Source organism: Synechococcus sp. MIT S9452, assembly GCF_047304245.1.
Taxonomy (GTDB): domain Bacteria; phylum Cyanobacteriota; class Cyanobacteriia; order PCC-6307; family Cyanobiaceae; genus RCC307.
The window spans coordinates 57672-109989 of record NZ_CP138956.1 but is presented as its reverse complement, the minus strand read 5'-3'; the positions used below and the strand labels follow the sequence as shown (position 1 = coordinate 109989).

General features: G+C 58.9%; 68 protein-coding genes and 1 tRNA gene (2 of these 69 only partly in view). 38 read left to right on the top strand and 31 right to left on the bottom strand.

Annotated features, from left to right (window positions below; all coding sequences use genetic code 11):
- The 3 genes in view from SIB46_RS00405 to SIB46_RS00395 are tightly spaced (at most 17 nt apart) and all read left to right on the top strand, a layout consistent with a single transcriptional unit that may run on beyond the window.
- Positions 1–496, top strand: the 3' portion of a protein-coding gene (locus tag SIB46_RS00405) for a pirin family protein (RefSeq protein ID WP_413296588.1). The gene continues 218 nt to the left of window position 1, outside the view; only the last 496 of its 714 coding nucleotides appear in the window; its start codon lies off the left edge, out of view; its stop codon occupies positions 494–496.
- The gene (locus SIB46_RS00400; protein WP_413296587.1) at positions 493–1863 is read left to right on the top strand and encodes a potassium transporter TrkG; all 1371 of its coding nucleotides are present in this window, start codon (positions 493–495) and stop codon (positions 1861–1863) included. The genes SIB46_RS00405 and SIB46_RS00400 overlap by 4 nt, the downstream gene beginning before the upstream one ends.
- A gap of 17 nt (positions 1864–1880) precedes the next feature.
- The gene (locus tag SIB46_RS00395; protein WP_413296586.1) at positions 1881–2588 is read left to right on the top strand and encodes a potassium channel family protein; all 708 of its coding nucleotides are present in this window, start codon (positions 1881–1883) and stop codon (positions 2586–2588) included.
- Between the two features lie 3 nt (positions 2589–2591).
- On the opposite strand, the gene SIB46_RS00390 is transcribed toward SIB46_RS00395, so the two are convergent.
- The 3 genes from SIB46_RS00390 to psaM form a co-directional block, all read right to left on the bottom strand.
- On the bottom strand, positions 2592–3581 hold the full coding sequence (locus SIB46_RS00390) for a protochlorophyllide reductase (protein ID WP_413296585.1): 990 nt from the start codon (positions 3579–3581) through the stop codon (positions 2592–2594).
- Positions 3582–3592: 11 nt separating this feature from the next.
- Complete coding sequence (locus SIB46_RS00385; protein ID WP_413296584.1) at positions 3593–3877, bottom strand: hypothetical protein; 285 nt, start codon at positions 3875–3877, stop codon at positions 3593–3595.
- A 187-nt stretch (positions 3878–4064) separates the two neighbouring features.
- Positions 4065–4169, bottom strand: a complete 105-nt coding sequence (gene psaM / locus SIB46_RS00380) for a photosystem I reaction center subunit XII (protein WP_186550781.1) — start codon at positions 4167–4169, stop codon at positions 4065–4067.
- Between the two features lie 111 nt (positions 4170–4280).
- Between psaM and SIB46_RS00375 the strand changes: the two genes are divergently transcribed.
- Positions 4281–4937: a phosphate signaling complex PhoU family protein gene (locus tag SIB46_RS00375; RefSeq protein WP_413296583.1), complete on the top strand. Its 657-nt coding sequence runs from the start codon at positions 4281–4283 to the stop codon at positions 4935–4937.
- Positions 4934–5407, top strand: coding sequence for a CRR6 family NdhI maturation factor (locus SIB46_RS00370; RefSeq protein ID WP_413296582.1), 474 nt, complete (start codon positions 4934–4936; stop codon positions 5405–5407). Before SIB46_RS00375 ends, SIB46_RS00370 begins: the two co-directional genes overlap by 4 nt.
- On the opposite strand, the gene SIB46_RS00365 is transcribed toward SIB46_RS00370, so the two are convergent.
- Positions 5398–6165, bottom strand: a complete 768-nt coding sequence (locus SIB46_RS00365; RefSeq protein WP_413296581.1) for a TSUP family transporter — start codon at positions 6163–6165, stop codon at positions 5398–5400. The two genes, SIB46_RS00370 and SIB46_RS00365, sit on opposite strands and share 10 nt — an antisense overlap.
- Before the next feature lie 30 nt (positions 6166–6195).
- On the opposite strand from SIB46_RS00365, the gene SIB46_RS00360 reads away from it, so the two are divergent.
- Positions 6196–6945 (top strand): lipoyl protein ligase domain-containing protein, encoded by a 750-nt coding sequence (locus tag SIB46_RS00360; protein WP_413296580.1) that lies wholly within the window; start codon positions 6196–6198, stop codon positions 6943–6945.
- Here the strand turns inward: SIB46_RS00360 and SIB46_RS00355 are convergent.
- Entirely contained in the window at positions 6843–8093 is a 1251-nt protein-coding gene (locus SIB46_RS00355) for a site-2 protease family protein (protein WP_413296579.1), read from the bottom strand. The genes SIB46_RS00360 and SIB46_RS00355 overlap by 103 nt on opposite strands.
- A 43-nt stretch (positions 8094–8136) precedes the next feature.
- Here SIB46_RS00355 and SIB46_RS00350 point away from each other — a divergent pair, with 43 nt between their 5' ends.
- Entirely contained in the window at positions 8137–8790 is a 654-nt protein-coding gene (locus tag SIB46_RS00350; RefSeq protein ID WP_413296578.1) for a phosphoribosylanthranilate isomerase, read from the top strand.
- Positions 8791–8823: 33 nt separating this feature from the next.
- Positions 8824–9276: a hypothetical protein gene (locus SIB46_RS00345; RefSeq protein ID WP_413296577.1), complete on the top strand. Its 453-nt coding sequence runs from the start codon at positions 8824–8826 to the stop codon at positions 9274–9276.
- On the opposite strand, the gene folE is transcribed toward SIB46_RS00345, so the two are convergent.
- From folE to SIB46_RS00315, 6 genes are all read right to left on the bottom strand, one after another.
- Positions 9273–10061, bottom strand: coding sequence for a GTP cyclohydrolase I (gene folE, locus SIB46_RS00340; RefSeq protein WP_413296576.1), 789 nt, complete (start codon positions 10059–10061; stop codon positions 9273–9275). The two genes, SIB46_RS00345 and folE, sit on opposite strands and share 4 nt — an antisense overlap.
- Positions 10062–10066: 5 nt before the next feature.
- Positions 10067–10786 carry an SDR family oxidoreductase gene (locus SIB46_RS00335; RefSeq protein ID WP_186547796.1) on the bottom strand — a complete coding sequence of 240 codons (720 nt, stop codon included), beginning with the start codon at positions 10784–10786 and terminating at the stop codon, positions 10067–10069.
- A gap of 48 nt (positions 10787–10834) precedes the next feature.
- A complete protein-coding gene (locus SIB46_RS00330; RefSeq protein WP_413296575.1) occupies positions 10835–11854 on the bottom strand; it encodes an acetyl-CoA carboxylase carboxyltransferase subunit alpha in 1020 nt (339 codons plus the stop codon).
- 6 nt (positions 11855–11860) lie between these two features.
- Positions 11861–12910: a long-chain acyl-[acyl-carrier-protein] reductase gene (locus SIB46_RS00325; RefSeq protein ID WP_413296574.1), complete on the bottom strand. Its 1050-nt coding sequence runs from the start codon at positions 12908–12910 to the stop codon at positions 11861–11863.
- Between the two features lie 92 nt (positions 12911–13002).
- Positions 13003–13728: an aldehyde oxygenase (deformylating) gene (locus SIB46_RS00320; RefSeq protein ID WP_413296573.1), complete on the bottom strand. Its 726-nt coding sequence runs from the start codon at positions 13726–13728 to the stop codon at positions 13003–13005.
- A gap of 16 nt (positions 13729–13744) precedes the next feature.
- Complete coding sequence (locus tag SIB46_RS00315; RefSeq protein WP_413296572.1) at positions 13745–14545, bottom strand: creatininase family protein; 801 nt, start codon at positions 14543–14545, stop codon at positions 13745–13747.
- Between the two features lie 49 nt (positions 14546–14594).
- Between SIB46_RS00315 and SIB46_RS00310 the strand changes: the two genes are divergently transcribed.
- Genes SIB46_RS00310 through pgeF form a run of 3 tightly spaced genes read left to right on the top strand, consistent with a single transcriptional unit; the run spans position 14595 to position 17417 of the window.
- Positions 14595–15788: a S1 RNA-binding domain-containing protein gene (locus SIB46_RS00310; RefSeq protein WP_413296571.1), complete on the top strand. Its 1194-nt coding sequence runs from the start codon at positions 14595–14597 to the stop codon at positions 15786–15788.
- Positions 15785–16636, top strand: a complete 852-nt coding sequence (locus SIB46_RS00305; protein ID WP_413296570.1) for a Tab2/Atab2 family RNA-binding protein — start codon at positions 15785–15787, stop codon at positions 16634–16636. Before SIB46_RS00310 ends, SIB46_RS00305 begins: the two co-directional genes overlap by 4 nt.
- Entirely contained in the window at positions 16629–17417 is a 789-nt protein-coding gene (gene pgeF, locus SIB46_RS00300; RefSeq protein ID WP_413296569.1) for a peptidoglycan editing factor PgeF, read from the top strand. The genes SIB46_RS00305 and pgeF overlap by 8 nt, the downstream gene beginning before the upstream one ends.
- Here the strand turns inward: pgeF and SIB46_RS00295 are convergent.
- The gene (locus tag SIB46_RS00295) at positions 17389–18006 is read right to left on the bottom strand and encodes a DUF938 domain-containing protein (RefSeq protein WP_413296568.1); all 618 of its coding nucleotides are present in this window, start codon (positions 18004–18006) and stop codon (positions 17389–17391) included. The two genes, pgeF and SIB46_RS00295, sit on opposite strands and share 29 nt — an antisense overlap.
- 31 nt (positions 18007–18037) lie before the next feature.
- Here SIB46_RS00295 and SIB46_RS00290 point away from each other — a divergent pair, with 31 nt between their 5' ends.
- Entirely contained in the window at positions 18038–18244 is a 207-nt protein-coding gene (locus SIB46_RS00290; protein ID WP_011936009.1) for a DUF6737 family protein, read from the top strand.
- A 4-nt stretch (positions 18245–18248) separates the two neighbouring features.
- On the top strand, positions 18249–19589 hold the full coding sequence (locus tag SIB46_RS00285; protein WP_413296567.1) for a hypothetical protein: 1341 nt from the start codon (positions 18249–18251) through the stop codon (positions 19587–19589).
- Here the strand turns inward: SIB46_RS00285 and SIB46_RS00280 are convergent.
- The 4 genes from SIB46_RS00280 to SIB46_RS00265 all read right to left on the bottom strand — a co-directional run bounded on the left by SIB46_RS00280 (position 19518) and on the right by SIB46_RS00265 (position 22519).
- Positions 19518–20618, bottom strand: coding sequence for an alpha/beta hydrolase (locus tag SIB46_RS00280; protein ID WP_413296566.1), 1101 nt, complete (start codon positions 20616–20618; stop codon positions 19518–19520). The two genes, SIB46_RS00285 and SIB46_RS00280, sit on opposite strands and share 72 nt — an antisense overlap.
- 3 nt (positions 20619–20621) lie before the next feature.
- The gene (locus tag SIB46_RS00275; RefSeq protein WP_413296565.1) at positions 20622–21164 is read right to left on the bottom strand and encodes a hypothetical protein; all 543 of its coding nucleotides are present in this window, start codon (positions 21162–21164) and stop codon (positions 20622–20624) included.
- Positions 21157–21840: a DUF6629 family protein gene (locus tag SIB46_RS00270; protein ID WP_413296564.1), complete on the bottom strand. Its 684-nt coding sequence runs from the start codon at positions 21838–21840 to the stop codon at positions 21157–21159. Before SIB46_RS00270 ends, SIB46_RS00275 begins: the two co-directional genes overlap by 8 nt.
- A gap of 82 nt (positions 21841–21922) precedes the next feature.
- Entirely contained in the window at positions 21923–22519 is a 597-nt protein-coding gene (locus tag SIB46_RS00265; RefSeq protein WP_413296563.1) for an esterase/lipase family protein, read from the bottom strand.
- Between the two features lie 74 nt (positions 22520–22593).
- Here SIB46_RS00265 and SIB46_RS00260 point away from each other — a divergent pair, with 74 nt between their 5' ends.
- Positions 22594–22926 carry a c-type cytochrome gene (locus SIB46_RS00260; RefSeq protein WP_413296562.1) on the top strand — a complete coding sequence of 111 codons (333 nt, stop codon included), beginning with the start codon at positions 22594–22596 and terminating at the stop codon, positions 22924–22926.
- Positions 22927–23062: 136 nt separating this feature from the next.
- Positions 23063–24796 carry an autotransporter outer membrane beta-barrel domain-containing protein gene (locus SIB46_RS00255; RefSeq protein ID WP_413296561.1) on the top strand — a complete coding sequence of 578 codons (1734 nt, stop codon included), beginning with the start codon at positions 23063–23065 and terminating at the stop codon, positions 24794–24796.
- On the opposite strand, the gene SIB46_RS00250 is transcribed toward SIB46_RS00255, so the two are convergent.
- The 5 genes from SIB46_RS00250 to SIB46_RS00230 form a co-directional block, all read right to left on the bottom strand.
- Positions 24797–25063, bottom strand: coding sequence for a YciI family protein (locus SIB46_RS00250; protein ID WP_011936016.1), 267 nt, complete (start codon positions 25061–25063; stop codon positions 24797–24799). It lies immediately after the preceding gene.
- Positions 25064–25095: 32 nt separating this feature from the next.
- Positions 25096–25917, bottom strand: coding sequence for a tryptophan synthase subunit alpha (trpA, locus tag SIB46_RS00245; protein ID WP_413296560.1), 822 nt, complete (start codon positions 25915–25917; stop codon positions 25096–25098).
- Between the two features lie 30 nt (positions 25918–25947).
- Entirely contained in the window at positions 25948–26271 is a 324-nt protein-coding gene (locus SIB46_RS00240; RefSeq protein WP_011936018.1) for a DUF3007 family protein, read from the bottom strand.
- Positions 26272–26274: 3 nt separating this feature from the next.
- Entirely contained in the window at positions 26275–26526 is a 252-nt protein-coding gene (locus tag SIB46_RS00235; protein ID WP_043738178.1) for an NAD(P)H-quinone oxidoreductase subunit L, read from the bottom strand.
- A 21-nt stretch (positions 26527–26547) separates the two neighbouring features.
- Positions 26548–26621: transfer RNA gene (locus SIB46_RS00230), tRNA-Leu, on the bottom strand.
- 40 nt (positions 26622–26661) lie between these two features.
- On the opposite strand from SIB46_RS00230, the gene SIB46_RS00225 reads away from it, so the two are divergent.
- Genes SIB46_RS00225 through SIB46_RS00215 form a run of 3 tightly spaced genes read left to right on the top strand, consistent with a single transcriptional unit; the run spans position 26662 to position 27848 of the window.
- Entirely contained in the window at positions 26662–27195 is a 534-nt protein-coding gene (locus SIB46_RS00225; RefSeq protein WP_413296559.1) for a Nif11 domain/cupin domain-containing protein, read from the top strand.
- Positions 27192–27608, top strand: coding sequence for a hypothetical protein (locus SIB46_RS00220; RefSeq protein WP_413296558.1), 417 nt, complete (start codon positions 27192–27194; stop codon positions 27606–27608). Before SIB46_RS00225 ends, SIB46_RS00220 begins: the two co-directional genes overlap by 4 nt.
- A gap of 24 nt (positions 27609–27632) precedes the next feature.
- The gene (locus SIB46_RS00215) at positions 27633–27848 is read left to right on the top strand and encodes a hypothetical protein (protein ID WP_413296557.1); all 216 of its coding nucleotides are present in this window, start codon (positions 27633–27635) and stop codon (positions 27846–27848) included.
- On the opposite strand, the gene SIB46_RS00210 is transcribed toward SIB46_RS00215, so the two are convergent.
- From SIB46_RS00210 to SIB46_RS00195, 4 genes are read right to left on the bottom strand one after another with little or no spacing between them, the layout of a single operon-like run.
- Positions 27797–28243: a phosphate-starvation-inducible PsiE family protein gene (locus tag SIB46_RS00210; protein WP_413296556.1), complete on the bottom strand. Its 447-nt coding sequence runs from the start codon at positions 28241–28243 to the stop codon at positions 27797–27799. The genes SIB46_RS00215 and SIB46_RS00210 overlap by 52 nt on opposite strands.
- 32 nt (positions 28244–28275) lie before the next feature.
- Positions 28276–28512: a hypothetical protein gene (locus SIB46_RS00205; protein ID WP_413296555.1), complete on the bottom strand. Its 237-nt coding sequence runs from the start codon at positions 28510–28512 to the stop codon at positions 28276–28278.
- 43 nt (positions 28513–28555) lie between these two features.
- A complete protein-coding gene (locus SIB46_RS00200; RefSeq protein WP_413296554.1) occupies positions 28556–28879 on the bottom strand; it encodes a hypothetical protein in 324 nt (107 codons plus the stop codon).
- A gap of 60 nt (positions 28880–28939) precedes the next feature.
- Positions 28940–29845 carry a sigma-70 family RNA polymerase sigma factor gene (locus SIB46_RS00195; RefSeq protein ID WP_413296553.1) on the bottom strand — a complete coding sequence of 302 codons (906 nt, stop codon included), beginning with the start codon at positions 29843–29845 and terminating at the stop codon, positions 28940–28942.
- A 266-nt stretch (positions 29846–30111) separates the two neighbouring features.
- Between SIB46_RS00195 and SIB46_RS00190 the strand changes: the two genes are divergently transcribed.
- Positions 30112–30582 (top strand): DUF2214 family protein, encoded by a 471-nt coding sequence (locus SIB46_RS00190; RefSeq protein WP_413296552.1) that lies wholly within the window; start codon positions 30112–30114, stop codon positions 30580–30582.
- A gap of 543 nt (positions 30583–31125) precedes the next feature.
- On the opposite strand, the gene SIB46_RS00185 is transcribed toward SIB46_RS00190, so the two are convergent.
- Genes SIB46_RS00185 through SIB46_RS00175 form a run of 3 tightly spaced genes read right to left on the bottom strand, consistent with a single transcriptional unit; the run spans position 31126 to position 33628 of the window.
- On the bottom strand, positions 31126–31986 hold the full coding sequence (locus tag SIB46_RS00185; protein ID WP_413296551.1) for a metal ABC transporter permease: 861 nt from the start codon (positions 31984–31986) through the stop codon (positions 31126–31128).
- A 5-nt stretch (positions 31987–31991) separates the two neighbouring features.
- Complete coding sequence (locus SIB46_RS00180) at positions 31992–32735, bottom strand: metal ABC transporter ATP-binding protein (protein WP_413296550.1); 744 nt, start codon at positions 32733–32735, stop codon at positions 31992–31994.
- Positions 32732–33628, bottom strand: coding sequence for a metal ABC transporter solute-binding protein, Zn/Mn family (locus SIB46_RS00175; protein WP_413296549.1), 897 nt, complete (start codon positions 33626–33628; stop codon positions 32732–32734). Before SIB46_RS00175 ends, SIB46_RS00180 begins: the two co-directional genes overlap by 4 nt.
- 125 nt (positions 33629–33753) lie before the next feature.
- Here SIB46_RS00175 and SIB46_RS00170 point away from each other — a divergent pair, with 125 nt between their 5' ends.
- Genes SIB46_RS00170 through SIB46_RS00160 form a run of 3 tightly spaced genes read left to right on the top strand, consistent with a single transcriptional unit; the run spans position 33754 to position 36736 of the window.
- Positions 33754–34728: a permease gene (locus SIB46_RS00170; RefSeq protein ID WP_413296548.1), complete on the top strand. Its 975-nt coding sequence runs from the start codon at positions 33754–33756 to the stop codon at positions 34726–34728.
- Complete coding sequence (locus SIB46_RS00165) at positions 34725–35387, top strand: TIGR03943 family putative permease subunit (protein ID WP_413296547.1); 663 nt, start codon at positions 34725–34727, stop codon at positions 35385–35387. Before SIB46_RS00170 ends, SIB46_RS00165 begins: the two co-directional genes overlap by 4 nt.
- On the top strand, positions 35384–36736 hold the full coding sequence (locus SIB46_RS00160; protein ID WP_413296546.1) for a hypothetical protein: 1353 nt from the start codon (positions 35384–35386) through the stop codon (positions 36734–36736). The genes SIB46_RS00165 and SIB46_RS00160 overlap by 4 nt, the downstream gene beginning before the upstream one ends.
- Here the strand turns inward: SIB46_RS00160 and hisIE are convergent.
- A complete protein-coding gene (hisIE, locus tag SIB46_RS00155) occupies positions 36685–37353 on the bottom strand; it encodes a bifunctional phosphoribosyl-AMP cyclohydrolase/phosphoribosyl-ATP diphosphatase HisIE (protein WP_413296545.1) in 669 nt (222 codons plus the stop codon). The genes SIB46_RS00160 and hisIE overlap by 52 nt on opposite strands.
- A gap of 47 nt (positions 37354–37400) precedes the next feature.
- On the opposite strand from hisIE, the gene SIB46_RS00150 reads away from it, so the two are divergent.
- From SIB46_RS00150 to SIB46_RS00120, 7 genes are all read left to right on the top strand, one after another.
- On the top strand, positions 37401–37862 hold the full coding sequence (locus SIB46_RS00150) for a 6-pyruvoyl trahydropterin synthase family protein (protein WP_413297801.1): 462 nt from the start codon (positions 37401–37403) through the stop codon (positions 37860–37862).
- A 24-nt stretch (positions 37863–37886) separates the two neighbouring features.
- Complete coding sequence (locus SIB46_RS00145; protein WP_413296544.1) at positions 37887–38270, top strand: Fur family transcriptional regulator; 384 nt, start codon at positions 37887–37889, stop codon at positions 38268–38270.
- Positions 38267–38983 carry a metal ABC transporter ATP-binding protein gene (locus tag SIB46_RS00140; protein WP_413296543.1) on the top strand — a complete coding sequence of 239 codons (717 nt, stop codon included), beginning with the start codon at positions 38267–38269 and terminating at the stop codon, positions 38981–38983. Before SIB46_RS00145 ends, SIB46_RS00140 begins: the two co-directional genes overlap by 4 nt.
- 3 nt (positions 38984–38986) lie before the next feature.
- A complete protein-coding gene (locus SIB46_RS00135; protein WP_413296542.1) occupies positions 38987–39775 on the top strand; it encodes a metal ABC transporter permease in 789 nt (262 codons plus the stop codon).
- A gap of 64 nt (positions 39776–39839) precedes the next feature.
- Positions 39840–40748, top strand: coding sequence for a metal ABC transporter substrate-binding protein (locus SIB46_RS00130; protein WP_413296541.1), 909 nt, complete (start codon positions 39840–39842; stop codon positions 40746–40748).
- A gap of 263 nt (positions 40749–41011) precedes the next feature.
- Entirely contained in the window at positions 41012–41809 is a 798-nt protein-coding gene (locus SIB46_RS00125) for a hypothetical protein (RefSeq protein WP_413296540.1), read from the top strand.
- A gap of 63 nt (positions 41810–41872) precedes the next feature.
- On the top strand, positions 41873–42643 hold the full coding sequence (locus SIB46_RS00120; RefSeq protein WP_413296539.1) for a hypothetical protein: 771 nt from the start codon (positions 41873–41875) through the stop codon (positions 42641–42643).
- Positions 42644–42892: 249 nt separating this feature from the next.
- Here SIB46_RS00120 and SIB46_RS00115 read toward each other — a convergent pair whose 3' ends face one another.
- Positions 42893–43108 (bottom strand): DUF3721 domain-containing protein, encoded by a 216-nt coding sequence (locus tag SIB46_RS00115; protein ID WP_413296538.1) that lies wholly within the window; start codon positions 43106–43108, stop codon positions 42893–42895.
- Between the two features lie 56 nt (positions 43109–43164).
- Between SIB46_RS00115 and SIB46_RS00110 the strand changes: the two genes are divergently transcribed.
- The 7 genes from SIB46_RS00110 (at position 43165) to SIB46_RS00080 (ending at position 49869) form a co-directional block, all read left to right on the top strand.
- Positions 43165–43560, top strand: coding sequence for a MerR family transcriptional regulator (locus tag SIB46_RS00110; RefSeq protein WP_413296537.1), 396 nt, complete (start codon positions 43165–43167; stop codon positions 43558–43560).
- 18 nt (positions 43561–43578) lie between these two features.
- The gene (locus SIB46_RS00105; protein ID WP_413296536.1) at positions 43579–44736 is read left to right on the top strand and encodes a CobW family GTP-binding protein; all 1158 of its coding nucleotides are present in this window, start codon (positions 43579–43581) and stop codon (positions 44734–44736) included.
- A gap of 146 nt (positions 44737–44882) precedes the next feature.
- The gene (locus SIB46_RS00100) at positions 44883–45032 is read left to right on the top strand and encodes a hypothetical protein (protein ID WP_413296535.1); all 150 of its coding nucleotides are present in this window, start codon (positions 44883–44885) and stop codon (positions 45030–45032) included.
- 578 nt (positions 45033–45610) lie between these two features.
- On the top strand, positions 45611–45895 hold the full coding sequence (locus tag SIB46_RS00095) for a hypothetical protein (RefSeq protein ID WP_413296534.1): 285 nt from the start codon (positions 45611–45613) through the stop codon (positions 45893–45895).
- A gap of 253 nt (positions 45896–46148) precedes the next feature.
- Positions 46149–47186 (top strand): chlorophyll a/b binding light-harvesting protein, encoded by a 1038-nt coding sequence (locus SIB46_RS00090; RefSeq protein WP_413297800.1) that lies wholly within the window; start codon positions 46149–46151, stop codon positions 47184–47186.
- Between the two features lie 966 nt (positions 47187–48152).
- Positions 48153–48923, top strand: a complete 771-nt coding sequence (locus SIB46_RS00085) for a serine aminopeptidase domain-containing protein (RefSeq protein WP_413296533.1) — start codon at positions 48153–48155, stop codon at positions 48921–48923.
- Positions 48916–49869: an NAD(P)/FAD-dependent oxidoreductase gene (locus tag SIB46_RS00080; protein WP_413296532.1), complete on the top strand. Its 954-nt coding sequence runs from the start codon at positions 48916–48918 to the stop codon at positions 49867–49869. The genes SIB46_RS00085 and SIB46_RS00080 overlap by 8 nt, the downstream gene beginning before the upstream one ends.
- A gap of 47 nt (positions 49870–49916) precedes the next feature.
- On the opposite strand, the gene fldA is transcribed toward SIB46_RS00080, so the two are convergent.
- Positions 49917–50426 (bottom strand): flavodoxin FldA, encoded by a 510-nt coding sequence (gene fldA, locus SIB46_RS00075; protein WP_413296531.1) that lies wholly within the window; start codon positions 50424–50426, stop codon positions 49917–49919.
- Positions 50427–50712: 286 nt separating this feature from the next.
- Between fldA and SIB46_RS00070 the strand changes: the two genes are divergently transcribed.
- Both SIB46_RS00070 and SIB46_RS00065 read left to right on the top strand, forming a co-directional pair.
- Positions 50713–51756: an extracellular solute-binding protein gene (locus SIB46_RS00070; RefSeq protein ID WP_413296530.1), complete on the top strand. Its 1044-nt coding sequence runs from the start codon at positions 50713–50715 to the stop codon at positions 51754–51756.
- 178 nt (positions 51757–51934) lie between these two features.
- A protein-coding gene (locus tag SIB46_RS00065) for an extracellular solute-binding protein (protein WP_413297799.1) crosses the window boundary here: on the top strand, positions 51935–52318 show its 5' portion. 588 nt of this gene lie beyond the right edge of the window; the window shows 384 of its 972 coding nt (coding positions 1–384); its start codon is at positions 51935–51937; the stop codon falls past the right edge of the window.

Here is a 52318-nt window from a genome sequence, read left to right as displayed (position 1 = left end):
CACCGTGATGGTGGATGGTGAGCTCACCCATCAAGACTCCATGGGTCACCGCGAAGTGCTGCGCGCCGGGGAAGTGCAACGCATGAGTGCCGGCCGGGGCGTGGTGCACAGCGAAATCAACCAATCCGCCTCCCCCTGCCGGCTCCTGCAGATCTGGGTGGAACCGCAAACCCCTGGCGGAGAACCGCACTACGAGCAAAAACCCTTTGTGATCACGCAGGGCTGGACCTGCCTGCTGGATCCCAGCGGCGCGGCAGACGCCATAGCCATTCAGCGGCCGGTGCGGCTGTGGCGCAGCCAGCCACAACCGGGCACAAGCCTGGAACTGCCACTGCAGCCCAACCGCAAGACATGGCTGCAGCTGATTGATGGCGCCATCACACTGGATGAGCAACCGCTGCAACGGGGTGATGGTCTGGGCTTTGAGAGCGCACCGGGGCAAACCATCGTGAGCAGCAGCACGAGCGCCGACCTGCTGCTGTTTGAACTGCAATGAGCGCCTGGCAGCGCCAGCTCACCGTCCCGCAGTTCACCGTTGTCAGCGGTCTGCTGGTGATCGCGCTTGGCACGCTGCTGCTGGCCACCCCGTTGTGCTCGGGGCCATCGGTGGATCTCTGGGAGGCGCTCTTCACCGCCACCTCAGCCATCACGGTGACGGGCCTCTCGATCATTGATGTCGGCACGGAGCTGACTTTCTTCGGGCAGCTGGTGCTGGCGGTGTTGATCATCACCGGCGGCTTGGGACTGATGGCCATCAGCACCTTCCTGCAGGGGTTTGTGCAGGGCCGCACGGGCCTGCGTCAACGCATCGACCAGGGCCGCACCCTCGATCAATTCGGCGTGGGGGGGGTGGGCTCCACCTTCCGGGCCATCGTGATCAGCGGCGGCGTGCTGATGCTGATTGGCACGGTGCTGCTTTATGCCTTCGGCTTCACCGATATCAGCAACCCCGCCGAGCGGCTCTGGGCCGCGATGTTCCACAGCATCAGCGCCTTCAACAACGCCGGATTCAGCCTTTGGGCTGGAAGCCTGGAGGCGTATCAAAGCAATGCCGTGGTCTGCGCGGTGGTGGCAGCGCTGGTGATCGCTGGGGGCATTGGCTGGCGCGTGCTCTCTGATCTCTGGATTCATCGGCGCAACCCCCTGGAGTGGCGCCGCTTGAGCCTGCAAAGCCGTGTGGTGCTGCGCAGCAGCGTGCTGTTGATCGTGGCAGGCACCCTGGGGCTGCTGTTCACCGAACGGCTGGCACCGGCAGGTGTGGTGGGGGGCCTACCGCTGCTGCAAAAGATTGGTGTGTCCCTGTTTCAGGTGATCTCGGCGCGCACCGCAGGGTTTGTCTCCGTGCCCCTCTCGCTCGACACCATCTCCCATGCAGGGTTGTTCCTGCTGATCCTGTTGATGTTCATTGGCGCCAGCCCCGGGGGCACGGGCGGTGGCATTAAAACCACCACCTTTGCGGTACTGCTGTGCACCACCCGTTCCACCCTGGAAGACCGCACCGAGGTGGTTATCAACCGCCGCCGCATCCCCGGCAAACAGGTACTGCGGGCCGTTGGCATCACCCTGGCTTCGGCTGGGGTGGTGGTACTGATGACGATGCTGCTGGGGCTGGGGGACACCGAAGCCGGTGTGCTGGGGGATGAAGACTTCACCTTTTTGGAGAAGTTGTTCACTTGCGTGTCAGCCTTTGCCTCGGTTGGCTTTGATCTCGGCGTCACCGCCCGCTTGGACCGCTGGGGACAACTGGTGCTGCTGGTTGGCATGTTCATCGGCCGACTCGGCATCCTGTTGTTGCTCTCGGCCCTCTTTGGCCGGCGTCCCCCCAGCCGGGTGCGTTACCCCCAAGAAGAACTCATCCTGTAGTCACCACCGTGAACGCCATGACCGGCAAGCTCTGGTTATCCCAATCCAATCGCCGGGATCTCTCCGATGGTTATGCGGTGATCGGCCTGGGCCGCTTTGGCCTAGCGGTTTGCGAGGAGCTCGTGCGCTGGGGGGCCGAGGTACTAGCCATCGACGATGAAGAGCGGGCTGTTGATGAGCTGCGCCAAGTCGAACCCTCGATCGAAGCGCGTTTGGTGGACTGCACCGATGAAGAAGCCATGCGTGAAGCTGGCGTGCTGCAAGTGGGCACCGTTGTGGTGGCTATTGCCGGCTCGATTGAAGCCAGCATCACCGCCACGCTGATCGCCAAAGACGCACCCGGCAGCCGCGTCAAGCAAGTGATCGCCAGGGCCAACAGCGACATCCACATGAAGATGCTGCAACGGGTGGGCGCCGACCGGGTGGTCTATCCGTTGAAGCTGCAGGGTCAGCGGCTGGGCGAGGAGCTGGTGCGGCCCAATCTGCTGGAGCGCCTGGAGCTTGATGCCGACCACAGCATTGAAGAAATCCTGGTGCCAGAAACCTTCTCAGGCCAATCGCTGCGGGAGCTCAACCTGCGCCGCAGCCATCACGTCACCGTGCTGGCCGCTGGTCCCCAACACGCGTTCACGGTTAACCCACCGGCCTCACTGGTGCTGCAGGCCGGTGAACGCTTGGTGGTGATGGGCAGCAAAGAGGCTCTCGCTGCCCTGCCAAGCGAATAAAAGCTAGGGGGCTAAGCCCACCAGCGCACTGGAGAGGTCCCAAACCCGCAGGGCTGTGGCTGGATCACTGGCCTTATCAGAAAGCTCCTGGTCAAACTGCTTCCCATCTTTTTTCTGGCGGTTGCCCCAGCTCCAATGGGCGCCGGAACTGCGGAAGGCAGGGTCAGCCACCACTTGCGCGACCCGCTCACCAGCCAGGGCTTGGCTCACATAACCGCCGGTGATGTTCTTTTGGAACCAGGGGAAGATCTTTTGGAATGCCGGCAGGCTGTTGCGGAACAGTGGCGTATCCGCCACACATCCGGGATAGAGCGAGCTGAAGCTGATGCCGGTGGACCCGTGGAAGCGGCGATGCAACTCCAAGCTGGTGATCATGTTGCAGAGCTTGCTGTCTTTGTAGGCCTTGCCAGGCTTGAACTTCTTGCCACTGGCCATGGCGATCGGCGCCTTAAACCCCTGGGCAAAGCCAGAGAGATCGCCCAGATCAGCGGGGGCAGGAATGGGGATCTTGCCGCCAAGTTCTTTGGAGTTAGCGGTCACCGTGCCCAAGGTGATCAGGCGTTTGTCGCCAGCCGGCGAGGCCTTGAGGTCGTCCAGCAACAGGCGGGCCAACAGGAAGTGCCCCAGATGGTTGGTCGCCATGCTGAGCTCATAGCCCTGGGCACTCCATTCCGGCTCTTTGAGCAGCGGCTTGTAGACCGCAGCATTGATCACCAGCGCTGTCAGGGGGCGGTTGAGGCCACGGAAGCGCTCAACAAACGCCTTGACCGACTCGAGATCAGAGAGATCAAGCGACAGGACGATCGCCTCTGGGGGATGACCCAAACCCACCTCTTGGAGGGCGCGCTGCGCTTTGGCCTCATCGCGGCAGGCCATCACCACGGTCCAGCCCTGGTCAATCAAGGCTTTGGTGGTCCACAGACCGACACCCGATGAGGCTCCAGTGACGATGGCCAGTGGCGCCGATGGAGAGGAAGACGGGCTACTGGTCATGGAACGAATGCTTAAGGGGTGGGAGCGGATTCAGGCGGAAGCCAAATGATGCGGCGGCGGTTGGGGGCGATCCATTGCTGCTCTTGCTGCAGCAGGGCCTGCTCACCATCGATGCTGAACAGGCGATCGAGGGAGCGCTTTTGTCCCTCGAGACGGTCGAGCTGCAAGGCCAGCACCGCTTGAATTTCGCTGTGACGATCCAGCCGTTGTTGATGGGCCAAGGCCAATTTGGCCAGCGTGACAAACGCCAAGGTCAACCCAACGGCCTTGAGGCCAAGGCCAAGAAAGGCAAACAACAGCTCTTCACGGGCAATGGCCGCTGAAGACGGCAGAACGACCTCAGGCTGCGGCGCCGAGGGCGCTGGCCGATGAGACCCTTGCCGAGCAGTGAGACGCGTTGCGGGGCGGCGAGTCCGGGGCACCACAGCTTCCATGACACCCGCTTGTAGCGCACGTCACCGAAGCTGCCAAGTCACCCAGAGCTCAGGAGCGGTAAAGGCTGACGCTCAGACGCAGGGCCAAGATGGCGGCGTGGGCTGCCACCACGAGGGCGATGTAGATCTCAGACTGAGACAGGGCAGTAGCCATGGTGCGCAACAAGAACCTCTCCATTTTCCGTGCCAGCGCCGACTTCCCAAGGGGGCTGTCACAGCTCTTGATGGCCGTCAGAACTAGCTTGCCAGCAGAGGATTGAACGCCATGCTGCTCGCCGCCTGGAGAAATCAGGCGCCCGCGCGCTTAGGAGCTGATGCGGTGGGGGCCCTGAAGCAGGAGCTGTTGCGCCTGGGCTCGATGGTGGAGGAATCAGCTGTGCTGGCCCGGGCTGTGCTGTCGGGACCCGACATGGAGGCAGCACCACAAATCCGCCGTGGCGATGACCGGATCGACAAGCTCTACCGGCGCCTGGAGGAGGAATGCGCTGATCTGCTGTGCCACAAGCGCCTCAGCCAAACCCAGGTGCGCGAGGTGCTGAGTTACATGCACTGCCTGCGTGATCTCGAGCGCTTTGGCGACTACTGCAAAGAGCTGGCCACCTTGGGCGAGGAATTGCTGCCGGCGCAGCCGGTGATCCTTCGCGACGACGTGCTGACGATGCTCGATCGTTGCCGTTCGCTCTTAGCCCTCGCCCTCGACAGCCTCAGCGAGGAGGACCTCAGCGCCGGGGCCAGGCTCCAGGCCCTCGATGACCTGGTGGACCGGGACTACGAACGGCTGGTGGAAGAGCTGACTGAAACCTGCACCGGTAGGGAATGCCGGGATCATCAGTTGATGCTGGTGCTGGTGCTGCGCTGCATTGAGCGCATGGCCGACCATGCCGTGAATGTGAGCCAGCGGGTGGCGCGGCGGGAACGATGAGCCAAAGCCTTGTGATCAATGTCAGTGCGGAGCAGATCCGCCGCCTGGACATGGGCCCGCTGCAGGAGCTGCGGCAGCGCCCTGCCACCGCTCTGCTGGAACTGGAAGACGGCCTGGCGCTGCAACTGGACTGGCCCCGCGCCGATGACGATCCCCGCGAGCTCAGTGAAGTGCCGGAGTGCCGCCTGTGGAGCTTGCGGGCCGATGCTCTCTGTCCCTGGCTGGCGCTGCTGCTGCAACGCAGCGACGGCCAACTCAGCCGCCATGTGGCCATGCAAGTGCTGCATGAGTTCAGCCGCACCGAAGGCCTGCGCTTTGACCCCGATGACCTCAGCCTTTGGATCAGCCATCGCCTCTTCTGGCTTGATGACTGGGGCAACCAACACGGGCTTGCCCTACGCGGACGACTGGGCCAAATGGCAGCTGTATTGGGCTTCAACGTGGAAGCCGGGTTCTGGCCTCAGGCCTGAAGCCAGAGCGTGATAGCGCGGCGGCTGCTGTCGATCGCCAAGGCCAAACTCAAGATCCGCAGCAACCAGGCCAGCTGGCGCGGACTGACGCGCTGCAGCCGGCTCGCCGCCCACTTGGCTGCCACCGCCGCTAGCCCGCCGAGCAGCAGCGCCGGCAGCAGTTCACCGCGACCCTCAAGCACAAACAGCGAGCCCGCTCCCGCCGAAGCGAGAAGCACAGCCACCGTGCTGAGCCGGATGGCCAGATGCATGGGCAACTGCAACCAAGCCACCATCAGCGGCACCATCACCAAACCACCGCCCAAGCCCAGCAGGCCGCCGCAGAGCCCAGCGATGCAGCCCACCAAGGCCAGGGGAAGCAGCTCAGGGGAGGGATCAGTGCTCTCATCAGCACTGGTGGACTGCTGACGCGGCCGCACCAACACAGCCACCAACGCATAGACAAGCGCTTGCACCGCCAGCAAATGCCAGCCCGCGAGCACCTTGCCCACCAGAGCAAAAGCCAGGCCGCTGGCGAGAGCCGCTAGGGCAATCACCAGCGCGGGTTGCAGTGGCAAGCGGCCCTGGCGCCAGTGGGCCCAGCTGCCAGCAGCGGTGGTAGGAACAATGGCCAAGGTGCTGGTGGCTAGCGCCTGATGGGGCTCCAAACCAAGCGCCAACAACAGCGGCGAGAAAATCAAGCCGCCGCCAATCCCCAAAAAGCCCGACAACAGACCGGCGAGGATGCCTAACGGCAGCAGCAACAGCAGCTGGAGCATCCCCTCCCATCGCAATCCGCCCCAGCTTCGTTGATCCAGGGCCAACGTTGGGGCCTCTATCCGGATCTCAGCAGTTGCGGCAGCGTGCAGATGGGATTGGACCGCTGGATGCTGAGCCAACTCAGCGAAGAGCAGCCGGTGCTACTGCGCTTCTACCAATGGCAGCAGCCCACCCTCTCGCTGGGGCATCACCAAAGCCAAACCCCCAGCAGTGAAGGGTTGGAGATCCCTGTGGTGCGCCGCCCCACCGGCGGTGCAGCCGTGCTCCATGGCGGCGATCTTTGTTACGCCATTGCCCTGGCGCAGCCGCCCCGCGGGCAGCGACGCGCCTACCGGCTGCTGAACCAGTGGTTGCAAGCGGGCTTTGCGCAATTGGGCAGCGCCTTGGTCGATGGCAACAGCGAGCAGCAACGCGGGCAACAGAATTGCTTTGGCCAAGCCACCGGGGCTGATTTGGTCGACCCGCTTGGCATCAAACGGATCGGCAGCGCCCAGCTGTGGCAGCGGGGGCGGCTGCTGCAGCACGGTTCGATTCCCTTGCAGCCACCAGCAAAGCTCTGGCAGCAACTGTTCAATGAGCCCGCCCCACCGGCGCTACCTGAGGCCTTCAGCCCCAACCGACTGCGCCAGGTGTTGCTGCAGCAAGCCGAGCAGTGGTTGTTGGGTTCAAAGCCGAATCAGTTGGCTTGGCCCGAGGAGCCCGAGCGGTTGGCCGCCATCACTTCAGGCAAGGCCGCCACGGTTTCGGCCACAGGACCCAGCGACAAGCCCAAGGGGTAGGCGCCTTGGCGGCGCGCCTGCTCCAGCAAGGGCTGGGGCAACCGCACCGACAGCCGCCGCATCACGGCTTCTGAGAGCTCAGGGCGCTCCAATGTGCCCACGGGCAACCCGGCTGGATTGAGCACCAGCAAACGGCCCTGCTGCGAGTCCTCCAACGCCAACACCGCGCGCCACAGCGGCGCGGTTTCGGAAATCGAGGGCAGTTCAGTAAGGGGCTGCTGGTGCTGCTCGAGGGTTTCCACATCCCAGCGCTGCACGGGCACCTGCTTGAGGGGCTGATCATCAATGAACCCCTTCCAGCGCCCCCCTTGGCAGAGCAGCACCCAATCCGGGCGCGGCGAATCATTGGAGAGGCGCATCTGGCTGAGATCCCGCAAGGTTTTGCCGGGCTCCATCACCCGCAAACGGCGGCTCACGGAATCTTTCACCTGCAGATGCTGCAGCGCCCGCTGCAGGGCGAGCAGCTGCAGTTGGTTGCGGGAGGCGCCCAGGGCAAACCAGCCCAACAGCAGCAGCCACAGCCCACCAAAAGAGCCCGTACGCAGGAACAGGAACACGCCCAACACCACCCCCATCCACCCCAACAGCTGCCCGCAGCGGGTGGCGGTTCGCACGCCCTTCTCGCGGCTGCCACTGGCCTGCCACACCAGGGCTTTGACGATCTGACCTCCATCGAGGGGCAAACCGGGCAGCAGGTTGAACAAAGCCAGCAGCAAATTGAGCTGGGCCAGCACCAGGGCCACCTCCCCCAGGGAGGGCTGAAGGTGACTCAAAGGATGCACAGCCACCGCCAAGAAGAAGGCCAAGAGCGCACTCACCGCTGGGCCAGCGGCGGCCACCAACAGGGCACCCATGGGGGTGGAAGGATCCCGCTCAACGGAGGCCACTCCGCCCAGCATGAACAGGGTGATGCTGCGCACCTTCACGCCAAGGCGCAGCGACATCAGCGAATGGCCGAGTTCGTGCAGCACCACAGATAGGAACAGCAGCAGCGCTGTGAGAAATCCGTAGGCAGGGTTGCCGTCAAATTGCTGGCTGAACAACACCGTGGCCAGCACCAGAACAAACAGCCAGCTGGGATGGATATAAAGCGGAATTCCGGCCAGGCTCATCACCTTCCAGCCCTGGCCCTGTGGGGCGTTGCTCACCTGCTTGCCCCCGTTTTACAACCACCATCCTAGAAACGCTGTCATGGCTGCACAGCTGAAAATCTGCGGACTGATGCAACCGGCGCAAGCGGCGGCTGTGGCGGAGCTCGGCGCCAATGCCATCGGGGTGATCGCCGCTCGCCAATCCAAACGGTTTTTGCCGCCAGAGCAGCGCCCAGCGCTGTGGGAGGCCGTGGCAGCCGCCAACCCTGCCTGCTGCCGGGTTCTGGTGGTGGTGAATCCCAGCGACAGGGAGCTGGAGAGTTTGCGGCCTGAGCAGGGCCATCAACTGCTGCAGCTGCATGGGGAAGAAACGCCAGAGCGCTGCCAGCAACTACGGGCTGAACTGGGCTTGCCCCTGTGGAAAGCCCTGCGGATTCGCAGCGCCGCTGACCTCAAACGGGCTGAGGCCTACAGCGCCGTGGTGGATGGCTTATTGCTCGATGCCTGGAGTGACTCAGCCCATGGCGGCACGGGCGAGCGCTTGCCGCTGCAATGGCTGCAGGGGTTTGAGCCGCTGCTGCCCTGGTGGCTCGCCGGCGGGCTCGCCCCCAGCAATGCCCGCGAGGCTCTTGATCAGCTGGCGCAGCAGGGGCTGACGCCCACGGGCCTCGATGCCAGCAGCGGCGTGGAGCAAGCGCCGGGGCTGAAAGATTTGCAGCTCGTGGAGGCGCTGATCAAAGCCGTTCACGGCTGAAATGCGCACAATTCAGCTAGTTGCTCTGCCGCCATGCCGGCCCCATGGCTGTTGGCCCAAGGACTGCTGATGGGTTGTCAGTTGATCGGTGGTCAACTGGAGTGCGTGCCGGGGATGGATCACCTCAAGCCGCAGCAGCAAATCAAGGTGCTCAAGCAGCAAATTGATGCCAGCAGCCAGCGGGCCTCGGAGCTGCAAGCGGCGATTCAAACCTTGGGTGAGCTCGAGCTAGCGGGCGAAGCCATCGCCGGTGAACTGATTGAAGCCAGATGGTTGGCGGCCCACCCAGGAGGCCCTCAGCCCACGCTGATCCACTGGTACCGGCAAGGGGAATCGGGCTGGTTACTGATTCCCGGTGCCGTTGGCAGCAGCTACACCGCCCAACCCAGCGATGTGGGGCTGGAGTTGATGGCTGTGGCGATTGTGATCACCCCGGAGGGGCACCGGCGCGTGGCCTCAGCACCGCTGGGGCCCGTGGGGCCTTAGCCCAGCATCGATTCCTGCTGCTTCACCAACTCAAAGAACTCGGCCTTGAGGCTGGGGTCGTGGCGGAAATCACCGCGTACAACGGAGTTCACCATGCTGGTTTGGGGCTCTTTCACGCCGCGCCACTTCATGCAGTAGTGCTGAGCCTTCACCAGGATGGCCAGGCCCTTGGGCTCACACAGCCGCTCGATTTCATCAGCCAGGATCATCACCGCTTCCTCTTGGATATGAGGACGGGAGAAGACCCAGTCGGCCACTCGGGCGAACTTGCTCAAGCCAATGACGCTCGAACCAGGCTTGATGCCAATCCAGCAGTTCCCCAGGATCGGAACCAGGTGGTGTGAACAAGCCGAACGCACCGTGATCGGACCCACGGTGTAAATCTCATCGAGATTTTTGACGTTGGGGAAGCTGGCGATCTTGGGCTGCTGGAGATAACGGCCCTTGAACACCTCCTGGAGATACATCTTGGCGACGCGCTCGGCCGTCTCCTCGGTGTTGTGGTCGCGCTCGATATCAATCACCAGCGAGCGCAACAGATCGCGCACCTTGTCGGTGACTTCCTGCTGCAGCAGCTCAAGCTCGCCGGGCTTGAGGTGGTCAGCGATGTTGTCGTTGGCCAGGTAGGGGGCATTGGCCGCTTCCAAGCGGGCCCGAATCACGTCGCTGATGGAACGCGGCAGGGTCTTACTGATGCTGCGGGCCACGGCGGAGCCATCCAGCACAGGCGAACCAATGGAAGGAGAAGCAGACGCCATTGCAGTGGTGTCGTCGAGTGCGGTCATGGAGCTCAGAGCGCGCCAGCGGCGGGCATGAGGGTGATGTCCTCCAGCAGGAGCTGGGGGGGTTGCTGCGCGATGTGCAGCAGGGTGTCAGCGACCTTGGCCACGGGGAGCATGGCACAACGATCAAAGTCCGCCTGAACCGTGGGGGTATCCCACAGCGGAGTGTCCACAGCGCCCAAAGTCAGGGTGCTGAGGCGGATCCCATGTTGCCGTTCGTCTTCGGCGAAACAGCGCGTTAGAGCTTGAACCGCCGCCTTGCTGGTGCAGTAGGCCCCCCAACCGGGGAAAGCCGAGCGCGCCGCATGGCTGCTGATGTTCACGATCAAACCGCCGCCTTGGGCGCGAAGCCCTGGCAGCACGGCCTGACACACCTGAAACACGCTGGTGACGTTGAGCTGCATCAGCCACTGCCACTGCTCCAAGCTCACCTCAGAGAGGGAAGCGGTGAGCGCAGCACCGGCGTTATTGATGACCACCGCAGGAGTGCCCTCCTGCTGCTGCAACCGGGCAATGGCCGGTGCAATGGCAGCAGGATCACTGAAGTCGACGCATTCAGTGGCCACCGAAACCCCAAAGGAGCGGCAGCGCTGAGCGACGTCCTCAAGGGCATCAGCTGAACGCGCCATGAGCTGGAGAGACCAGCCCGCTTCAGCAAAACGCTGGGCGGTGGCAGCGCCGATGCCCCGGGAAGCCCCGGTAATCAGTGCAGTCGAAGACAACAACAAAAAAGGAACGTGGACAAACCGGCCGAACGACCAGTTCTTTAAGGAATATTACGCGGTGGCTGACGATTCCTGGGTGTCTGACGTAGCAGCAGCATCCATCTCGGGATGCTCTAAGTAGCGACCAATGCGGCGGTACTTGCCGTAGCGCTGATCCATCAACTCTTGGCGTGACAGGGAAGTGAGCTGATTGAGCTCCTCACACAAAGCCGTGCGCAGGGTGTCTGCAGCCTGCAACGGAGCCCAGTGATTGCCGCCAGACGGTTCGCCAAGCACCCGATCAACGATACCCAGCTGGCTGAGATCACGGGCTGTGATCTTCAGGGCTTCGGCCGCAGTGGAGGCCTTAGCGGCATCGCGCCACAGGATCGAAGCGCAGGCTTCAGGGCTGGCCACCGTGTAAACGGAGTGCTCAAACATCATCAAACGATCGGCGACGCCAATGCCCAAGGCACCGCCGGATCCCCCTTCCCCAATGACGGTGGCAATAACCGGAACCTCCAGGGCAAACATCTCGCGCAAGTTCACAGCGATGGCTTCGCCCTGACCGAGTTCTTCGGCCTTCAGGCCGGCATAGGCACCGGGGGTATCGATGAAGCTGATCACCGGCAGGCCAAAGCGTGAGGCGTGCTGCATCAAGCGCAAGGCCTTGCGGTAGCCGCCGGGTGAGGCCATGCCGAAGTTGCGGGCCACGTTCTCTTTGGTGTCACGCCCTTTTTGGTGGCCGATAAAGAGCACCGCGCGGCCATCGAGCCGCCCAAGGCCGCCCACCAAGGCTTGGTCATCGCTGCCGGAGCGATCACCGTGCAACTCAATCCAGTCGTCGCTGAGCAGCTGGATGTAATCGAGGCAGCTGGGTCGCTGGGGGTGGCGGGCCACCTGAATCTTCTGAGCTGGAGTCAGCGAGCTAAAGATCTCTTCGCGGCGACGGGTCGCCAGGGTTTCGAGCTGCAGCAACTGCTGGGTGACATCCACTTCGGAGTCGCGCGCCAGTTGGCGGATCTGCTCGATTTGCTCCTCGAGATCCACCAGGGGCTTTTCGAAATCAAGCAGCAGGCGACGTGGGGCCATCAGGGCTTAAGCAGCGAGGGGCTGGGGACTCAGGGTTTTGGGGTCAATCCCCAGGGCGGAGAAGCCGTGGCGGATCGAGGCCATGCCGATCTGCTCCATGGCCTCCAGGGTGATGTTGTTGCGGCCCCAACTGAAGTTGGTGTGGATGCCTTCGAACTCAAGCAGCATCGCCTCAGCGAAGCAGGCAAACAGCTGCCGGCGCGGATTGGCCATGTCGGCCACAGTCATCATCTGCCAGCCGATGTCACGGGCGAACTCAACAATGCCGCCCTTGAGCACGGTCACGTGCTCCGACATCACCTTGCTATCGAGGTTTTTGGGGTAGCCCCCATCGATCATCAAGCAGGGCTTGCGCAAGCTGTTGCCATCGATCTCCAGGGTTTGGGGCAGCGAAGCCACCCAAACCACCACATCAGCTTCTGGAAGAGCCTGCTCCAGCGTGAGGATGCGGCCGCCACCGAGCTCTTCGCGCAAATCTTCTAGGCGCTGCTGCTGGCGGGCCACCAACAGGAGCTCAGCCACACCGGTTTTGTTGGCCATCCAACGGCAGACCGCACTGCCGATGTCTCCAGTGGCGCCAACAACGGCCACCTTGGCGGCCTTGAGATCAATACCCAGACGCGGCGCGTTCTGCTCCACCTGACGGCAGATCACCCAGGCGGTGTGGGTGTTGCCCGTGGTGAAGCGGTCCCACTGCAGCAGGGTGGAGCGGATCTGCTGGAACTTGGCCAGGTTGAAGTTCTCGAAAATGATCGAGGTGAAGCCACCCAAGGCGGTGATGTTGATACCGCGCTTTTGGGCCAGCTCCATGGCGTTTTGCACCTTGCGCGTGGCCGTTTTGAAACGGCTCAGCATCTCCGGCACAAAGCAGGAATCGATGTAGGTGCCCTCAATGGTCTTGCCCGTTGAGCTAGTGACCTCAAAGGATTCGACTAGTTGGGGCGGTGCACTGCACCAAAGATCGAGTTCGCCTTCAGCTAGATCTTCAAATCCCAAGTCCCGTGCCGTGTTGCGGGCATCACGGAAGCTGCTGGAGTGACCGATCAGACCAAACATTCGGGAAGCTGACTGACTGACGCCAAGACGTCAGGATCCGGAAGGAGAACCGAATGAGTGTCCCACGACACACCACCCGGTTCAAGCAATCGCTAGGCCACCAGAGCCGCTGCACTCATGCGGGCCAGATCGCGGGAGTTGAAGCCGATGTCCATCAGAGCTTCCTGGTAAGCGATTAGGAAATCTTCGATCAGGCTTTCCTTTTCCATCTTCAGCTCAGCGGCATCGTCAGCCACCTCTTCGAGCATGCGGCGGATGATCGGCAGGTTGGCCTTGTTGGCCTCGATGATCTCGTCGCGGCTGCTGTCGAAGTTGGCCTTGAGCCACTCCTGGCCGTAGTTGAGGTGGGTGTACTCGTCTTTGACCACGCCCTCAGTGATCTTGCGGGCGAAGGGATCAGCGACAGGGATATAGATGTGGTAAGCCGCGATGGCGAAGGCTTCGATCATCAAGGCCTGGATCACCAAGCAGGTGACGACCTTGTTGTCATCCAAAGCGGTGCGGAAGTTGCCGTGGAGATCAGAGAAGAACTCCTTGGCGAAGACCATGTCGGGCTCAACGCTGAGGTTTTTGCCGCAGGCCTGGAAGCCCTTCATGTGCTTCATCTCCATGCGGGCCAGCTGGGCCAGCTCATCGGCTTGATCAGGGATCAGGGTGCCCAGGGAGATGTAGTTGTCATGGGCTTCCTGCTCGCCCTCGATCACGATGGCGTTGATGCGGCTGTAGGCCGACTTGTAAGCCTCGGTGGTGAAATCCGGCAGTTCCACGTCCAGCACCGGGGTGCCGTCAACAGCAGGATCCAGAAGTGAGGAAGCCATTACAGCTGAGCGGCGGTTATTGACGCTGCATCGTACCGATGCCCGGCCGCATATGGGGCCAATCGCTGGCCAACAAGGTCTTGAAGAGCTCACACCAACCCCCAACAAGCCCTTGCAGCAACAGCTCTCCCTCCGCAGACGATGCGCCAGCTGGATCTCCGACCACCCCGGAATTCGAGAGGCTGCGGGTGCGCCAGGCCGTGGGCACAGCGCCTTCCAGCGACAACCCAGCCGGTGGTGAGGCCATCGCCTCTGCAGCCGGAAGCTCGCCCACCAGCTCGGGATGCAGCGCCAGCATCAAGCTGGTTTCCAAGCGGCCGGCATGGAGCCCCTGGCTGCGCTCAGGCTCAGGAATCTGCTCCAACACCCCTGGCGGGCCGCTCCACAGAAACCAGGGCAGCACTGCCAGCGAAGGGAATTGCTGTTGCAACTGCCGCGCAGCCACCTGCAGCAGCGCAATTTGGCCGCCATGGCCGTTGAACAGCACCAAGCGGCGAAAGCCCGCCTCGCTGAGGGCCGCAGCAACGCCTTGCAACTGGGCCAACAGGGCTTCCGCGCTGAGGCTCACCGTGCCGGGAAACCCCAAATGCTCTGGAGAAAAACCAAACGCCACCGCTGGCAAACGCCATAGCGGCAGCTCAGCGGGCAGCTGGGCCAAAACGCGATCCAACACCGCCTCTGCAAACAGCAGATCGGTGCCCATCGGCAGATGGGGCCCGTGCTGCTCAAAGGCACCCACCGGCAGCACCACCGTGCTGCCTGGTTGTTGCGCGGCAGCCTGCAGTGCCGGCCACCAGAGGTGCTCAAGCCGTCGCATGGCTTTTGGGGTGCTGTTCTTACAGTGTGGGATCGCGTCCAACCCGGTCATGAGCGGCTCCCGCAGCGACAGCCCCAAAAAGCCCTTTGCCGCTGGCTCTCTGCAGAAGCCCCTGGCCATCTTGGCCATCAATAAAAAGGAAGAAGAAGAGAAGCGCCGCAAGGAAGCGGAAGCTGCAGCCGCCAAGGCCAAGCTCGAGCAGCCCCAGCAACCTCAGCAGCCCAACGTGCCCACCGCCGCAGGCGGCATGGATGCGCCTGATCCCTTAGAGGGATTGAGCATGGACGACCTGCTGGGTCCCGCTGATCAAGCCAAGCCAGCACCCAAAACCCCAGCCGCCAACCGGGTGGTGGATGACTTCGACTTCGATGAAGAAGCCTTCCTGGCCGCCCTTGATGAAAACGAGCCGATCGGCGCCACCGGTGATGTGGTGACCGGCAAGGTCATCGAGCATGAAAGCGATGGCATCTACGTCGATATCGGCGGCAAAGCCCCGGGCTTCATGCCCAAAAACGAGTGCGGCCTGGGGGTGATCACCGATCTCAAGAACCGTTTCCCCAAAGGATTGGAAGTGCAGGTGCTCGTCACCCGCGAGCAGAACGCCGATGGCATGGTCACGGTGAGCTGCCGCGCCTTGGCCCTGCGCCAGGCCTGGGACAAGGTGCGCCAGTTAGAAAAAGAAGGAAAGGTGGTTCAGGTGAAGATCACCGGCTTCAACCGCGGCGGCTGCACCTGCGACCTGGAAGGTCTGCGCGGCTTCATTCCCCGCTCCCAGCTCAATGAAGGGGAGAATCATGAGGCCTTGGTGGGCAAAACCGTTGGCGTGGCCTTCCTCGAGGTGAACCCCGACACCCGCAAGTTGGTGCTCTCTGAGAAGAAAGCCGCGATGGCCGCCTTCTTTGCCGATCTGGAGGTGGGGCAACTGGTGAGCGGCCTGATCACCAGCGTGAAGCCCTATGGCTTCTTCGTGGATCTCGGTGGCGTCAGCGGTCTGCTGCACCACAGCTGCATCACCGGCGGCACCATGCGCGAACTGCGCGAAGTCTTCAATTCCGGTGACAACGTGCAGGCGATGATCACCGAACTCGATCCCGGTCGCGGCCGCATTGGCCTCAACACGGCGCTGCTGGAAAACCAGCCCGGCGAACTACTGATCGATAAAGAAGCGGTGATGGCTCAAGCCAAAGACCGGGCCAACCGGGCCCGCAACATGCTGCGCACCCAGGAACAGGGCGCGGGATGAGCCTGCCTGCCAACACCTGGGAGCTCGACTTCTACTCCCGTCCCCTGCTCGATGAGAACGGCAAAAAACGCTGGGAAGTGCTGATTTGCACTAGCGATGGCAGCTTCCAGTGGCAGCGCTTCTGCCCAGCTGACAGCGTCAATTCCATCTGGCTGAAAACAGCGCTCAGCGATGCCCTCGCTGCCGCAGGCGAAGCCAACAGCTCGGCCCCCAAACGCCTGCGCTGCTGGCGCAGCTCGATGCGCACCATGGTGCAGCGTGCCGCGGAGGGCGTGGGGCTGGAGATGGTGCCCAGCCGCCGCTGTTATGCGCTGGTGGAGTGGCTGCAGCAGCGCGAAGCCAGCATCTACCCCGAGATGGAGGGCCATCTCAATGGGCCTTTGGCGCCACCACCGCAACCCTTGCAGTCAACGCCGCTGCCGCTGCCGGAGGCCGTTCGTGGCGACAGCTGGGGCTGGGCCAGCCTGCCGGCCGCCAGCCTTGCGGAAGCCAGCGAGTGGCCTATGGATTTTTCAGGCCTGGTGCCCCTACCCAACACCGAAGCCGAAGCGATGGTTCCTGGCGTGCGGCTGTTCAGCAGCAGCCGGGCCCTGGCGCTGGCGGGTTGGCTCAGTGGTTTGGAGCCTGTGCGCCTGGAGGTTTGCGGGCAGCAGCTGGTGCTGGAAGCCGGCCTGGAGGATCGCTGGCTGGTGAGCGATCTGCAAAACGGCGAGGCTGAATCAGCCCAGCAAGCGCTCATGGCCGCACGGCAAGAGGCGGGCGGTTTGCAGTTCTTGGCCGTACAAAGCGGGCCCGACGCCACAGAATTTGCTGGCTTTTGGTTGCTGCGCGACCTGCCGGATGTCTGAACACGTCGAGCCTCCCTTCGACCGCCCCGACAAGGACTTCAACACCCTCGATGGCTGGACCTGGGTGGGTACCTACGGCGGCTACTACCTGCAGTGCGATCAGCTCAACGCCTTTGAGCACGGCTTCTTTACGCGCCTCTGGCATGGCCGTGAACCGGATGGCTTGGTGGGCTATGTGAGCTCTGGGGTGAGCGTGCACCGGCTCAAACAGATCCATAGCGGCCGGGTGCTGGCAGCCTCAGACGCCCAAGTGGATCCCTGGCCGGAAGCCGATGGATTGGTGAGTGATGCCGGCGGCCAAAGCCTCTGGGTAGCGGGTGCTGACTGCACGCCGGTGCTGATCGCTGATCCAGAAAGCGGCAGCGTGGCGGCCTGCCATGCCGGCTGGCGCGGCGTGGCTGCGGGCATCTTGACCACCGCCATCACCCAGCTAGAGGCCAGCGGCTGCCGCCGTGAGCAGCTGCTGGTGGCCTTAGGCCCGGCCGTGAGCGGCATCAACTACCAAGTGGAGCGATCCACCAGCGAACAGCTCGGCCCCATCGACGCACTGCAAGCGGCCGGCGCCTTGCTGGAGGACCCGCAACTGGGCCGCGATCGCCTTGACATTCGCCGCGCGGCCCAGTGGCAACTACTGCAATTTGGGGTGAAACCCGAGCAGATCTCGATCTGCCCGCTGTGCACGGTGGCTGAACCGGAGTTGTTTCACTCCTGGCGCCGTGATCAGGTCAAGGCGGTGCAGTGGAGCGGCATCGTTAGCCAGAACGCCGAAACGCCACGGTGAGATTGTTGGCGGGCATGGTCCAGCGGCCGCTGAGCTGCAGCCCATGGCTGGCCGCCAAGGCCGACACCTGCTCAAGCGAGCGCAAGCCCCAACGCGGATCACGGCTGCGCAGGCTGGCATCAAAGGCCTCATTGCTGGGGCTGGTGGGCACCGACTGCTCAACGAAGGGGCCGTAGAGCACTAGCTGCCCGCCCACTGGGAGCTGGCGGCCGGCTTCCGCCAGCAGTCCTTGGCAAGCGGCCCAAGGGGCGATGTGAATCATGTTGATGCACAGGATCAAAGCGGGATCCACAGCAGGCCATGGCACCGCGGTGGCATCGAGGTCCAAGGGCTCGGCCATGGCCGTCAGGCCCAAGGCATCGGCCCACGCCTGCAGGCTGCAGCGGTGGAGCGGATCGGGATCACTGCCTTGCCAGCGCAAAAGCGGATGGCTGGCAGCAAACTGCTGCTGAAAGTGGCAGAGATGCTCGCCGCTGCCGCTGGCGATCTCTAACACGAGCCCCCGTTGAGGCAACAACGGCTCCAACACCTTGGCAATCGCTTCACGATTGCGCGCCGTGGCCGGGAAATGCAGACGCCCGTCGTCCATGGCAGGCTGCGGAGATAGGAAGGCTTCCACGATGGCCCAGTCCTTCTGGTCGCAAAAGCCCTGGTGGTGTCAGCCCTGGTCGATCTTGCTGACCGGGGCCGTGATCATGGCCGGCAGCTGGCTGCTGTTTGAGCGCTGGTGGCTGACGGCCTTGGTGAGCCTGCCGGTGCTGGCTTGGTGGGGCTTGTTTTTGGTGGTGGTGCCCTACACCACACCGGTTGAGGAGCAGGAGAGCTGAGGCCATGGATCCCTTGCAACTGGATCCGGCCTGGCCCTCGGAGGTGCCGCTGCTGGATTTGGAAACAGCGCTGGAGCAAAGCCTGCTGCAGAGCGGTTTAAGCCGGCAGGACTACATCAAACGGCTTACCCAAGACCTGCACAAACCACGGCTGCAACCATTGCTCTGGCTCTTGCCGCGCCGCTGGCGGCTGGCCCCAGCGCAGTTGCCGCAGCAGCTCCATGGCCTGGCCCAATTGCTGGAGCGCGGCCTGCTCACGCCGAGCCTGCTGGCGGTGCTGGGAGATGAAGTAGCCCAGTTGCTGCCGCAACCGGATCAAGCCAGTTCGCCACTGCAGATCTGGAGCGGCGATGGCGACGCCAGCCTCAAGCCCTGGAGTGAGGTTGCGGCGCTCAGCCAGAGCGATGCACCGGCAGATGCCACAGGTGCTGAGGCCAAAGGCAGCCATCTGGCACCTGGGCTGGTCTGGAACAACCTGGGGCTGCAGTACGGCCAAAACCAGCAGCGCCGCCAGGCCAACAGCGCAGCCGCGCAATGGCTCAACCACCACGCCGCCCGCGGCGGCAGCCGCGAGCTGATCGAAACGCTGCAACAACGGGGCTGGCAGATCCAAGCCCGCTTCCGCGCCAGCGTGGCGAGCTTTGGCCTGGGGGCCTGCTTCCGCAGCCAAGCCACCGGGGTCTGGCAGCAAATCCCCATCGGCCTACCGATGCGCAGTGGCTTGCTGGATCAAAACGGGCAAGAAATCACCATGCTGCTGCCCCACAGCGCAGTGGAACTAGAACTGTGGGGGGAAGGCTGCGAGCTGTTGCTGCAGTTTTATCAAGGCACCGAAGGGCTGTGCGGCTGGGAAGCCCTCAACGATTTGCAGCGCCCTTGGCAGAACGATCGCCATAACGGCACGGTTCGCTACATGGGCGAGCCATGGCAGGGAAGCAACCTGCTGGAGCTGATGGACCTCAGCGATGTGATGGCCCGGGTGCACAACAGCCTGGCCAGCGAGCTGCAGCTGCGCTGGGGCGGCTACGGCACGGTGGGCTACTGCATCGACACCACCGCCTTGGTGCAACAGGCCTTGCTGGGCCGGTGCGATCTGTTTCCGCTGCTGCTGAGTGGCATTTGGCGGGAGCGGCTGCTGCGCGCCAGCCAGTACCTCCCAGCCAGCAGCGCCCTGCAGCGCTACCAGAAGGCGCTGATGGAGCTGCCTCTGGATCTCTCCCATCACGGCAGCAGCCGTGCTGAGGCCTGGAGGCGATTGCAGGGCTGCCAGCCCCTATCGAGCCCCTTCCGTCTGTCGCAACACATCCAACACGCGCCCAACGACTTCACCGCGGTAGCGCTCTGAAAACGGACCGCGATTGCCGTTGTGGTTCATGCCCGCGATCACTTCGCGATGCACCAATCCCTGGCGGCGCACCTTGTTCCACTTGCTGAAGGGCAGCAACGGCAGCCGGCCTGGGTAGGCGATGCGGCCAAAGGCCGCCACCGGGTCGCGGGTGCCCACCACCAAGGTGACCTGCTTGGTGCGCTCGAGCAGTTGGTTGCCGCTGAACACCCCGCAGAAGGTGATGATCTGCACGGGGACCTTGCAAATGCTGCGCAGATAGTCGGCAACACCCATGGCCATCTCACCGCCACCGCTGTAACCCAGCAGCACCAGCTCACTGCCTTGGCTGGGATCAAAGCCCTCTTCGGCCAACCGCAGGGTGATCTTGAGGGCCAGCTCATAGTTGCGGATCGGGCCATAGCGGCGATCCGATGAAATCCCCACCTTGATCACGTTGTTGGCCTGCACCAACACCGCCGCCAGCAACTGCACAAAGCCGTTGGGATGGTGCTCCTGCCAGTGGAATAGGCGGCGCCAGAACCAAGCACTGCCACTGTCATCAGCCAAGGCAACGGGCAAGAAGGTGTAGGTCTCGAGATCGCGCACCAGGCGGTGGTCATCCGCCAGGCGTTGCTTGAGCTCCTCGAGAAAGGCACTCACCCGCGGCGGGTGATCTTTCTCCTGTTGATGGATGCCATCGAGATAAATCACAAACCGGCGCACCTGCTGGCCGCCCTCATGGCGGGCATTGGCTTGCAACAATTCAGTTGGCTGGGGGATGCCCTCCAGCCAGCCCTCCCAAAAGGCGTATTGACTGACGACCGAATAGATCCCCGTCAGCGGGATCAGGATCAAGAAGAACAGGCCAATGCCGATCCCCAACTGGCGCAGGATGCTGAGGCTGGCCAGATCACGCAGCAAGGCCTCCATGCGGCTGACGCCCACCAGGGCAATCACCACCGCCAGGATCAACACCACCACCAAACCCCGCCAATTGGCGCGGTGGCGATGCACTTGGCTTTGGATGTGGGGAGCGGAGGTGCCCATGGCTCAAGCCCTGAACTCAGAGGCGAGGCGGTCGTAGCTGCGGCGCCAACTGGAGCGAAACAGCAAGGCAATCAACACCAGGGCCACCACATACCCAGGCGTGACCAGCGGCAGCACCTCGGCGTAGGGGAGACCAAAGCGCAAATGCACCAGGGTGACCACGTTGAGATGGATCAACACCCAAATCGCGATGGCGATCAAATCGCTCACATAGGGAGCGGCCACCAGCACATAAAAGAGACCGGGAGCCAAGGCGCCGCCAATGGCATTGAAAAACTGCTTGGGCTCCACCAGCAGCTGCGTGTGGAGCGCAATCATCACCATGTTGATGAAGCTGGCAATCAGCAGCGCCGCCGCCAACACCAAGGAATCCAGCAACACATGGAAGAGGATTTGGCGGGGTTTTAAGCGATTCGCCAGCAGCGAAAACACATGCGAAAGCGAAAAGGAAAACCCCACCAACACCACGAGCACCAGCCCTGTGTGGGCTTCTGGCAGAGAGACAACGGTGTTCTCAACCAGCTGCTCGAGCCGGTGTTCAAGCATGCTTCAGGCGAGGGCGGTTGATGATCCAGAGGATGAAGATCGACAGCACTGCGCAGTAGAAGCACCAGACCGAGTTGAACGCCTGGGAGTGGGTGAACCAAGTCAGGAAGATCGAGATGAAGATCAAGCCTCCAAACATCTTCACGCCCTTGTCTTTGAGAGCTACCAACGGCAGAACAATGAAGCCCCAGTAGACGAGTTGACCCACCGGCTCGGTGTTGACGAAGTTGTGCCAGACGGTGTCGACGTTGTAGACGATGCGCCCAGCTTCAACGGCTGGCTGCACCAACATCGGCTGGAACAAGACCGGGATATAAAAACCAATCCCCAAAATTGAGGCGATGATCCAGACCCATTTCAAGCGTTTCTGCATGGCTTCGGTTTCTGTCGCCTTGCTGATGCTGTAGGCGCAGAAGGGGATCCAGATCATCCAGAAGCAGTAGGCAAAGAAGAGGAAACCCCTTGCTGTGATGGTCCCGAGAGGCTCCAGGCCGCCGTTATCGAGGGCGGTCCATTGCAGACCTTCAACGAATTGCTGCGTGCCGAAAAAAGCTGGCGTCATTGCCAACGGCGCATAGGCCTTTTGATCGGTTGTACGCGCGATGTGAGTGCCGTAGATGCCGATCGGCACCAAGACGGCGGCCGCCGTGAAGCTGGCGGAAGCAGAAAAACACATGGCAGGACTGTCTTCGCTTTCAAGCTAGTGAGAGCCTGAAATTGGGCCACTTCTGCTCCAATTTCTTAAAGCTCAAAAAGAATCAACCTGCGAGCAGATGGGAGCTCACCGGCACCAATGAGCGAGGCGATTGGATGAGCTCGCGGTGGTTCCACACCGGCAGCCGCACGATCGGACCCACGGGCAACACCCCTGTCCAGGCCGGGATCACCATCAAATCCCAGGGGCAATAGAAGCTGATGCAGTCGATGCCTCGCAGCAGGGAGCTATCGCTATTGAGTTGACGCAGCAGCGCGCTGCCCACCTTCATATCGGCAACGCCTGGAACCAAGGCGCGAGGCCATGGCTGGGCCACTAAGGTGCCGTTCTGAGGACTGCCGAGACTGACAAACCGACGGGTGCGCCGGTGGCCTCCATAGAGCTGCAGCCAGGTGCGCGAAATCACCGCACCCATCGAGAAGCCGAGAAGATCGATGGTTTGATCCGGGCCAAAGGCCTCATCAATGGCCAGCTCCAAATCCTGGGCCAAGGTTTTCAGCGGCGTAAAGCCCAGCTTGTGGGGCAGATGGGGCGCCAAGATCGGCGCTGGCCAATCCTCTAAGTGCTGGCGTAAACGCCGAAACACATTGGGCGTGTCCCACAGGCCATGCACGAGCACCAGCGGTGGCTTGGGGGACATCAAGGAGGTGCCTGGCATCCTCAGTGTCGTCACAGGAGCAGACTGACGCCAACTTCTAATCAAGGCTGGGGCAGATGAGGTGGCTGGTTGGCTTGCTGCTGATGCTGGGGCTCTGGATGGCTCCGGCCCCAGCCCATGCGGCAGCCGATGGCGCTGCCCTATTTCAAGCCCATTGCGTGGGCTGTCACCTCAATGGCGGCAATATCATTCGCCGCGGCAAAAACCTCAAGCTCAAAGCGCTCGAGCGCAACGGCATCCAAGGACCATTGGAAATCGCGATGATCGCCACCGAAGGGCGCGGCCAGATGAGCGGCTATGGCGAAGTGCTTGGCGGGGAGGGCGCTGATGCTGTGGCCGAATGGATCTGGCAGCAAGCTCAAAACGAATGGAGAAATCCTGCTTCCTAGACCTTCTTAAGCAGCGACAAAGGCAAAAATCAGCACTCAAACAACTGACAGATCGACAAGACACAACATATTCATGACAATCTCCTGAAAATCCGTAGCGTCTGACTGCGAGCAGAAGTCTCAGTCACCTGTTGCTATGCGGAATCAGAACAAAGCGGCCCTTTCCCTTGGAACCTTTATTTACTGCTTCTCTGCTGTAGCCCCTGCAGCAAAAGCAATTGAAGTGGACCCTTATCCGGGAGATGGCAAGTGCTATTTCATTGAGAATGAAGTAGAGATTGATTACAGAAAAGGCAGCGAAAGTCTTGCAATTCTTAGCGCAAATCCATGGTTTGGAGACCAAGCAGTATCCGATCTTGCCGCTAAAAAATTCTGGGAAAATTCTAAGCCTCAACAAAACTGGAGATTTGCCTACAAAGCAACAGATGGGAACACCAAAGGAGCCAACACCGATCAACTTAATGCGTGGTATTACACAAGAACCGTACACCAGGAGGACTTCAATGGCGGCGACCAAGAAGTTTGGAATTTTGCAACTGGATTTGAGTACGCCTGTGTCGGAGAAACACCCGGAGATGGCGCATTCGACAACCTAAATCTTCCCGGGATAATTAACAAATTAAGAGGAGCTGACCGCAGAAAGATTGGAAAGTTACTTAGCTCACTTCTTTTCCCTCGCAACGTTGTTGCAGCCGGCGGCCTCGCCACTCAGGCTTACATCAATGATCTGGCTGACACCATCCTGGAGCGCCTGCCATCAAGGCAATTTCTGAAAATTCAAATCGAAGAACAAATCACAGATGTTGAGATCGAGGAAACCATTACCGAGCCAGTGCGTGGCCTTTGGAAAACCTCCAGCTCAAGCGAAGTAGATATTGAAATCGCCAGCATCGAAATGAATGGTGATATTTACGTCGACAACCCCAAGCTGACCTCCATCTATACCGAGCCTTCTGGCACCCGCGCTTGGGTTCGTGGCTTTGGCGGTTCGATGAGCCCCTATGAAACCGGCGGCGCCTATGGCAAACGCGGATTGGTCTTTTATCCCGATGTCTACAACGACTTTTATTCCACCCACGGTGGTCTCGTGGTTGGCATCGACACCTCAGTGTCCGACAACATTCAACTCGGCATCTTTGGAAACTACGGCAACATCAACCTCCAGCAGTTCGCCACGAGCGACACCGGAGGTGGCTCCTGGACCCCCAATGGTTACGGCGGCGGCGTCATGGCGAGCTATTGGGATGACAACTTCTACGTCCAAGGTGCCTTCGGCGTTACTGCTTTCTCCGGCGACAACAAGCGTCAGGTCAAAGTCGCTGGCGTTCTTGACGAGACCTACACCGCCACCAAAGAGACCACTTCCTACATGGGCACCGTCCGTGTTGGAGCGCCTTTTGCCTGGGGCGGTCTAATCCTCGAGCCGCAGGCAACAGCAATTTGGAACGGTAATGAAGACTCCTCCTACACCGAATCGGGCAAGTACCGCGCCTTTGCGATCAAGCTCAACTCCTACTCCGATAACTTCCTGCGCACAGCCCTTGGCGCCAAGCTCGCCTGGCCAATTAAGCCAAGCAATCGCCAGCTAATCGTTCCCAATATCAAGGTCGCCTGGCTTGCTGACTGGGACACTGACAACGGTGCTGTTTCCTTTCAACGCGCATACTCCCGCCTAGCCAGAACAGCAAAAGGAGAGATTCCCTCCAACCAGGAAACCCAGTACGGCGTGCTCCTAGAGGGCGGCGTGGATTACGCCATCGCCCAAGGTCCCACCACCGCCTGGAAGCTCTACGCCAAAGGTGGCGCCAAGCTCTGGGTCAATAAAGCTGCCGACTGGCGCACATCAGGCGGCATCACCTTCCAGTTCTGATCAGAACGCCTGAATCCAGGGGTAGACCTCAACCGCGGTCCAGATGCCATTACGCCAATACACGTCTCCTTTGACGAGGCCTTCCACCTGCTCACGGCTCTCGGCCTCGTAGATGCCGAACACATGGGTGCTGCCTTCGGTGGGGCCCAAGGTCACCAAAATGCCATCGTCTTTGAGGCGCTGCAGCCCAGCCAGATGCTCCTCCCGGTAGGGGGCGCGCTTCTCCAGCGCGTTCTCGCAGTAGGTGCCCCAGAGGACAAAACGCATGGCCAATTCGGTGCTGATTTGGAGCCTACGGCTCAGCTATCGAGCGCTGCACGCAACTCTGCGCAGAAGGCACCAGCTGTGGCCACCGGATCGCCGCCGTCGGCTTTGGCCTGGGCCATGCGCTTGACCAAGGCACTGCCCACAATCGCGCCATCAGCGCCCCAGCTGCGCACCTCAATGGCTTGCTGCGGGCCGGAGATGCCAAAGCCCACGGCTACCGGCGTGGGTCCCATGGCCTTGAGCTGCCCCACCAAACCAGCCACCCGCGATTCCATTTGCGCCCGCTCACCGGTGACACCAGTCACGCTCACCATGTAGGTGAAGCCGCGGCTGGCGGCGGCAATGCGGCCCATGCGCTCAGCTGGTGTGGTGGGCGCCACCAGCAGCACCAGATCCAGCCCGCGTGCTGCCGCAATGGGGGAGAGCTTTTCGGCTTCCTCCAGCGGCAGGTCGGGCACCACCAAGCCAGCGGCTCCAGCCGCAGCGGCATCAGCGCAGAAGCGCTCCATGCCCACGTTCAGCAGCGGGTTGCTGTAGGTGAACAGCACCACCGGCATGGTGAGCTCGCCCTTGAGCCCAGCCAACATCTCCAGCACCAACGCTGGTGTGGTGCCGGCCTCAAGGGCACGGCTGGCTGCCGCCTGGATCACCGGGCCATCAGCCAGAGGATCGCTGTAGGGGATGCCCAGCTCCACCAGATCAGCCCCATTGGCTTGCAGGGCCAACAGCGCAGCGCGGGTGGTGGCTAGATCCGGATCACCCGCGGTGAGAAAAGGCATCAGCGCGCAACGGCCCTGCTGCTTGAGCCCAGCAAAGCGGCTGGAGATGGCAGTGGAGCCGGGGGCCACGGTCATGGCAGCGGGCAGGGATTGCTGTGGCGCAGCCTATTTCTCCAGCTGACCCACTTCTTTGAGCAGGGCCTCCTGCTCCTCTGGGCTGAGGCTGTTGAACTTCTCGCGCATCGCCTCGGTCTCCATGGCGTCATAGGCGCTGCGGTAGCGCCGGCGCTGCTCCATGAAGGTCATCTTTCCAGTGACCACACGGGTCAGATAGGTGGCGGTCCAACCCACCACCACCACCAGCAACACCACCGAAGCAGCAATGCCGGCATCGAAGTCTTCAAAACCAGCTGCCGAAAATCCCCAATAGCCAGCGCCACCCAGCACGAAAACGGCCAGGGACAGCAGCAGCGCTTTAGCGCGCGTCATTGCTCAGGCCTCCCCTTGTCCGGCCATGCGCAGGTTGATGAAGGGAGCAAACAAGATCAGCCCGGGGAAAAACAGGAACACCATGCCGTAAATGGCGGTGCGCTCGATCTTGCCCATCTGATGCCAGCGCTTGTTCATCCACAGCAGCAATGCCAAAGGCACCACCAGCAAATAGGCGCCGCCTAAGGCTCCATAGGCCAGCAGCACTGGCAGGGCTTGATCAGGAAGCTGCGAGAGGAGCTGCTGGAACGGCAAGGAAACAACGGCAAAGAACAGTGCCCGTGGCGGGATTCGAACCCGCACTGGAGCGATTTTAAGTCGCCTATCTCTACCGGTTGGATTACACGGGCCGGCACACCAGCATCATCGGACAAGGCGATAAGCACTTGTGTGGCCGAGGAACAGCTGCAGCGCTTTCTCTACAAAGTGGAGCAACTCAATGCCCTGGTGGCCCTGATCGAGGCTGATTCAGAGCTCCGCGCGCGCCTGGCAGGCTGCGACACCCACCAGGAGGTGGTGGATTTTGCCTCCACTTTGGGGCTCGAGATTGGACGCCGCTGGGGGGAAAGCGATCCACCGGCGGCCAGTGAGCAACGCAATCTGCTGGCCAGCACCCCACCGCCTGTGGGCACCGAACAGATCGAGGTGCTGCTGGAGAAAGGCGAACTGAAGCTCGAACGCATTCATTCCTGCGCAGCGAGCACTCCTGAAGGGCAGTGGTACGACCAAGCGCAGGGGGAATGGGTGTCGCTGCTGCAGGGCAGCGCCCAACTGCGTTTTGAAGATGAACCCCAGCCGCGGCAACTACAGGCCGGCGACTGGCTGTGGATTGCCCCGCACCGGCGCCACCGGGTGGAAGCCACAGATGGCGGGCGCGGCTGCCTCTGGTTAGCCCTGTTTTTGCCGCTTAACCTCTGCCCATGAAAATTTTGCTCAGCCTGCTGCTGCTGTTGGCCCCCACCGCGGCCATGGCCCAGGAGCAGAAAAAGCCACAAAGCATGCGCGATGCCGCGGACTCCTTTCGCATTTGCCGCACCATTCCTGAAGAGCGGCGTGATCAATCAGCCGGCCGCCGCGTGGCGCAGGCCTGGATTGATTCCGCTCCTTCTGGCGCCGAGGAGCGCCTGCCGCGCCGCGAATTGATGGAAGCGATGGTGAAGGCCTATGCCGCCTACATGGGCGAACGCAAGGCCTACGGCGCCATCGGCTGCAGCGAAGGCATCTTGGATCGGGTTGAAAACCAAAATTGGAGCAGCTTTCACCAGGGCATCCGCGAAGTACTGATGAAGCAGGGCATGGGCGATCTGATGACGCCAGGAACAACCGCTGGCCAGTAAATTAAGGAAAGCTAAAGACGGCGAATGAGGGCTTCCCTCACGCTCAACACGGCTCGAAGGGATTTAGAGGCTGAGCGTCGCCGCAACAGCCTGGAGCTGCAAGGTTTGCGCCCATTGGTGAACAACGGCAGCTGCCACCCGAAACTGCAACAACGGCTGGAAAACCGGCTCGCCGATTTGGAGTTGCGTCAGCGGGAACTGGAACGGATCCGGGCTCTGCTGCGTTGCACCAACCAATAGGCCGCGCAGAGCGCTAAGCACGCCACACCCAAACTGATCACCAGCAGCGGCTTATCCGCAGCAGTTGCAGGCTCAGGCATCACGATGATCTTGCGAGCCAACGCGGTGATGGCTGTGGCCAGCACCAGCTCGACCTGGATGTGGTGATCCTTGAGGTAAGCGGTGATGTTCTCCAGCACCTCAATGGCAATCAGCAGCTCGAGCACCTGGCCGAGCACCATCTCCAGCTCAGACACCAAAAACGGGAACTGGGCCGGCGCGACTTCCCAAGCCAGCACGGTCATCAGCTGCAGCGTGGCGGCAATGATCACGATCACCATCGCCACGGCCAGAACCTTGGCGAGCACGCGCTGAAAGCGCAGCAAGCCCTGCTGAAAGACTCCGTCGTCGCTCAACCAATTCTTGGGGCCATTCACAAGTGCACGCCTCAGTTACTGAAGGGCTCAAATTGGGGACGCGCCCGTGTTTGCCCCGGGGGATTAACGATCTTGGTGTCACACGTCACCGAGCCATCAGCCGCCGTGACGCAATCACTCTCTTCAATGCGGGTCTCTTTGCCCACATCGGAGCCGGGGCCAAGGATGTAGCTGCCCGACTGGGCCATGGCTGCTGCCGGAAACAGCACCAACGCAGCGGCTCCAAGCAGGGCGAAACGGAGGGCCATCACTGAGCCACAAACAATCGCGCCACTTTGCCTGAATTCCGCCTCAAGCGGCATCACTTTGGATTGATTTGAGCAGCAAATCAAGCTGCGACATGTCGTCGTTGTCTGCTGCACCGCCTTCCAGCAGCTCTGGCGCACCGCTGGCCCATTGCGCCTCGATGGTGCACAAGCGATCCGCCAAGGCCGTGACCCCGCCTTGAGAGACGGTGCGCTGCAGCTCTTGCAGCAACACCGGCATCCGGATGGATCCGGCCCGCAACGCACGCCGCAGATCCGACTGGGTGCGGCCGCTATGACGCAGCCAATCTTTGAGGAATGACTCGAGCTGCTCGAGTTGATCAGGGTCGAGCCGGGTGCTGGTGGCCATGGCCCCATTGGAACCGCGATCCCTCCAGATTGGCATTACGAGCTGACTGGCTGAATCCAATCAGCAGGACGACTCCACCAAACCCGACTGAATGCCAGCGCGGCGCAGTTTGCGCAACGAGCGCTGCACCACCTGACGGCAGTACTCCCGGCTGCAGCTCATCTGACGCGCCACTTCAGCCAGGGTGCGCCATTCATTGGTGCCATCGAGGCCAAAGCGCAGCATCACAACAGTGCGCTCTTTGGGGGTGAGGTTGGCCTGATCCAGCAGCTTCCAAACGGTTTGGGTGCGCTCATCGAGCTCAGCGCGCTCCATCGGCGGCATCTCTTCACTAGGGAGCACATCCACTAGCTCGGAAGGATCGGACTTGGACTTCACCACGCCCTGCAGGCTGACGGTGACGCTGCGCAGCTCACAGCCCAGCAGATCCTCCACCTCATCAAGAGGCAGCTTGAGGTAGTCGGCCAATTCCTCCGCCATGGGCTGACGGCCGGTGGACTGAAACAAGCGCGCTTTGGCTGCACGAAGTTTCGTTAACTTCTCGTTGATATTCACAGGAATACGAATCGTGCGACTTTGCGTTGACAACGCACGATTTAATCCTTGACGAATCCACCAATAGGCATAAGTACTGAAGCGGTGACCACGGGTTGGATCAAATTTTTCTACAGCGCGAGTTAAACCAAGTGTTCCTTCTTGAATCAAATCAAGCAGCTCTAAGCCTTTGCCTTGATACCGCTTAGCCAGGTTTACAACCAAGCGTAAATTCGCCGTAATCATCTGGTTCTTAGCGCGCTCACCAAGGCGCAGAACCCGCTTCTCATCATCGCTGAGGCTCTCAACAGGCTTGTCTTGCAGGGGCACCATGGCTTGCACTTTGCGGCCCAGGGTGAGCTCCTGCTCGGGAGTCAAAAGTTTGTGACGACCAATTTCGCCAAGGAATGCGCTCAGAGAACTGGTGGTCATATCGAAGCTCCGCGAAATATCAATGATTTGAACCTAGGGGAAATGATTGATTTCCCAGCAGGACTCACAAAGGCTTCCAAGTTCCTATTTCCTTCCCACTTAACAAGTTCCAAACACTTCAATATTTCCTTTGGGATCGACAATGTTTTGAGCTGTTGTTCAGCACAAATCCTTTAGTTCTTCAATCCCTTCCTCCAGAGGAACCATGCATGGGCACTCCAGCTCACGGGCGTTCGAGCTACTGTCCCGGCGATTGCAGCCCTGCCATGCCCGAAGACCTGCTCAGCCGCGCCGGGATGGCCTACGCCCATGAACTGAGTTTCATGGTCTGCTTTGCAGCGCTGACGGCTGAACGCTTGATGATCCGCCCTGATCCCGATCAGGGAACGGCCACAAAGCTGATCATCACCGACATCATTTACGGCCTCGCCGCACTGACCTTGCTGGGCAGCGGCATCATGCGCGTGCTCTATTTCGGCCAAGGCAGCGAGTTCTATACCCAAAACCCCCTGTTCTGGTGGAAGGTTGGCCTCTATCTCAGTGCTGGCGCGCTGTCGCTGTATCCCACCATCACTTACATCCTGTGGGCCATTCCGCTGCGCAAAGGCGAAGCCCCCAGCGTTAGTGCTGGGGTGGCCAGCCGGATTGGCTGGGTGATCAACATTGAATTGGTGGCCTTTGGCAGCTTGCCCTTCATGGCGAGCCTGATGGCGCGCGGCGTTGGTCTGCCGGGATGATTCCCTGCCCGCCGGTGGAGTGGCGGCAACCGGCTGAACCGCCTGCTGAGGTCACACCCCAACCCGCTCCAGCCACAGCCCCTGGCTACGCCAGCCAATTGCGGCCATCGCGCTGGGGCTGGGTGGCCCAAAAACAATGGTGCGTTTGGGTGGAACCAGGCCCCAAGACCGACCGCTGGAATCAGCGCTGGCAAACAGCTGTTAACGCGGCCCTGGCCACCTGGGGGGAGCAGGTGCGGCTAGTGCGCGTCAGCAACCCAGAGGATGCACAACTGCGCCTCTGGCGCCGGCGCCCGCCGCTGCAAAACGGCAGGGCCAGCCATGGCCGGGCTCTGCTGCAGCTGCAACAGGTGCAACGCCAAGGGAGAAAAAGCTTCGCCTTGGAACCTTTGGTGGAGGTGCTGATCAGTCCCGGGCAACGGCAAGCGGCGATTCAAGCCACGGCGTTGCATGAACTAGGCCATGGCTTTGGGCTCTGGGGCCACAGCGAGCTGAGCACTGATGTGATGGGAGCGGTGCCCGGTGCCAAACCGGCGCTGGAGCTCAGCGAGCGCGACCAACAGACGCTGCAGTGGTTATTTGAGCAACCCAGCGCCCTGCCAGCAGCGCCATCACAAACAACAGCGCCTGAACCAGCACCACCATCGGACCTGACGGCTGATTGAACACCGCCGATCCAAACAACCCCAGCACCGCCGAGAGCGCTCCGATTCCTGCAGCCAGCAGCACATAGAGATTGAAACTGCGGCTGAGCAGGCGTGCCACACAGGCCGGGATCACCACAAAACCACTGATCAGCAGCACTCCCACCGCCTTGATCGAGGCCGCCACCACCAAGGCCAACAGCCCCAACAGGATCAAGCGGTGGGTTTCCACCGCCACCCCGCGCGAGCGAGCCAGTACAGGGTCAATGCTGATCAAGATTTGGGCGCGGCGACTGATGACTCCGTAGGCCAGGGTGACCACCAACAGCAGCGCCAGGGGGATCAGATCGACCCAGGCAATACCGAGGATGTCGCCAAACAGGAGCTGTTGCAGGCTCAAACGCGCCCCAGGCAGCGAGCTCAACAGCACTACCGAGAGGGCCAAGGCCCCCGAGCACATCAAGCTGAGCAGGGCATCTGCCGACAATGAACTGCGCTTGAGCAGTTCGCGCAGCAGCCAGGCAAACCCCAGGGCAAAGGGCCACAGCAGCACAGGCGGGCTCAGGCCCAACAGCAGCGCCAAGCTGATGCCCAACAGCGAGGCCTGCCCCAAGGCTTCCGCAAAGAAAGAGAGCTGACGCAGCACGGCAATGCTGCCAACCCAGCCCCCCAAGATGCCGCTGATCACACCACCGATCAGGGCCCGCTGCATGAAGGGCTCTTGCCACAAGCTGAGGCTGCTGATCAGTTCAGATGCCATGGCGATCAGTGGTGATGGCTGTGCTCATAGAGCACGTAGTCGCGGCCATAGAGGCGCTCCAATTCTTCGCGGCTCAGGGTGTACTCCGGCGGACCTTGGCAACACAGGGATCGGTTCAAACACAGCACCCAATCGGAACTGCGGCGAACCATCGAGAGGTCGTGGGTGATCTGCAAAATCGTGAGCCCTTCCTGGAGCCGTAGCTGCTGCAAGAGCTCCTGGAGTTGCACAGCAGCCTGGGGATCAAGGCCAGTGCGCGGCTCATCGAACACCAACAGCTTGCGCGGATGCACGGTGCAAAAGGCCAGCAGCACCCGCTGCAGCTCACCGCCGGAGAGCTCACTGAGCAGGCGGCGGCGCAGATGGCTCACTTGCAAACGCTCCAGAGCAGCTGGAACAGCCTTGCGGCGATTGCAACACGGGCTGCAACCGAGCCGCACAAATTCACTCACCGACAGCGGGAAGCGGCCATCGAGCAGCAACTTTTGCGGCAGGTAGGCCACCTGATCACGAACCTCTCGAGGCAGGCGACCACTGCGAGGCAGGGTGTGCCCCAACAAACGAATGGTCCCTCCGTGATGGGGAAGCAGCCCCACCAGGGCCTGCACCAAGGTGCTTTTGCCCGCCCCATTGGGGCCAATCACAGCAGTATCACTGCCGCTCTGCAGCGCAAAGCTCACACCAGAGACCACCTCCTGACCCGCGCGCGCGATGCACAGGTCGTTCACCTCCAGCAGGGGAGCCGTCAAGACTTCATGGTTGCTTTGACAGCTTCACCATTACTGCGCATCACTTCGATGTAAAGCTCCGGCGTGCGTTTTGAAGCTTCAGGAACCAGCTCAAGGGGATCAAACACCTCCAGGCGCAGGTTCAAATCTTTGGCCAACGACTGAAGCGCAGCACTGCCGCCACCAGGCTCGGTGAGCACGCCAGCGATCTTGTTGGCTTTGAGCACCTTGTTAATGCGCTGCACATCAGCCGGTGAGGGTTGATCCTCGGGGAGTGTCACCAGGGCCTCATCACTGAGGCCATAGCGGCGGGTGAAATAAGGCAGGGCTTCATGGAAGCTCACCACCGTGCGGCCTTTGAACGGCGCCAGCTCGGTGGCTAACTCGCCATCGAGTTGTTGCAGCTTGCTGATGTAGGCATCGGCGCGGTTGCGGTAGCCATCGGCGCAACTGGGGTCGGCTTTCATCAAGCCATCGCGAATGTTCTCCACCTGTTTGGCCGCCAAGGTGGGATCGAGCCAAACATGGGGGTTCACTGCTTCATCTCCATGGCCGTGATGGTGATGATGACCATGGTCGTGGTCGTCGTGATGGCCATGACCGTGATCGCCCTCCTCTTCCATCTCCAAGGGTTTGATCCCAGCACTGCTATCGATCGTGATCAGTTCCTTGTTTTCAGCGCCTTTGAGCACAGGCTCCAGAAAGCTCTCCATACCCAAGCCATTGATCACCAGCACCTGGGCCTTGCCGAGGCTGGCCACATCCTGGGGACGCGCTTGATAAGCGTGGCTATCGGCACCCACCGGCAACAGCGAACTGACCTGGGCGCAATCACCCGCCACCGCCTTGGTGAACAGCGTGCTGGTCAGGATCGTGGTGACAACCTGCATCTTCTGGCCACCGGCCTGATCCACCGGCTCAGTTGAAGAACAGGCCACTGCCATGGCCAACAGCGGCACAGATGCCAAAGTCCCCGCCAACCTTCTGAGACAACGAGCCACGCCGTTCAACCTGAATGGGAATCGTTCTCAAGCTAGGAATGAATTGGCCTGATGGCTCCCAATGGCAGACCGTTTGGGCGGTTTTTCAAGGCTTGCTACTGGAAGCCATTCCTTTTTTACTGATCGGTGTAGCCATTGCCACGGCCGCGCGAGCTTGGGATCCCCGCGGCCGCTGGCTGCAACGGCTGCCGCGTCATCCCCTGCTCGGCCCGCTCAGCGGAGCTGCTTTGGGCTTTGCTCTACCGGCCTGTGAATGCGGCAACGTGCCGGTGGCCCGGCGCTTGCTGGCCCAAGGCGCACCCATGGGGGCGTCGCTGGGTTTTCTCTTTGCGGCACCAGTGCTCAACCCGATCGTGCTGCTGAGCACGTGGGCCGCCTTCCCGGATCGGCCTTGGTTGCTGCTGCTGCGCCCATTGGGCAGCGTGGTGATTGCGCTGGTGCTCACTGCATTGCTGCAGCAACTCAGTGAAGCTGCTCTGCTGCCCCCCGATTTATTGGAGGAGCGGCGCATGGGCCAGCCCTTGGCTACCGCCAGCCTGCTGGATCGACGTAGTGGCTTGATCGGCAACCAAACGCTGAGTTCAACAGCTGTGATCGCGGCCGAACGCCCCACCCTTGGGGTTCTTCTGGATCACGGCCTACGGGAATTTTTGGAACTAGGCAGCCTGCTGCTGCTGGGATGCGGTATCGCTGCCACGATCCAAACCCTGATTCCCCGCGATCTGTTTCTCGCCGTTGGCCAAGCCCCAACCCTGTCGGTGTTGAGCTTGATGCTGCTGGCGGTTGTCGTGAGTGTTTGCTCCAGCGTGGATGCTTTCTTGGCCTTGGGGTTTGCAGCGATGGTCACCCCCGGTGCACTGCTGGCATTTCTGCTGCTCGGCCCGGTGATCGATTTAAAAAGCATCAGCCTGTTTAGCCGCATCTTTCGTCGCCGCGGCATCCTTTTGATGCTCGCTGGTGTTGTGGTGGCGGTGCTGTTGATCGGCCAATGGCTCAACCTGGTGCTGCTTTGAAGTGGCTCCCCCCATTTGTGCTCGGGCTTTGGGGCGCCGTGCTGCTGCAGGCCTGGGGCAGTGGCCGGCTCAATCTGCTGTTGCAAACCGATTTCCACTGGCTTGTGCTGGTCTCCGGTCTGCTGCTGCTGGCACTGGCGGGGCTGGCTGCGCGCTTTGCCCCGAAACGCCGCAGCGGGCGTACCCCAGCGCTGGTGATGCTGCTAGCGGCACCGCTGGTGCTGCTGATTCCGCCGCGGCCCTCGTTTTCAACCCTGGCCGCCAACCGCAGCAGTGGCGCTTTGGAAGGAGAGAACGAAACGCTTACCTTCCTCTCCCCACCCGAGCAGCGCAGCCTCACCGATTGGGTGCGCCTGCTGCGCAGTGAGCCCGACCCCGAGCTTTACAGAGGCGATCCAGTGCGCATCAGCGGTTTTGTGATGCCAACCCCGCAAGCGGCTCCCGTGCTGGCGCGCCTCACTGTGCGCTGCTGCCTGGCCGACGCCACGCCGGTGGGTATTCCAGTGATCTGGCCAGAAGGGGAATCGCTCAAGGCCGATGAATGGCTCGCCGTCAGTGGAGAGATGGGGGTGGAACGCGTGGGCGGGGTGCTGCGCAGTGTGGTGATCGCAGACAGCGTTCAGCCGATCCCCAAACCCAAACGTCCGTTTGAGCCATGAGGCGGCTCTGGATTCTCCTGACGCTGGCTCTTGCCCTGGCGGCGGTTCAGCAGCAGTGGCTGCAGCGCCGGCCCCCACGATTGCTGGCGATTGAACCGGCTGCCGCCGGTTCGGGCTTGGCCGCTGTGGAGCTGCAGTTCAGCCGGCCGATGGATGGGGCCAGCTTGCAAGCCAATCTGCAGCTGCCAGCCGATCAACCCCATGAACTGCTGGGTGAAGGCAACCGCTGGCGCTTGCAGCTCAGTGGCACCACTCCCATCAGCAAGCCGCTCACGCTGCAGATCGCTGGAGTGGATCAACGCGGCAACGCGCTGGAGCCAAGCCAATGGCAGTGGGAACCGCGCCCGGCACTACTCGCCAGCCGGCCCGCTGGCGAGAACGAACAACTGCTCAGCTGGCAAGAGGCAACTGGCTGGCAAGAGCTCACCAGCATCCGCGGCAGCGTGCATTCCCTACTTCCGCTCGGCAATGGTGCTGGGGCGGCTTTGGTCACCGCCACCGACCCACTGGAAAAACAAGTGCAACGGCTCCAGTTCAGTCCAGACATCACGCTGATCGACCAGTACCCGCTGGAACGGGAGCCGGTGGTGTTCGCCAGCCTCAGCACCAACAATGCAGGCGATCTGTTGGTGCAGCTCTCCAAGCTGCAACAGAGCTACGCCCAAGTAGAGCTCTGGAACGCCAAAGGCAAACGCCGCCAATTGCCCATGACGGCGGGCGGGCCTATCCGACTGGTGCCCCAAGGGGGCTTAGCGGTGGTGCCGGAAGAGAACGGCGTCGCCCTGCAGACCCTGCCGCCGCTGCCGGCCAAGCGGGATTTTCTGCCGGGCCTGCGCGATCTCAGCAGCTTCTGCCCGCAGGCCGGGCGCGCTGTGTTGGTGCGCCACTGGCCCGACTACCGCCGCTCGATCGAACTGCTGGAACCTGGGCGGGCACCACGGCAGCTTTGGATTGGCACTGAAGCCCTACTCAGCAGCGCCTGTGCTGGAGCTGCTGATCGGATTTGGATCCTGCTGCTCAGCGGCATTGCTGACCCCTTACTAGAGCTCGTCGAACTCAACCGCGACGGTGAGGCGCTCAAGCGCATGGCCCTAGAGGGCTACGAACCAGAACCCGGCAGCCAGATGCACTACGACCCCAGCCGGCGCGCCTTGCTGTTGATGCTTAAGCAGCGATCAGCGCAAGGGGCAAGCCAAGCGCTGCCTGAAGCCCACCTGTTTGCCGTTGACACTGGCATGCTGCAAGCGATCCCCGGGCCAATCGGCCATGCCGGCTGGTTGCCGTCGCGGCAGATCACTCAATTGCGCCGGGGTGCTCCGCGGCGGGCCGCCAACACCTCGAGCACCTGACGCCACTCCACGCCGTGGTGGGCCAAGGCCACCTGCATGTGGAAGATCAAATCAGCCGCCTCGCCAGCGATCTCATCTTTGGCGTCGTCTTTGCAGGCCATCACAAATTCAGCGCCCTCTTCGCCGATTTTTTTGAGGATGCTGTTATCGCCACCAGCCAACAGCTTGTTGGTGTAGCTGCCCTCCTCAGGCTGATCGCGGCGGCCAGTGATCACACGGGCCAATTCGGTGCAGGCATCAGCCGGGGGCGGCAGAGCTTGGGGCCCGCCGGCAGTTGGAGCAGGGCCGTCTTCGTAAAAGCAGCTGCGAGCGCCGGTATGACAGGCCACATCACCGCGCTGCTCAATGGTGAGCAGCAGCACATCGGCATCGCAGTCGTAACGGATGGCCTTCAAATCCTGGAAATGGCCACTGGTGGCACCTTTGTGCCAAAGCTCCTGGCGTGAGCGGCTCCAGTAGTGCACCTCGCGCGTGGTGAGGGTGAGCTCCAAGGCCTGGCGATTCATCCAAGCCACCATCAGCACGGCTCCATCCAGCCAGTCCTGGGCAATGGCTGGGATCAAGCCATCAGCGTTGAAACGCAGCTGCTCAATCGGCAGCTGCAACGGCTCGGCCATGGGGCAAGGGAGACTTTTTACTAGCTTTGCAGCGCAGCGGCAGCGCGATGTACACCTGCTCCAAAAGCTTCGACGGTTTCCCGTGCTGCCACCGCCAGCCGAACCACGGGGGCCATTGCCGGTTTGTGCATGGCTACAGCCGCAGCTTCACCTGCTGGTTTGGCGCCAGCGAACTCGATGCCAATGGGTTTGTGGTGGATTTCTCCAGCCTCAAGGAACTGAGGAAGCAGCTGAGGCATCAGTTCGACCACACTTTTCTGGCCAATAGCGATGACCCACTGCTGAGCGAGTGGGAGCGGCTGCATGAGCTCGGCGCCTTGGATTTGCGCGTGATGGGCAATGTGGGCATGGAAGGCAGCGCCCATTGGGTATGGCAGCAGGTCAATACCTTGCTGCAAGAGCGCGATGGCGGCCGCAGCTGGTGCTGGAAGGTGGAAGCCAGGGAGAATTCCAGCAACGCTGCCTATTGGGAGGCCAAGCCCAGCTGGGCTGTTGATCACTGCTCTTAAGGTTGGGGCGTTCTAAGCCGTGGCATGGCGAAAGGCCTCAGCGACCGCCAAAGACAAATCCTCAGGATCCTTGAGGCGAGCAACATGGAACTGAGTGGCCAAGAGCTGCACAAATTGAGTTGCGAACTGGGCCAGAGCATGGGCTTGGCCACTGTTTATCGCAATCTGCGCGTGCTCCAACAAGCAGGGCGAGTGCGCTGCCGGCACCTACCCAGTGGCGAACTGCTCTACAGCCCACTGGAGCGTGATGTGCACCACCTCACTTGCCTGGAGTGCGGCACAAGCCAGCCGTTAACGAGTTGCCCTGTTGAGCAACAAGGTCTCAAACTGCCAACGCCCGAGGGGTTTGAGCCGCTCTTCCACACCCTGGAGGTGTTTGGGTACTGCGCCAAGTGCAAGCCCAAATGACAAGCAACAGCAGCGCCATTGCACTGGAAGCCAAAGCAGTCAGCCACAGCTTTGGTTCTCAAGCCGTTCTGGATTCCATCAACCTGAAACTGCGGCAAGGAGAGCTCACGGCCTTAATCGGGCCCAATGGAGCCGGGAAATCCACTCTTTTGCACGTTCTTCAAGGGCTGCTCAAGCCGAGCCAAGGCGATGTTTTTGTAGGCGATACACCCGTTACATCGTGCAGGCATCGCATTGCACTGATGCCACAACGGGGCCGCATCGATTGGTCGTTTCCGATTACCGCCCTGGACATGGTCCGCTTACGCAAACCCAAGACAAGAACCGGCAGCTTTGTGGTCTCCGCAGAAGAAGCACTAGAGCGTGTTGGGCTGCGCGAACGCGCTAAGGAACGCCTCGGACGTCTTTCAGGAGGACAACAGCAACGCGTCTTGCTCGCCGGAGCGATCGCTCAAAACGCAGCGACCATGCTCCTCGATGAGCCGTGTTCCGCGCTTGATCCTCCTAGCCGTGAGCGCGTGATTGCTCTTCTGCAAAGTCTTTCCCAGGAGGGCCGCAGCATCTGCCTGACAAGCCACGACTGGGGCCCGGCACTGATGAGCTACGACCGGGTGATCGTGCTGGACCGACAAATTCTGTTTGATGGCTCCCCACAAGATGTTGGGGAGCAGCTCAATGCGTTGATGAGTGCAGCCAATCGCTGCCCCAACTAGGTGATGGAAGCTCTTCCATGGTGGGGGTTGCCCCTGATCTTTGCTCTGCTCGAAGGAGCCCTGTGCTCATGTGTTGGAACTGTTTTGCTGACGCAAAGGCGGATCCTGCAGGCCAACCTGATTGCACACGGGGTCCTACCAGGCTTGGCCATTGCAGTCGCGCTGCAGCTCGATCCAGCCATTGGTGGATGGGTGAGTGGCCTCGCTGCTGCACTCGTTGCTGAGCGATTGATTCGCTGCCATCAACAACAGCAAGAAGCTGTTCAAAACACAGTTCTTGCTGGCGCATTGGCGATAGGAGTCTTGTTACTGGCACTCCTTCAACAGCGCGTAGAACTCGAAGCACTGTTGTTTGGTGATCTGTTGATCGCTGGCGGTCGAGACCTGCTGCAAACCCTGATTGCAGCAGCCTCAGCCCTGGCATTGATCGGTACTCAGTACCAACGGCTCGTGTTCAGCGGAGTGGATCCCGAGGGCGCCGAAGCCGCGGGTGTACCGATTCACCAACTGCGAACCCTGTTGGCGATAGTCACAACGCTGGTCATCGTCAGCGCCATCTCTGCAGTTGGAATCATCCTGGTGATCGCCCTGCTTTGTGCCCCTGCTGTAGTTGGGCTCAATCAAGCCTGCAGCCTTTCGGGAGCCATGGTGCGAGCTTCTGTGATCGGATCAAGCTGCAGTCTTGGCGGATTTGGCCTGGCCCTGCTGCTGGATCTTCCACCAGGACCGGTGATCGGCTTGCTCTGCTTACTGCTGCTTTGTCTACCCAAGCCAGACCAAAGCATGAACTGACCGAACGCTTTAGCCCAGGAGCTCCCTCAAAACGAGAATGATTATCATTTTTTGAGAGGAAAACATGCGCCACGCGTGGCTCACCTCTGGGATCACGGCATGCGCTGCGGCCCTAACCACAGCTGCCAGTGCAGCGACACCAGTGGTGATCGGTGCCGATGGGATCCTCTGCAACCTCACCAAAACCCTGGCTGCTGAGCAAGCCGAGGTGAACTGCATCGTTGGACCTGGCAAAGATCCTCACAACCTGCGGCTTCGCCCCAGCGAGCGGAAGCAATTGGCTAACGCCGACTTGGTGTTGATCAACGGCTACAGCCTGACCCCCGCTCTCGACAAGGTCACCACCAAACAACCGGTGGTGCGGGTGGGAGAAATTGCCATTCCCAATCACCCAGGCAATGACCCTCACCTCTGGCATGACCCCCAACATGTGATCGCCATGAGCGGGGTGGTGAGCAACAAGCTCAAGGGTGTGAATGCCATTGGCAGCGCTGATGCCATCAGCAATCGCCAGCAACAGGCAGTGTCAGTTCTGAAAGATCTCGATGGCTGGATCAAAGCTCAGATCGCAACCGTTCCTCCGCAGCAGCGTGTTTTGGTGACAAGCCACAGGAGCTTTGCTCCGATGGCACGTCGTTATGGCATCAAGGAGTTGCCACTTCTCGATAAATACGCCACCGGTGGCACCTTGCGCCCCTCGAGCTTGAGCCAAATCAGCTCAGCGATTAAGGCGTCAGGAACCAAAGCAATCTTTGCCGACAACTTGCCGGCATCAAAAACAATGCGGCGCATCAGCCGCAGTTCTGGAGTTCCGATTGCCTCCAGACCGCTCTACAGCGAAGGCACAGCACCTGGGCGCAGCCTGGTGCAAACCGCCACTGACAACGTCTGCAACTTCGTTGTGAGCCAGGGCGGGCAATGCAACACCCAGCAAGCCGACCAACTACAGGCTCGCTGGGCAGCTATTTCCTGAGCGAAATCACCCAACCAGGCCTCAAGGCCAACCAAGTACGACCCAAAAACATTTCAACGATGAACGTCTTTTCACCTGCCATCAAAAGAATCCTGATCGGAGCTGGCATCGGCCTCAGCTTTGGCATCCCTGACGCCCTCTTAACAGCAGCCCATTCCCATGGAGCCCATGGTGGTGGCAGCGCTCAAGATCTTGACCCGGGTGAATACCGCGTCCGCCCAGTCATCACGATCGAAGGCCATGGCGGCTTCGAGAACAACCTGGTGGAAGAGGGCAAGCCGGAGCACTACGCGATCGATGCTCTGGTTGGAACAGTCCTTGAATGGGGCTTAGAAAACAACGGCAGTTTCGCTATCGAAGCTCAATTCGGAATTGCATCCGTTTGGGGCGAAGCAGAACACTTCTATGGCTTGGTTCATGCCCATGATGATCACGAAGATGAGCATCACGAAGATGAAGACGATCACGAAGAAGAGCATGACCACCACGAGGAGAGTCACAGCTCTGGAGCTCCTTTCCGCCGCATTGACCTCAAAGGGTTTGTTCAAGCTCGCTATGAGCCCAATGAGAAACTAGCTTTCTCCGCTGCCTGGATGCCTTACATCGTCACCGAGAACCAAGGTGAAGAGACGAAAGGCATGAAAAACCAAGTTGAAGTTGGTGCCATCTATGCTTTCGGGGATGGTGATGTGAACTTTGCTCTTGGCGATGGACTGGAGTCCATCGTTGACGGCATCTTCATCTCAGCCAAGAACGCCAGTGGCTGGGAAGCCGACGGCTCATACGTTGGCAACTACACCGATGTATGGCCCGGATTTGGCTTCAACTATGACCAGCTGAATGTCACCCTTTCTGGTGGTCCTCGCTTCTACACACCAGGTGCTTACGCCAAGCTGCCCAGCCGCACCGACTGGGGTGGTGAACTTGCACTCGAATATCCAGTCAGCAAGAGCGCAGTGCTGTTTGCTCACTGGGAGCCGATGTATAGCACCAAAGGTGGTGAAGGCTGGGGCAAAGGTTTCCAGCATCACGTTGGCACTGGCGTGACTTTCAGCTTCTAAGCCAACTCTCACGGCTAGACGGGGAACCCCGTCTAGCCTCTGATCAACTATCAGCCCATTCAGGTGCATCGAGCTCTCGGATTACTTTTGCTCGCGACCACCTCAGCATTCGCCATTCCAGGCAGTGCTCAAGAATTGGAGACAAAAGGCATTACTGATGGCTTCTATCTCTTTACAGAGCAAGAAGTTGGATGGTTCAAAGAAGATGCTGAAGCAGCAGTGACATCTGCACGACTTGGCTATGCAGTTGAAGGTCCTCAACTCACCCTTGGATTCGAACTCGGCCCGCGCTACATCAGTACGTTTAATTTGCAGAATCGAACTGACTGGAGCGCAAAGCTAGAAGGAGCGTGGGTCCCCGAAAACACCTCCTTCGAGCTTTACGGTGAATATGAGCCTGCATTGAGCACAGAAACTGACAATAGCGGGTTTTACCAAACAGCAAAATGGGGACTTGTCATCCCACTAACCTCAGCAAGTCAACCCCAATTTGATATCGGCCAAGGATTTGCAGATACTTCGGATTTTTATATCAAGCTCGAACAACAAGGCGGCTGGGCTGTTGGAGGCCACCAAGAGTTCATACTGACCAGCCCGAGACTTGGCTATGGATTGGAGTTGGATTCAGTTGAGATAGCACTCGAGGCTGGCCCGAGCCTTCGCTGGAGCGACCAAACATCACCTCACACAGACCTTGCTACCAAATTGGATCTTCGCTTCAGCCCAACGGAGCGTTACGAGATTTTCATGGAATATGAACCTACTTACATCTTTCAAGCAGACCAAACAGGGCTAATACAAATCCTCAAAGCAGGCCTTGTCTTCAACTTTTAAATGAGCGTATTGGCTTGCCCACAAGCAATAGAATTCCCGAGCCAATTGCGAGGAGCGTCAACACTCCAAGCAGCCAAGAGTAATAGGGCTGAAGATTAACAACTCCAAACCGGCCCGTATGAATTTTGAGCAGCCAAAAAGCATCGACTCCTTGTTCCAATAGCAAGCTGTAGATCGAACCTGTTGCCGACGTAATGAGCAGCGGCAATGTGGCAACGACAACCACCGCCCTGTGGATCACTCTCGGCTTCATTGCTTTCTCAGCATGCGATGCAATTCAGCCTCATCAGAGCAAGGCATCCAACGTCCGTTGTTTTGGTGCACTGAATCACAACCCAGCTCAGCGGCACGCTGCTTGGCTTCAGCCTCAGACTTATAAATCCCAGTGCTGTGGGCTTGGACACTCACAGCCAGACCAGCTGAGGCGGTAGCCAAGAGGACCAATGCGAAGAGCAGCTTCGGCATCTTTTTTACTGAGAATATTTTTATGATCGAGGCTCCAGTTAGTGGAGAGTCAAGCCATGGATGACTCCAGTGAATGGATCCGCATTGGCGCTGCCGCTAAGCGGGCTGGAATGAGCGTCAAAACCATTCGCTATTACAGCGACGAGGGCCTTATTGCCGTAGCTGCCCGCACCCAAGGGGGATACCGGCTGTATCACCAGCATGTTGTTGAGGAGCTCCGCCTCATCCAAAACCTGAGAGGCCTCGGACTAGCCCTAGGAACCATTCGCAGTTACCTAGCCGCAAAACGCGAAGGGGCCTGCCACTGCGAGCAGCTCAAGCAATCGATGCGTGAACAGCAGCAGGCCATTCATCAAAAAATTGAAGCTCTGCAGAACCTTCAGCAAGAACTCCACGAAACAATGCAGGGCTGGGTGAACTGCGGTGGCCGTTTAGACGCCAAACTGGTGTGAGAACCGTTCTCGCGGCCCTTGACTTCGACTCACAGCCATACACCTGTCCCCGTCACGATCCTGACCGGGTTTTTGGGAGCAGGGAAAACCACCCTGCTCAACCACATCCTGACCAACCAGGAGGGGCTCAAAACAGCAGTACTCGTCAATGAATTTGGCGAGATCGGTATCGACCATGAGCTGATCGTCAAGACCAACGACGAGATGGTGGAGCTCACCAATGGCTGCATTTGCTGCAGCATCAACGACGAACTGCTTCAGACCGTTTACAAGGTGCTCGAGCGCCCGGAGCCACCGGACTATCTGGTTGTTGAAACAACCGGGCTTGCCGATCCACTGCCGGTGGCGATGACGTTTCTAGGCAGTGACCTGCGCAATGAAACGCGCCTGGACTCGATCATCACCCTGATTGATGCTGAGAACTTTGGCGAAGAGATCCTCGATACAGAGGTGGGCCGGGCTCAGGTGCTCTACGGCGACATCTTGATGCTCAACAAAAGTGACCTGGTTCCGCCAGAACGCCTTCAAGAATTGGAAGGGATGCTCAGCGAGATCAAAACCGATGCTCGCTTCTTGCATTCGGTCAAAGGGGATGTACCCCTGCCACTACTGCTGAGCGTTGGACTGTTCGAATCCGACAAGGTCGTTGAGGAGCAGGCCCAAGAGGAACACGAGCACTCGCATCACGAGCACTCTCACGACCACGGGCATGCAAACCATGACCACAATCATGAGCATCACCACGATCACGCCCACGCTGATCACGGCCATGGGCACGAGGGACACGATCACGGCCACGCGCATCACCACGACCACGATCACGATCACGATCACGGCCATGACCACCAACACGACCATGGGCATGACCACAGCCATGACGGCTCGATTGAAGGCTTTACATCCTTGTCATTTCAAACAGACAAACCCTTAGGCCTGAGAGCTTTTCAGAACTTCCTCGACAACCAACTACCAGCCACTGTCTTTCGCTCCAAGGGGATTCTTTGGTTTAAAGAAAGCGAGCGGCGACATGTGTTCCACCTAGCGGGGAAGCGCTTCTCGATCGATGACACCGACTGGGAAGGCCCCCGCAAAAACCAGCTGGTGATCATTGGCCGCGATCTCGACCACGACACGATCAAACAGCAGTTGCAGGCCTGTGTTGTGGAAGAGAGTTAAAGCTTGGGGCCGTTCAAACACCATCCTCAGGGGGCTCAAAACCCTTTGCAGGGCGCCCTGAGAATCAGCGGGAAAGGCCCAAAGCAGCGAGAAATCACATATTCCAGAAAACACGACTAGAGTCGGGGGCAATTCCGCAGCTGGCCATGCTGGAGCTCTCCCTCCTTGGCACTGTTTTCCTACTGGTGGGCATTGCCCTGTGGATGGTGGCTGACTCCGATGACGACGACCGCAGTGGCGGACTCAGGCAGCCTGTGTTGGTGCCGGTCCGAGTGCGCAGTCAGTATCGCCGCTGATTTATTTCATCAATTCAATTGGTGCCTGAAGTTGGGTTGAACCAACTCCAGGTCTTCTCTGCGTGGGAGGGAGGATGCCCCAGCAATGCGCCCAGTGGTACCACTGCCGGACTTCCCAACACCAAACGCATTTCAGTGCTGGGCATGGGTGCCTGAGACAGCTGGATATTGAGTAGATGCTGCTTGCAGCGAAGCCTATTGGTACAAAAGCAGGTCCAATCGAGGCAGGCAATCAAGCAACAGATTGAAGCACCTCATAAAAGCCGCCCGGAGTCGAGGAGCCCCGGGACTTAAGCCATAGCCGACCCAAGGCCTATGGCAGCGCTTGAGGTGAACGACTCCTCAAACTTCTCAAGCAACATCAGTTGACTTGAGCAATTCGAGAATGAATGAGCAACCAACTCAGGCACCAACCAATGCAGCGACAAGGCGTAATTTTTTATACCAAAAGGAATGACATCCTAGGGGGCAAAAAAACACAAGGATGCTGTACCTGAACTGAAGACAAAAAGAACGAGAAACAAATGAAACACTAAGCTGCGTCATCGAGCCGAGAACTAGCAATTCAGAACAGCACAATGCCGGCAAGCAACGGCCATACGGTGACAGAAGACGTAACACCAGCACAGAAGCAAGCTTTAGCTCAGTTTGGGCTAACAGAACTTCCAAAGTCACTCAGAGAACTAGATCAGAAGATCCTCAAAGCGCAGCATGTCTACCCAAAGGACTGGGGCTGGATTGAGGTCAGCGCATACCAGATGCTGCTTGAAGCCCTTGGGGAACAGCCGTGGTGGAGGCAATCGGTCAACCTTGAGGGGAGGGAATCAGGCAGCAAAGCCAATCAAAGCACTATTGATCCATGACCTGACTGCCCCAGCAAAAGATACATAGAACTGCATCAACCGAAACGCGGCTCAAGACACAAGGAACCAGTCAGAGAAATCAATCAAAGGAACTGCAGAGGCAACACAAGGAAAGAGGAGACATATCAACGTCAGCTTGTGACAAAGAAAACAAAAGCAAGATCAATCAGTTACATCAACAATGAATTGTGTAAAGACGCGAGAAATGCAGGGGTACTTGACTAATACCTTTAAGCAGCACCGCCACTTCAATGTGCAAAGTTATGGATCACCTGATACCACCTATGGGTGGTGGGCAGGAAACTCTGGAGTTGCCAATCGGTCGGGTTCATTCATTGCAGCTCACGCAGCACATGCTGGGCTAATGATGTTTTGGGCCGGAGCATTCACGCTTTTTGAGCTCGCCCGATACAACACAGCAATTCCAATGGGTGAGCAAGGCTTGATTGTTTTGCCTCACCTTGCCGGCCTTGGTATTGGCCTTAATGAAGCTGGAGAAATCAGCAACACCGAACCGTATATTGCCACGGCTGCATTTCATATGGTTTCGTCTGCCGTCCTTGGGGCAGCAGGTTTTTGGCACCTCTTTCGATGCCCCAAAGACTTATCAGCAGCCGAGGGCAGAGCACAAAAATTTGATTTCGACTGGAAAGACCCAGGAAAGCTGACATTCATTCTTGGACATCACCTGATTTTCCTCGGCCTTGGTGCTATCGCCTTTGTCGAATGGGCCAAACGCCACGGCATCTACGATGCAGCGACGGGCATGGTTCGAACAGTTGAGCCCAACATCGATCTCAACATGGTGTGGGGCTATCAAACAAATTTTCTGTCAATAACCAGCCTGGAAGACATCATGGGTGGGCATGCTGTTTTGGCATTTGCCCTTATTAGTGGGGGTGCATGGCACATTGCGACCAAACCCTTTGGCATTTTTAAAAAGGTTCTGATTTACTCAGGCGAAGCAGTCCTCTCGTATTCACTGGCAGGATTGTCTCTGATGGGGTTTGTGACAGCCTTGTGGTGTTCAGTGAATACCACCATCTATCCCACAGAACTGTATGGAGATGTGCTCAAGCTGAGCTTCGGTGTAGCGCCCTATTTCAAAGATTCAATTTCGATAGGAACAGACCTCTACACCTCAAGAGCTTGGCTAGCCAATACCCATCTTTTCTTGGCTTTCTTCTTCCTGCAGGGCCATCTTTGGCATGCACTACGTTCAATGGGATTTGACTTTAAAAAAGTGTCTGAGGCTTTTGAAAATCTCGAATCAACAAGAGTTTCAGCCTGATTAATCAAAGCCAAAAACAGAACTCCTAGCACCTAGGCCTGTGGCTTAGAGCCGGGAGTTCTACCTAAATCAAAGGACTAAATGATCTGGACTTTCTGCTTGGAAAGAGCTTCGCTCATCACAGCATGGACATGGATTGCTCTCATCATTTTTGGATCCACCTGCTTTGACATCGCAATTCAAGCGAAAGGATCAATCGCGAGATTGGCGATTCAAGAGCTTTTGAAAATAAGCACTGATCTCAACCCTGGGAAGTGGATTCAAATCCGGAAATAGCCCAATTGAATCAGGCATCTCTCAACAGAGTCTGAAGACGCTGACGCATACGCGAATATCCTCGCTTCTCCCCACCCCTTGTATAACCGTTCGTCTCATCGATCACCATGCGCGCTTGCAGAGAGAAAACAAACAAAAATTGTAGAAGAAGAGTTGATGCAATGAGATCAAGAGTTTGTTCCTGCACATGGATCAATCAACTGACTCAAGCGTAAAAACTCATCGGACAAAACTCGCGACAAAAGAACAAAGCCAAAGCTCAAAAAACACATCCTGCAGAACTGAGAGACGCTTTTCAATGCAGCAAAGTGGGCTTCAGCAAGAACCAATCAAACAGCTCAGTCCATCAGAAGGAGATCTTCAATAAGCAATGAGAGACCAGGCCAAAGCATTTGATACCAAGAGCAGATTGATTTGGACGAAGTCTTGAGAGCTAAGAACTGATAGTAAGACAACACGCATTTAGACAAATCATGCGATCGACTGGCGGGAGTCCAAAGGGAATCAGCCCTGTCATAGAAACATATCTCAAAAGCACTATCTCTCACACAATTAGGACAGAAGATCTCGATTATCTACGTTCAATACGCAACTCAATGTCATCAGCAGAAAGCCGTGTCTACAACCACTTAAAATCTTGCATTAAAGAAAAGAGATTCATAGTTTGCTAAGCCAATTAATCCAATCATAATGACCAACAACATACTATTCCTAGAGCTCAATCAAAGCCTTGCCTGCTTTAGCAATAAACTGGCCAAGCAGCTAGCAAGGAAACAACTCAATGTCAAAAGATGGTGCTTCCATCTTGATCCAGATGAGGTCTGCACACTCGAAACCATCTTAGGTTTTTTAGAGACCAGTATTCGAGAGGCTCGATCAGCACCTATCTTGATTGGCCATGGAATTGGTGGCATTCTTGCCAACACATTTGCCCAGCGCCATCCAAGCCTGATTCAAGGCATTGTCCTTCTATCAACAGATTCGATTACTGAATACACCTGGCAAGCTCAATATCATGAAATCCGCAAGATGTTGCCTAATGCCAGAGAGGACGTCTTAATTCACCTCAGCCAACTTCTTACGGGACAGCAATGTCCTGGATTCATCAAAGCGACGAGTGGACTACTCAAAAAAAGCCTAGATGAGGAATACTCCCTGAGTTCTCTCATGACATCAGAGCTAACCACAAAGTGCCAACCACATAACGTACCAATGCTTGTCATCAATGGTGATGATGACTTTATTGTCGACCGCAATAGTGAGAAGCGATGGCAACCATTTCTCAAACGCGGTGACCGCTACGTCTCAATCACAAAAGGCAGGCATTTTATGCAACACACACATTGTCAGGAAGTGTCCTGGGCAATTCATTCTTTTGCTGAAATGACACCGGATCCTGCCTGGCTAGAAACAGGAATCCAACAAATGAAACAACTTTGGAAATCGCCCTATAATGGATAAAAATAATAGTGTTGACGTTTTAATTATTGGCGGCGGACCCGCTGGTTGTAGCTGTGCCTTATACACAGCGCGTTCATCTTTAAACACTCTCATTCTTGACAAAAATCCTGATGCAGGAGCCCTGGCAATTACTAGCAAGATTGCCAATTATCCAGGGACACCTGGCCGACTCAGTGGTGAACAGTTGCTGCAGCAAATGCGCAACCAAGCACTCGAATACGGAGCTCGCTACCTGCAAACGCAGGTGTATGGAATAGATGTATCTAGTGAAAACAAAGTTGTCTACACCCCTGATGGTGTTTTCAGCGGAAAAACACTTGTCCTAGCGACTGGGGCCATGGGACGAACTTCATTCCTTGAAGGCGAGGAGCAATATTTAGGGCAAGGCGTTAGCTACTGCGCCACCTGCGATGCCGCGTTCTTTAAAGGTCAAGATGTCGCCGTTTATGGCGAGAACCAAGAGGCGATTGATGAAGCTCTTGTTCTCACGAAGTTCGCCTCCACCGTTCACTGGGTTGCCAAGCGATCACCAAGCAAAAGCCTTAAAGGGGTCTCTCAGCTTGAACAACTTAATAATGTTCGACTATGGAAAAGAGGTAAGATCAAGGCAATTTTTGGAGATGGTTCAGGAGTGACAGGAATTGATATCAAGCTGAATAGTGATGAACTCAGGATTCCAGTTCAAGGCGTATTTATTTATTCGTCAGGTTCCAAGCCAATCACGGATTTTCTGCATGGCCAAGTCAATCTTGACCAGTCAGGAGGTGTATCCGTCGATGCCCACATGATGACCTCCGTACCAGGCATCTGGGCCATTGGTGATATTCGAAATACTCCCTACAAACAAGCTGTGGTGGCTTGTTCAGATGGCTGCATTGCAGCCATGGCGATTGACAAATATCTAAACCAGCGTGAGTCCATCCAGGTTGACTGGGTACATCAATAAAAAAGCGCCCTAAAAAGGCGCTTTTTAATTAGCTTATCGAGAGCAGTTTAGAGTTGAGGCTTAATCAAGTTCAGCCAGTTCGAGAGTCTCTCGTGGGACAAATCCGATTCATTGTCCTCATCGATGGGGAGACCGCAAAACATGCCATTCAGCACACTTTTTGATTCATTAAATGTGTAACCATCGGTCGGAACTTTTCCAATAATATTCGCTCCAGCTTTGGAAAAAGCGGTGTAAAGCTCTTCCATGGCATCGCAAAAATAGTCACCATAGGATGCCGAATCACCAAGACCAACAATGGCAATAGTTTTTCCAGCAAAATTCATCGAGGGAATCTCCTCAATACATTGATCCCATGCTGTTCCTGATCGAGCCTCATCTGCTCCTGTATTCCAAGTGGGAATGCAGCAAATGAGAGATCCAGGGACTTCCAGCTCACGTGCGCTGGACATCTCATCCACATCTTGAAGGCCAGCATCAGGAAGAAGTTCCTTCAGCTGATCAGCGATATCTGATGTTTTTCCAGTTGAAGTTGCAAAAAAGATGGTAGTAGCCATCGCCGAAGCAGATCAATCCATAGTCAAGCCAACAGAGACAGCTCAGAGGTGAGCAGATGGTCGACTGCCTCGTAATAAGGGCTACAAAGATCAGAAACTTTTTACCGATATTGTTAGCTCACAGGCTCAACTTGATTTCGAAGAAAAGACCTGGTAGCGATAAAGGTCCATTACGTCAAGTACATTCGCTACGTCCTCTCGTAATCCATGAGCGACTAGCTGAATTCATTTCAATCTTGACGCCATTTCGACTGAAATTACGTTGCCAATAGCTTTCAACTTCAACTTGAAGCGCATTCTGCCCATTTCAGTCCTGGCTCTCAGCGGACTGGCAACCTCAGGTTTGGTTCTGAGCCCCCCTCATCAGACCGCCCACGCTCAAGAAAAGATCACTCTTGGCGTGTATTCGGCCCGTCACTACAACACGGACAAAGAGCTCTATCGCGAGTTCGAAAGACAAAATCCTGGCATCACCATCAAGGTGTTGGAAGCCAAAGACAAAGTGCTTCTCAAACGGCTGGAGAGCGAAGGAGACAACAGCCCAGCCGATGTGCTGGTCTTGGTCGACGCCGCACGACTGGTCAAAGCCTCGAAGCTTGGCCTGTTCCGTCCAAGCATTTCACCGACGCTGAACAGACTGGTCCCTGCCAATCTGCGTGATCCTCAAGGCAAGTGGTATGCCCTGACGCGTCGCGCTCGTGTTCCGATCGTCAACCCCGACATCGTCGATCCGGCGAGCATCAAGAGCTATGCCGATCTGGCCAACCCTGCACTGAAGGGAAAGCTCTGCCTGCGTAACCGCAAGAGCCCCTACAACCAATCATTGGTTGCTGACCAAATCATCTTGCGTGGTGAAGCGGCAACGGCGAAATGGATTCGCGGCATGGCCAACAACGTCACCCAGGAATTCTTCCCCAAGGACACGCCTCAAGTGCAAGCCGTTGGCAAAGGCAAGTGCGGCGTCGCAGTGGTCAACACCTACTACGTCGGCAGGATGCTGGCCGGCCGTAAAGGCGCGGACAACAAAGCGCTAGCCGAGAAGGTCAAAGTGGTGTTCCCCAATCCCACCCACGTCAACGTGAGTGGTGCGGGCGTCACAGCATCCTCTGACAATCCGCAAGCAGCCTTGAAACTCATTGAGTTTCTGGCTTCTCCCAATGCCGGCAAGGGCTATGCCGCAGCCAACCTGGAATACCCAGTCAAAGGTTTTGGCAACAATCCCATCTTGAGGAGCTGGGGCACCTTCAAAGCTGATGGCGTCTCGGTGGAGCAACTTGGGGCCAAGAACAAGCAGGCCCAGCAACTGATGAAAGACAACGGCTGGAAGTAAGGCCACAAGGCCCCGCGATGGATGTCACCGCGGGGCCTGACCATCGCTTATTGCGACACTATTGAGAATCCCTTGCAAAAAGCGCTTGTTGGTGTGTACGTTGCAAGGGATTCGCAATAGCAACTTGTTCGGGTTACGAGTCACCAGGCGCTTCAGCCTGCTGGCACCACTGCTATTGATGGCCGCTGGCTGCAACCCACAAGAACCGAAGATCACCCTGGGGGTCTATTCCGGGCGGCACTACAACACCGACAAAGAGCTCTACAAACAATTCACTGACCAGACAGGCATTGGCATCAACCTGCTGGAAGCCAAAGACAAGGTGCTGCTGCAACGGCTAGAGGCAGAGGGAGACAACAGCCCAGCCGATGTATTGGTTTTGGCTGATGCAGCTCGGCTGGTCAAAGCCTCAGGTATGGGGCTCTACCAACCCAGCACGTCGAACAAGCTGAACACCGAAGTGCCGGCAAATCTCCGGGCTCCTGACGGTCAGTGGTTTGCTCTAACGCGCCGCGCGCGCGTTCCGATCGTCAACCCTGAGATCGTCGATCCAAAGACCATC

Excerpts from the sequence above, each read along its gene's own strand:
- SIB46_RS00260 (WP_413296562.1), top strand. The coding sequence starts at position 22,594 with ATGAGGTGGCTGGTTGGCTTGCTGCTGATGCTGGGGCTCTGGATGGCT.
- SIB46_RS00215 (WP_413296557.1), top strand. The coding sequence starts at position 27,633 with ATGAGGGCTTCCCTCACGCTCAACACGGCTCGAAGGGATTTAGAGGCT.
- SIB46_RS00290 (WP_011936009.1), top strand. The coding sequence starts at position 18,038 with ATGGCCCAGTCCTTCTGGTCGCAAAAGCCCTGGTGGTGTCAGCCCTGG.
- SIB46_RS00255 (WP_413296561.1), top strand. The coding sequence starts at position 23,063 with ATGCGGAATCAGAACAAAGCGGCCCTTTCCCTTGGAACCTTTATTTAC.
- SIB46_RS00240 (WP_011936018.1), bottom strand. The coding sequence starts at position 26,271 with ATGACGCGCGCTAAAGCGCTGCTGCTGTCCCTGGCCGTTTTCGTGCTG.
- SIB46_RS00160 (WP_413296546.1), top strand. The coding sequence starts at position 35,384 with ATGAGGCGGCTCTGGATTCTCCTGACGCTGGCTCTTGCCCTGGCGGCG.
- pgeF (WP_413296569.1), top strand. The coding sequence starts at position 16,629 with ATGTCTGAACACGTCGAGCCTCCCTTCGACCGCCCCGACAAGGACTTC.
- SIB46_RS00375 (WP_413296583.1), top strand. The coding sequence starts at position 4,281 with ATGCTGCTCGCCGCCTGGAGAAATCAGGCGCCCGCGCGCTTAGGAGCT.
- SIB46_RS00315 (WP_413296572.1), bottom strand. The coding sequence starts at position 14,545 with ATGCGACGGCTTGAGCACCTCTGGTGGCCGGCACTGCAGGCTGCCGCG.
- SIB46_RS00080 (WP_413296532.1), top strand. The coding sequence starts at position 48,916 with ATGGATAAAAATAATAGTGTTGACGTTTTAATTATTGGCGGCGGACCC.
- trpA (WP_413296560.1), bottom strand. The coding sequence starts at position 25,917 with ATGACCGTGGCCCCCGGCTCCACTGCCATCTCCAGCCGCTTTGCTGGG.
- SIB46_RS00350 (WP_413296578.1), top strand. The coding sequence starts at position 8,137 with ATGGCTGCACAGCTGAAAATCTGCGGACTGATGCAACCGGCGCAAGCG.
- SIB46_RS00325 (WP_413296574.1), bottom strand. The coding sequence starts at position 12,910 with ATGTTTGGTCTGATCGGTCACTCCAGCAGCTTCCGTGATGCCCGCAAC.
- folE (WP_413296576.1), bottom strand. The coding sequence starts at position 10,061 with ATGACCGCACTCGACGACACCACTGCAATGGCGTCTGCTTCTCCTTCC.
- SIB46_RS00250 (WP_011936016.1), bottom strand. The coding sequence starts at position 25,063 with ATGCGTTTTGTCCTCTGGGGCACCTACTGCGAGAACGCGCTGGAGAAG.
- SIB46_RS00205 (WP_413296555.1), bottom strand. The coding sequence starts at position 28,512 with ATGGCCCTCCGTTTCGCCCTGCTTGGAGCCGCTGCGTTGGTGCTGTTT.
- SIB46_RS00130 (WP_413296541.1), top strand. The coding sequence starts at position 39,840 with ATGCGCCACGCGTGGCTCACCTCTGGGATCACGGCATGCGCTGCGGCC.
- SIB46_RS00395 (WP_413296586.1), top strand. The coding sequence starts at position 1,881 with ATGACCGGCAAGCTCTGGTTATCCCAATCCAATCGCCGGGATCTCTCC.
- SIB46_RS00280 (WP_413296566.1), bottom strand. The coding sequence starts at position 20,618 with ATGGGCACCTCCGCTCCCCACATCCAAAGCCAAGTGCATCGCCACCGC.
- SIB46_RS00270 (WP_413296564.1), bottom strand. The coding sequence starts at position 21,840 with ATGTGTTTTTCTGCTTCCGCCAGCTTCACGGCGGCCGCCGTCTTGGTG.
- SIB46_RS00195 (WP_413296553.1), bottom strand. The coding sequence starts at position 29,845 with ATGACCACCAGTTCTCTGAGCGCATTCCTTGGCGAAATTGGTCGTCAC.
- SIB46_RS00095 (WP_413296534.1), top strand. The coding sequence starts at position 45,611 with ATGCCGGCAAGCAACGGCCATACGGTGACAGAAGACGTAACACCAGCA.
- SIB46_RS00115 (WP_413296538.1), bottom strand. The coding sequence starts at position 43,108 with ATGCCGAAGCTGCTCTTCGCATTGGTCCTCTTGGCTACCGCCTCAGCT.
- SIB46_RS00305 (WP_413296570.1), top strand. The coding sequence starts at position 15,785 with ATGAGCCTGCCTGCCAACACCTGGGAGCTCGACTTCTACTCCCGTCCC.
- SIB46_RS00295 (WP_413296568.1), bottom strand. The coding sequence starts at position 18,006 with ATGGACGACGGGCGTCTGCATTTCCCGGCCACGGCGCGCAATCGTGAA.
- SIB46_RS00145 (WP_413296544.1), top strand. The coding sequence starts at position 37,887 with ATGGCGAAAGGCCTCAGCGACCGCCAAAGACAAATCCTCAGGATCCTT.
- SIB46_RS00170 (WP_413296548.1), top strand. The coding sequence starts at position 33,754 with ATGAATTGGCCTGATGGCTCCCAATGGCAGACCGTTTGGGCGGTTTTT.
- SIB46_RS00185 (WP_413296551.1), bottom strand. The coding sequence starts at position 31,986 with ATGGCATCTGAACTGATCAGCAGCCTCAGCTTGTGGCAAGAGCCCTTC.
- SIB46_RS00330 (WP_413296575.1), bottom strand. The coding sequence starts at position 11,854 with ATGGCCCCACGTCGCCTGCTGCTTGATTTCGAAAAGCCCCTGGTGGAT.
- SIB46_RS00110 (WP_413296537.1), top strand. The coding sequence starts at position 43,165 with ATGGATGACTCCAGTGAATGGATCCGCATTGGCGCTGCCGCTAAGCGG.
- SIB46_RS00370 (WP_413296582.1), top strand. The coding sequence starts at position 4,934 with ATGAGCCAAAGCCTTGTGATCAATGTCAGTGCGGAGCAGATCCGCCGC.
- SIB46_RS00100 (WP_413296535.1), top strand. The coding sequence starts at position 44,883 with ATGCTGGAGCTCTCCCTCCTTGGCACTGTTTTCCTACTGGTGGGCATT.
- SIB46_RS00345 (WP_413296577.1), top strand. The coding sequence starts at position 8,824 with ATGCCGGCCCCATGGCTGTTGGCCCAAGGACTGCTGATGGGTTGTCAG.
- hisIE (WP_413296545.1), bottom strand. The coding sequence starts at position 37,353 with ATGGCCGAGCCGTTGCAGCTGCCGATTGAGCAGCTGCGTTTCAACGCT.
- psaM (WP_186550781.1), bottom strand. The coding sequence starts at position 4,169 with ATGGCTACTGCCCTGTCTCAGTCTGAGATCTACATCGCCCTCGTGGTG.
- SIB46_RS00275 (WP_413296565.1), bottom strand. The coding sequence starts at position 21,164 with ATGCTTGAACACCGGCTCGAGCAGCTGGTTGAGAACACCGTTGTCTCT.
- SIB46_RS00310 (WP_413296571.1), top strand. The coding sequence starts at position 14,595 with ATGAGCGGCTCCCGCAGCGACAGCCCCAAAAAGCCCTTTGCCGCTGGC.
- SIB46_RS00265 (WP_413296563.1), bottom strand. The coding sequence starts at position 22,519 with ATGTCCCCCAAGCCACCGCTGGTGCTCGTGCATGGCCTGTGGGACACG.
- SIB46_RS00140 (WP_413296543.1), top strand. The coding sequence starts at position 38,267 with ATGACAAGCAACAGCAGCGCCATTGCACTGGAAGCCAAAGCAGTCAGC.
- SIB46_RS00190 (WP_413296552.1), top strand. The coding sequence starts at position 30,112 with ATGCCCGAAGACCTGCTCAGCCGCGCCGGGATGGCCTACGCCCATGAA.
- SIB46_RS00135 (WP_413296542.1), top strand. The coding sequence starts at position 38,987 with ATGGAAGCTCTTCCATGGTGGGGGTTGCCCCTGATCTTTGCTCTGCTC.
- SIB46_RS00150 (WP_413297801.1), top strand. The coding sequence starts at position 37,401 with ATGTACACCTGCTCCAAAAGCTTCGACGGTTTCCCGTGCTGCCACCGC.
- SIB46_RS00400 (WP_413296587.1), top strand. The coding sequence starts at position 493 with ATGAGCGCCTGGCAGCGCCAGCTCACCGTCCCGCAGTTCACCGTTGTC.
- SIB46_RS00285 (WP_413296567.1), top strand. The coding sequence starts at position 18,249 with ATGGATCCCTTGCAACTGGATCCGGCCTGGCCCTCGGAGGTGCCGCTG.
- SIB46_RS00220 (WP_413296558.1), top strand. The coding sequence starts at position 27,192 with ATGAAAATTTTGCTCAGCCTGCTGCTGCTGTTGGCCCCCACCGCGGCC.
- SIB46_RS00085 (WP_413296533.1), top strand. The coding sequence starts at position 48,153 with ATGACCAACAACATACTATTCCTAGAGCTCAATCAAAGCCTTGCCTGC.
- SIB46_RS00320 (WP_413296573.1), bottom strand. The coding sequence starts at position 13,728 with ATGGCTTCCTCACTTCTGGATCCTGCTGTTGACGGCACCCCGGTGCTG.
- fldA (WP_413296531.1), bottom strand. The coding sequence starts at position 50,426 with ATGGCTACTACCATCTTTTTTGCAACTTCAACTGGAAAAACATCAGAT.
- SIB46_RS00365 (WP_413296581.1), bottom strand. The coding sequence starts at position 6,165 with ATGCTCCAGCTGCTGTTGCTGCTGCCGTTAGGCATCCTCGCCGGTCTG.
- SIB46_RS00390 (WP_413296585.1), bottom strand. The coding sequence starts at position 3,581 with ATGACCAGTAGCCCGTCTTCCTCTCCATCGGCGCCACTGGCCATCGTC.
- SIB46_RS00200 (WP_413296554.1), bottom strand. The coding sequence starts at position 28,879 with ATGGCCACCAGCACCCGGCTCGACCCTGATCAACTCGAGCAGCTCGAG.